Origin of the sequence: Arsenophonus sp. PmNCSU2021_1 (assembly GCF_036919435.1) — a bacterium.
GTDB lineage: Bacteria > Pseudomonadota > Gammaproteobacteria > Enterobacterales > Enterobacteriaceae > Arsenophonus > Arsenophonus nilaparvatae.
Window position 1 is genome coordinate 744,942 of sequence record NZ_JAZHPL010000006.1, and the last position, 57,671, is coordinate 802,612.

The following is a 57,671-nucleotide window of genomic DNA, read 5'->3' on the forward strand; positions in this document are numbered from 1 at the left end:
TGAAATTTTCTTCCCATTGCTGCCTGCGCTAATTTGTGGCGGTTTGTTGTTAGGCTTGAGGAATGTTTTAGGTGAAATGCCAATAGTAAACAATAAGCCATTAATGGCATTTTATCCTACACTAAAACCGATTTATGATTTTCTCTGGTTGCCATGTGAGGCTATTTTTCATTTTTTACCGGTAGCAATTTGCTGGTCAACAGTAAAAAAAATAGGCGGAACACCAATACTAGGTATTATTCTGGGAATTACATTAGTCTCGCCACAATTAATGAATGCCTATAATTTAGGTAGTCAGTTACCTGCTGTTTGGGATTTTGGTCTATTTACTATCCAAAAAGTAGGCTATCAGGCTCAAGTTATTCCCGCTATTTTTGCTGGCTTATTTTTAGGTTGGTTTGAAATATTTATACGTCGTTATGTTCCTGGTTATTTGAAATTTGTGATTGTGCCGATTGTTACTTTGAGCATCTCTGTTTTTGTTGCGCATGCAATACTCGGTCCAATAGGGCGAATTATAGGTAACCAAATTGCAGAAGTAGTCAGATTTGTTATGTTCGGTGGTTTTGCCTCAATTGGCTCCGCTATTTTTGGCTTTACCTATCCTCTATTAGTAATCAGTGGCGTTCATCATACTACGTTGGCTATAGATCTGCAGATAATGCAAGCGCAGGGTGGAACGCCAATTTGGCCGATAATTGCGCTTTCCAATATTGCACAAGCTTCTGCTGTGGTGGGTATTATTATTATTAGCCGTAAAGAAAATGAACGAGAAGTGACTATTCCGGCTGCAATTTCCGCTTATCTGGGCGTTACTGAGCCTGCGCTTTATAGTGTTAATCTTTATTATCGTTTTCCCTTGCTTTGCGCCATGGTAGTTTCTGCTTTTGCCGGTTTTATCTGTGGTGCTTTTGGCGTACTTTCAAACGGTATCGGTGTGGGGGGATTGCCTGGTATTCTTTCTATCCAACCGATTTATTGGTTAGTTTATTCATTTGCGACAATCATTGCTATTGTTGTTCCAATCATATTGACGATAGTAATTTACCGTTACCAACAGCGAAAAGGTGCGCTTATTTCTGATTAAAAGGATTATTTGACTAATACATTTTTAATAGTGAATTTGAATATGAATTATTTGCATGTTGTTTTTAAACCACAAGAATTAGTGGTTTACCAAGCCAAAATGAATAAGAAAATTTATCCGATAACCTATCAGAAAATTAATATATTAGAGTTATTAGAATTAATTAAACAAATTAAATTAGATTTTCCCAATATTCAAGGGGGAATATTAAAAGGAGATGCGTTAGCATTTTATTCGCCATTTTGTATCAAAATTGCTAATGATGTTGTTGATATGGAGAAATGTTTCTCTGAAATATTCAATGTCCCCTTTATTCGAACAGAAGTTTTAGTTGATGAATGTGAAGAGACATTAAAACATGCCTTAGCAGAGAAACAACAAACAATAACTTGGAGCATTGATTATTTCGGCTATAATCCAGGCAAAGCGGAATATACCACTGACTCCTTATTGACCGTAGCAAATGGATATTTAGGGTTACGCGGGACATTACCTGAAATGGTAATCAGTGATGATACCTATCCGGCAACTTATCTTGCAGGGCTTTATAATCAAGCTATTTCTGTAATAAATGGCCACCAAGTTCATAATGAAGATTTCGTTAATGCACCCAATGCACAATATATCTCGTTACGTATTGGCCAAGGTAAATTTGTTAATTTTACGGATTTTAAAGTTATTTCTCTTTATCGTCGATTAGATTTAATGACAGGAATTTTATCTAGTGAATTACAAATTGAAGATCAAGAAGGGCGTCGCTTAAAAATAGATTGTCGAAAATTTACTAATATGGCAAGAATGACGCACTATAGTATTGAATATCAATTTTGTCCTTTAAATTTTTCTGATCAAATCACCATTTGTAGCAAAACAGATGGTGGAACGTTTAATTATGGTGTTGAACGCTATCGTTCACTCAATTCCTCTCATTATCAAATAAAAGATTTAAGTGTTGATAAGCATAAAACTTATTTATTAGCGCAAACCTTTCAAAGTCAAATCGGGATTGGAGTTTCGACAGAAATTAGCGGTGATTTTTTTGCGCCAAATAATGTCGAAAATAGGATAAATGAAAATAGTATTGTTCAACAGGTGGTTTTTTCTGCTCAACAAGGTAACTGTTATCGGTTAGAGAAAAATGTGGCGATCGCTATTTCTACTGTTTTTAAGCAAGATTGGCAGCAGGTAAATTCATGGCAGTTGCCTGATTTTGCTACCAGTTAGCAGAGAGTCAGCTTGCCTGGCAAACGCTTTGGCGGGAAAGCGATATTGTCATTGCTGGTGATATGATGACGCAAAAACTACTGCGTTTACATACCTACCATCTATTAGCTTCTTGCTCCCCATTAACGAATGGTAAACATAAATTAACCTGAGTTCGGGATAAGCATTATCAATTATACTTGAAGATACGTACCTGCAACAGGTATCTTTGGTTTAGATGGCATTAAACAATATGCAACCAGTCCGCCTAATAAATTCACTACAAAGTTAGCCGGAGAGCGATGTCGCGTATGCTCTATTTGACAAAGATTTTTTAACTCATCAAATACCGTTTCAATGACAGAACGATGACGCAAGATGGCTTTGTCGAAACAAGTCTGTTTAATAGGCTTCATTTTCTTTTTGATATTCGTTATAAGGCTAATTCCCATCGTTTTGAGTTGCTGTTTCAGTGAAGCCGATAAATACCCTTTATCTGCGTACAAACAACCAGAAAGATCCTTTGTCAGCTCAGGCAATGGTTTCCGATCATCGGTGTTTCCTGGTGTGAGTCGAAAACTGAGTATTTCCCCCAAATGATTGATAATTACATGAAGCTTGAAACCAAAGAACCAACCTGTTGAATTTTTTCCCCGTTCAGCTATCCCATTGAAGACTTTATGTCTGCGGATCCGTAAGTTATCACACACCGCTATCGGAGTAGAATCGGCAACCGATAGCCCCGTGCATTTTCCCTTAATTGACTCAAACAGTGCCGTTAACGCTAAGGCACTACGCGGAAGTAACTCTACACAGCGTGAATAGGATGGCAAGTTAGGAAATTCCTTCCGGAGATATAAGCGGACATAATAGAGATAAAATACCTTGAATTGCCTGAATCGGAGTTGATGAAACAACACAACCAGTGTCATCATTTCCGCCAACGAAAGCTGAGTAGACCGTCTACGACGCTTAGTACCGTTAGTCAGCAAATATTCATGCATTTTTGGCTCGAAGTCTTTGCAAAAATCATCCATCAGGCAATAAAGTTCAGTAAGATTTTCCATAATTGTTTAACAATGCTCTATTCTTTAACCAGACTGTTAGAGTATTTTAACAAAACAGGCTCATTCAACTATTTGAATATCAAGACTTTCTCTTTATTTCTTATCCCGAACTCAGGTTAAATTAGATGTTTCTGTTACTGCTAGAGGTTTGCATGGAGAAGCTTATCGAGGGCATATTTTTTGGGATGAAATATTTATTCTGCCATTTTATATTATGCATTTTCCGACAACCGCTCGCCAATTATTAATGTACCGTTATCGGCGGTTGCCGGCTGCAAAACATGCCGCTCAGCAAGCTGGTTTTCAAGGTGCTATGTTTCCTTGGCAATCAGGTCATGATGGTAGTGAGCAGACGCAAACCTTACATATAAATCCGCTGACAGGACAATGTGATCCTGATCATAGTCACTTACAGTGTCATATTTCTTTAAGCCACGAGTTTCGCACAGGCCTATAAAATTCTAGAAATGGCTTAAAAGTAATGATTAATCTGCAAGTTACTGAAATGCATAAATTCACTTAATTTACAATAAGTTATATTTAATTTATAAGGTTTTATCTATTTACATATTATGCTGAATTAAACTTAAAAATAGAGCGTTTTTTTATTGGTGCGAAACTCGTGTAAGCATTGCTTATAATGTTTGGCTATATTGGTTAAATACTGGCGATAAGCCATTTATGATCGATTTTGGGTTGGAATTATTAATTGAGATTGCCAAGTTTTGGCTGAGTAAAACAGTCTGGGATGCGACTACTAATCGATATCATATTGGTGGCGTTATGGGGCCAGATGAATTTCATGAATATAGTTTAGGTAATAAAGAAGCCGGTTTGCAGGGTAATGCTTACACTAATTTAATGGTGGCATGGTTATTTAATCAAATTGATCTGATAGTTTTATCTTTGTCAAAACAGGATTTAAATAATATCTTAAATCAAGTTAATATCGATAATGATTTCTGGCAGCAACTAACAACCATTAAAGAAAACTTAGTGTTGTCAATTAATGAGCAAAACATTATCGGGCAATTTGATGGTTATTTTGCCCTTGAAGAAATTGATTGTCACCGATCATGCAAAACTGATCCACTTGGTATTATTCGCACATTTTTGTACGGATAATTTATGTTAACCAAGGAGATATTTGTGGATATTCATGTTCGCTTTGCACAAGGACAAAGCCTTCGAAAAATTGCCCGTGAATTGGGCATATCCCGTAACACCGTAAAACATCATTTACAACAACAGACAATGCCAACTTATGCTAAAAGAAGTCAACAACCGACTAAATTAACACCCTTTAAACCTTATTTGCTTCAGCGAATTGAATTGGCTAAACCTGATTGGATCCCTGCAACAGTCTTATTTGATGAAGTAGTTGAAAGCGGCTATCAAGGCGGTATTGCTCAATTACGCCGATTTGTTTGTCAATTTAAACCAAGCATTGTTCCCGAAGCTGTCGTCCGTTTTGAAACACAGCCAGGTCAACAAATGCAAATCGACTTCACCAGCATCCGGCGAGGTAAAAAATCACTAAAAGCGTTTGGTGCAACGCTAGGCTATTCGCGTGCGAGTTATGTAAAGTTCTTTGATAATGAACGAGCAGAATCCTGGCAACAAGGTTTACGAGAAGCTTTCGACTATATTTGGTGGTGTACCACACGAAATATTGTGTGATAACGCAAAATCCCTCATCATCGAAAGGGATGCTTATGCAGAAGGTGAACATAAATTACATGTCGAAATGCTTCAAATGTCGAAAGATTACGGGTTTAAATTGTGTGCTTGCAAGCCCTACAGGGCAAAAACTAAAGGGAAAGTAGAGCGCTTTAACCACTATTTAAAAAACAGCTTTATCGTACCATTAAATACCGACCTTCGTGCTCATAATCTTGAACTGGATATTGAGATAGCTAATGCAAGAGTGGGGCCCTGGTTACAACGCGTTGCCCATCAGCGGATTCATGGAACAACGTTAGAGAAGCCAGCAGATAGACTAGCTAAGGAAGTTAAGTATCTTCTACCCTTACCAGCAAGGGTTTGCCAATCTATCCCGCAGACTGATACGCTTAATATCCGTATCGTACCGCCCCTTGAATCTGTCAGTTTGCAACACTCAATCAGCGTATACGAAGCATTGCTGGGAGGTGAACATGTTATTGCATGAACAAATTGAACACCTGTGTGAGTCATTGAAATTAAATTCTATTCCGACTCATTGGTCATCACTTGCCGAACAATGCATTGCCCAAGACAAAAGCTACGGAGAGTTTTTACTGTCCCTATTAAAATGTGAGCAACAACAACGAGATGAACGAACCCGTAATCTTTTGAGTCGGATGGCAGGATTCCCAGCACATAAAGAACTTAATACGTTCGATTTTAAGTTTGCAACGGGGATCCCCAAACAACACATACAGGAATTAAGCGCATTAACGTTTATTGAACGTAATGAAAATGTCGTGTTGCTTGGCCCAAGCGGTGTAGGCAAAACGCATTTAGCTATTGGGTTAGGATTAAAAGCAGTACAGGCCAAGAAGAAAACCCGCTTTACCACGGCAGCTGAACTGATGTTGCAACTCTCAACTGCCAAACGACAAAATAAGCTCAAACAATATCTATCACGTTCGGTGATGGCCCCGAAATTGTTGATTATCGATGAGATTGGATACCTGCCGTTTGGGCGAGAAGAAGCAAACCTGTTTTTCAATGTGATTGCCAAGCGTTATGAGCATGGCAGTGTCATATTGACGAGTAACTTATCATTTGGGCAATGGCCAAATGCTTTTGCTGATGACGCAACATTAACTGCCGCTATGCTTGATCGCTTACTTCATCATTCGCATGTACTGCAATTAAGCGGTGAAAGCTATCGATTGAAAGATAAGCGGCGCTCAGGAGCAATGACTGAGTAAAAGTGGATCAATTTTGATTGATCGGATTTAGCTAAAAAGTGGATCAGTTTTCGGTGATCGTTGACAATTGATTGGCAAAAATATCGCAATAAATACGGTAATATTTATAGGTTAGATAGAATCCTACGCGCTGAAGGGAAATTAGCCGATAATTATAAGATTGCCAAACAGCCAGATTTATTAATGATATTTAATAACTTTAACCAAGATGTTGTTAGTTCATTATTAGAGAAAATGAATTATCCTGCGTCTGATAATTATGTAGAAAAAAATTTCAATTATTATTTTTCTCGCACTTCCCACGGCTCGACACTATCCCGTGTTGTTCATGCGTCTTTGGCTGAGAATATTAAATCGTCAGCTTTATCTTGGCAATTGTATCAAGACGCTTTATTTTCTGATTATCAAGATATTCAGGGTGGAACGACCTTAGAAGGTATTCATACTGGCGTAATGGCGGCCACCCTCAATATGACAATTATGACATACGGTGGGGTAGATATTCGTCAACCGTTATTGAAAATCAATCCTTCATTACCTACTCATTGGCAGCATCTCCAATTTAAGCTGTGCCATTTAGGCATTAATTACCAATTTTTTATCACTCGAGAACAATTATCAATTGGATGTGATCAGGATACTGAGATACAGGTGGGTGAGCAGCAGTATCGGATTTCTGCCGGTAAAATTGCTAATGTTGTTTATAAAAATGAGGTAGTTGCATGAAGAAGGGCATGATCTTCGATCTTGATGGTGTTATTGTCGATACCGCTTTTTATCATTTTAAAGCTTGGCAATATTTGGCTAAACAAATCGATATTGATTTTGATGCGACCTTTAATGAAACTTTGAAGGGAATAAGCAGAATTGAGTCATTGGAGAAAATTTTGCATTATGGTAATAAAGCCGATGTTTTTAGTGTGGCAGAAAAAAATGCCCTGATGGACAGTAAAAATGATTACTATGTAAAATCACTCAGTAAACTGACAGAAAAAAATATCTTGCCTGGGGTATAGCCTTTTATTAAGCAAGCCAAAAAAAAGAAAATACCTTGTGCGATAGCCTCCGCTTCTAAAAATGCCACAATGATCCTAGAGCAACTGAATATTAAAGATTATTTTAATGTAATTGTTGATCCTCACTCTTTATCTAAAGGTAAGCCGGATCCAGAGATTTTTTTAACAGCGGCCAATTTAATCGATGTATTACCTAATGAAGCGATTGGTTTTGAAGATTCACAAGCAGGAATTACAGCATTAAATAGCGCGAATATTTTTTCTGTTGGCATATCGTCAAAAGACAATTTAGTGGGTGCAGATTTACGAGTAGACTCTTTTGAAAAAATTAATTTTGAGCAACTGTTATGTCTATAACTGAATGCTTTAATTATTTAATATAAATAGTAAACATTTAGTAAAATAACCTCTTTTGCATCTTTAGGTCAGGCAACAAACTAGTCATTGAGGTTGGTGATATATAGTTTTACTTATAAATGTTGACAGCGCTTTTTCACTGTCAGCATTTATAACAGCCATTACCTTAATGTATTTAAGAATATGTAACGGGCATGTTTTGCAACTGCTGAATACTAAAATCAACAACAGGAAGTTCTGGAGAAAATAGATGTCTGGTAGTTTTATATGGAAATATTTTCCCTTTACTTACAATATGTTCTCTAATTTTTTCAGGGCAAAAAGGCTTACCGTTATACCAGTGGTAAACACTTACACATTCATAGGTATAATCAAGCATGACACAAGGAAGACATGCTAGACCTAACCGATATGCAGCACAATATCGATGATTACCATCCATAATAATCCCAGTTTGTTTTTCTATTGGGACAGCCGTTATCCATCTCTGACAGTGAATAATCTCCTCTACTAATATTTCTACATGTTCAATGTTGACCTCTTCAGATGGACGGATCAATGCAAGTGGTCGCAATACTACGTTATATATCATGTTTACCTCATCTGATATCAGCAAGTACGTTAAGTAGGGTATCAATCTCTTCTTCACTGTTGTATGCATGCACAGATGCACGTACGACAGCGTCAAGTCCACGATTTTTCATATCAATAAATGTTGAATTAAATCGTGAACAGGAAACATTCATACGACGTGGATGAGTGGATAGATACTTTTGTACATTTTCTGGAATAATATTCTTGACGGTAAACGTAACAATCCCAGATAAATATTTCCCACGATCATGTATCTGAATGTGAGGTAAATCCTTCAGACCGGTTCTAAGTTGTTTGCCAAGATGAAGAATTCGTTGAGTTATATTTTCCTGGCCTAATGATGTAGTATATGCGGCAGCAGCTCCCAGACCAAGACGATCCGCAATATTAGCTTCCCAGCATTCAAAACGACGTGCGCTATGATTAATGCGATAATGATTAGCACTTTCCAGCTTCGCGGCATGATGATCAAGCAATATTGGTTCTATAGTTGAGCTTAATATGTTATCTATCCACAGAAAACCAGTACCACGTGGAGCACGTAAGTATTTGCGACCAGAAGCGGTTAGTACATGACAGCCAATTTTTTTGATATCCAATGGTAAATGCCCAATTCCCTGGCAGGCATCCAGAAAAAACCATACGCCTGCTTCACGCGCGAGTGCGCCAATTTCCTCGACGGGTTGTATTGGCCCACCATGTGTACCAAGCAATGGTAGGCTTATTAATCGAACATTGGGATTATCCAATGCTTTCTTTAGGTGTTCCAAACAAACAGAACCAGTTTCATCTTCATTCAGTACTTTAACCTTTATACCATCTCGTTTTTGTCTTTGCAGATAAGGTATATAATTTCCTGCATACTCAGTTGTTGAGGTAAGAAGAATGTCACCAAATTTCAATGGTAAAGAATAAAAAGCCATATCCCAGGCACGAGTCGCATTCTCCATCAGCGCGATATCAGCAGGTTTTGCATTTATAAGCGTTGCTAGTTCCTGATAGACATTGTCAATTGACTGTCGCTGGGTCACAGCAGCTTCATAGCCACCGATGGTGATTTCTCTGGAGTAATGTTCCTTTATCGCACGTATAACGGGTTCAGGCATTAAACTTGCCCCGGCATTATTAAAATGGATGACATGCTCCGTTCCTGGAGTATCAGCGCGAAGCTGTGTCAGACAAAGTGTCACTATTATGCCCCTCTGCTTTCAGACTAACCATATATCCTGCTAAGTACGGAATGGGAAGGAATTTATGATGAAGACGACGAAATGTATCATCGGGATCAAGTTCACTGAATAGTTCAGGATGGATCCATTTTGCTAATTGCTGGATGGCAATGACATCGTAAGGACTGTTGTAGAACTGATGCCAAATAGCGAAAAATGCATTATTATGCTGAGCTGAACTGTTTTTATAGGCAGGGCGGGTAGTAAACCATGCTAGTCTAGTTTGGGCTTCTTTAATATCCGCACCAGGGCCGAGAGGTATCCATCGCCCACCAGGTACTGATGCCTGAAAATTACCACTGGTCAAAATTACTATATCGGGATTGGTTGATACTATCTGCTCTGGATTGATGGTAAAAAAGGAACCTGGAGATAACGATGCAGCTATGTTTTCTCCCCCAGCAAGTTTGACAAATCGCCCAAAACTTCCTTTACCAAACGTCATACAACACTCATCTGAATATCCCCCTAGACGCTCAAGAAACACTTTAGGTAGGGGAGACGTTAACTTATTTACCTGGGAGGTTACACGTTTTAGCTCCATATCACGGAATTGAAGGTAGGCGGTGGCAAGCTCCATTTTGCCAAACAGTTTGCCAAACAGTTTTACCGTCGGGGGAATATGTGCTATTGGTTCATAACGAAAGTCAACATAGACGATAGGGATCCCGGCGCTGGAAAGCGCCGCCTCATATCCTGAATCTACGATCGCTTTTCTTGCATCCATGTTCATGATGATAACGTCAGGTTTGAGGCTAATGGCCAGCTCTACATCGAAAGTTCCCTGTTCGCTACCACCAAAAGTAGGGATTTTTTCCAAAAGGGGAAAACGTTTTCGATACTGTTGCCATGTCGCTGGATCTGACTGAATTAAATCCTTTCTCCAGGCAACCACTCGCTTAGCTGGATTTTCCTTATCTAACATTGCAACAAGGTAAAGTTGTCGACCTTCGCCTAGGATCACGCGCTGAACCGGAAGTTTGACTGACACAGTTCTACCGAGGAGATCGGTCACCGGAGTAGCTATTTGTTCCGCTTGTACACTGGAAGAAATTAGCAGTATGGTAAAAAATAAAAACCTTACTATCATAGCTCATACCCTATAGATTTATTTGATTCTTTGGAGGATTGGCTAACTTTCAACGTGATAAAAAATGTGATGAGATACATTACAGCGACACAAATAAACAAAGCAGGCAATCCTGGCCAAAGAAGAGTTACTCCACCAAGAGCAATACCCGCAATAGAAGCAAACTGGCTTATACTTTGTGTCAGGCCAAGTACATAACTTTGTTCTCCCTTAGCCGCGGCACGAGAGATTAATGCGGTTAGTATGGGTGTTGTTGCGCCAAGCAATACTCCCCACAAAAAATAGAGGGCAATAAACAACCCAGTTTGACGCACAGCTGCAAGCAGCAAGGTTATAAGGAAACAACCGATTATTATGCTCAACATACGCTTTAGGGTGGCGTGCATATTATGAGGTTCGAACCACCGTGCCCAAAATGTAGCAGAAACGATTACACCAGTAGCCTGTAGACCATATGCCAATCCTATCAACCAGTTCGGAGCATTGAAAAGGCTGGTAACATAAAGTGAAAACGGGGTTTGCGTTATCATTCTGCTCATTAATAGCAGACTAAGAATAAGCAATAATCCAACCATTGCTCTATTATTGACGGTACGTAAAGTGTTTTTTCCTTCTGGGAGACGGGAGGCGGTCGATGTGCTTTTAGTCGGGCCATCATCAGGTAATACTAGGAGCACCAAAAGAGAACATAGAGCACAAATAATGGATGCACTCAGATTGATCCAGAAAAAGCTCAATAGATCGAGAATAGCTCCGCCAGTGATAGCACCCAAAAGTGCTCCTGTATTGGTAGAAACCTGCAACCATGCGAATAAACGTATATGTTGTGATGCCGGTACCATGGCAATACCATAAGCCTGTGCTGGAGCGATATACCCGGCACAAGCGCCCTGAACAAAACGCAGAATAAGTACAATCCATACATCATTTGCGAAGGCGAGTCCTAACTGCGTTAGAGCAAGGCCAGCCAGTGCGCGGATCATCATTGTTTTATTGCCGATCCTGTCACCAACGCGCCCCCAGAACGCGCTTGTCAATATAATGCCTAGCATAGGGGCAATATAAACACCGGTGCCGGCAAAACTCAGCAGTTCCTGCGATGTCATACTTGCTAAATGTAACGGCCAGAAAGGTCCGCTCATCTCCATTGCGCCCATTGAGAGCAATTGTACGATAAACAAGAACTGAACAATAAACACTACGCTACCTGTCACGCGCATTCTGTTACCACCCTAATTTCCGGCCAACTGGTGGGGATAGGGACGGTGGCACTGTTTTCCCCTATATACTCACAACACCAAAGATAGATTTCATTGATATAAGGCACTGGCACATTAAGGCGTTTTCCAATAGCAACCAAAAGGCTAAGACCACAGGCAATATCTTCCTGAAAGACTCTATGGTGTTGATCAAAAACATAACCTTCTTCATTTTTAGCTTTAATCAGAGGGAGCGGAATTCCTTCGTATGCCTGATTCGTTCTTAAAACACTTAACAATGTACGAGAATCAGCAATAAGATCACCGTAGGCCTCGACGATTTCCTGCTGCAAAGGTTGTACTGAGCTGAGATCGATGTGAAGTGCAGCCTCAGCTGCTTTACGTAGCAACTGATTTTCTTCATCACAACGGGCAAGGAAGTAGGCACCTAACTCTGGGCAATCATTCCACCAACAAGGGATATGGCTAAAGGAATGTTTGTGCCACTGCCCCCATGGACCGATTAAACCGTAAATTACGGAGCCATGCATAATTGGATTACCTGGAGTTAGGGTAATTTCGAGGTAATCAGCAAGTAGCATCACAGGTGATTCATAAAGTTGGTTTAGATAACCAATTAATATTTCAGCCATTTCTGGCTTTTCTCTACGGTGTAATGCAACATAAAGATGTGATTTAGCGCCACCAAGTTTGACACTGTTCCCACGGATAAGCTCAAAAGCAATATGGGAAACATCTTTCATCCCCCATAATACGATGTTAGGAAGAGTTCCTAAACGATACTCTGCCAGCCAGTCAAAACCACCAAAACCAGGAATTGCACCGACAAACACCGGTTTATTACGTGGCAGTGCTGGCTGAATAAGTTTTAGTACATTATCTCTTACATGAATTGGTGTAGTAATTATAATAACATCTGCATCACGGCAAGCTTCATAAGGACATGCTGTTACACAAGAGGGACTCGCTTTTAATAGGGTTCCATCATTCAATAACGCATGAATTTGCCCACCATTTTTTCTATAGGTGGCAGGAAATTCGGGTTGGCTGCTGAAAAGCGTAACGTCGACTTTAGGATTTTGACTGAATAAAACCGCTGCAAGGTGACCGGTATTACCAGCACCACAGATAGTTACTTTCAGTTTATACTCAGCGATCATGATTTACACTCCAGAATTGCGGAAGAAGCAAACCAGTTATCAAGTTGATCCCAGATTTCTGGAGCAGTCAAATCTCGTTCTTTAAGCCATTCTTCATTGAAAATAGTGTGCAGATATTTTTCACCTCCATCAGCGATGACCAGCGCCACATTGCCCTTGATTATCCCTTTACCGATTAGTTCTAGCGCCTTATAAATTGCTCCCCCAGTAGAACCGCCAACCAATAAACCAAAACGTCGAGCAAGATAACGGGCTGTTTCAAAAGCGCAAGCATCAGAAACCTGTTCGCCGTAATCAATGCAGCTATAATCTAGCACTAGACCAACCGTATCCCCTTTTGGTGTTCCTGTTCCTGACTGGTAATATGGCTTGCCTGGTTTGCCAAATACTATGGAACCTTCCGGTTCAACAGCGATAGTGAGAGTATCAGGATTATGAATCTTGAGCCCGTGTGCAATACCCGTTATCGAACCACCAGTGCCGACGCAGCCTACCCATGCGTCAACCCGACCAATTTGGTGGACAATTTCACGAACCAGATCAGCATACCCACCTGCGTTGGCGGCATTATCAGATTGATTCATAAAGACCGCACCTGATATTTCACTGGCAATCTCGGCGGCCATACGTTGGCGTTCAATAACAGCGACTTCATTTTCACCATAGTCACCTTTAACATAGCGGATCTCAGCCCCCAACGCTCGCATGATGGATATTTTGTCCTGAGCAGCATGGTGATCGACAACGGCGATAAATTTAAGACCAAATTCAATAGAGGCTAACGCTAATCCAATACCGGTGTTTCCAGAAGATGACTCAACAATCGTTCCACCCGGTTGGATGCGCCCAGATTTAAGTGCCGCAACAATCATATTTCTGGCCATACGGTCTTTCATACTACCACCAGGGTTATTTTTCTCGACTTTGATGTATAACCGGGAGTCTGCTTGTGTCAATGGCAACTGTATGACAGGAGTATTGCCAATTAAATCAGTTACTTTGCTGAAAATCATTTAAAAATTCCTTAATTGTCAACGGTGAACATCAATTTATTACTGGGATTCATCAATGCGGTAAGTCTTGTTGGGAGTGGATGACGATGGAATTGATTTTCCAGTAAATCCATCTGATAACCGGCAGTGTTAACAAAGACCAAGAGATCCCCAGGTTGAGGTAAGTGAAGAAACGAAATCAGTCGATTAGTAATGACATCTTCATCCAGGCAACTATGCCCAGCAATCCATGCTTTCCCTGGTGAGTGATTTTGTGCGTGATTACTGGATCGAAGATGGATTGGGTCGATTAGAAATTCAGAATTAAACCAGGTCTCGCAAGCACTGAAACTACTACCTTCAACAAATATAACAGAACTGTCATCGGTGTGAGGGCGGACTCGACATACTCGAAATACGCTTATGGCGCTCTGATTTACCAGGCTTCTACCTGGCTCAATACAAAGTGTTAAACCTTCCTTACAAAAAATATCAGATATACGATCACCTACAGCGTTTTGACTCTCTAGAAATACTGTTAACCATTGTTCAGCATTGAGTTCACCACCATATGGGTAAAAGCACGCAGGAATCTTGCCCGTACGATAATCTGCAAATTTTTGTGAGGATAACCAAGTTTTGTAACACTGACTTTCTACATACTGTACTGGTAACCCTCCTCCGATATCGATAATTCGAGGATCTAATCCAAGGTTACGGGCGTATGTAATTAATGGTAAGGTGTCAAGCAAAGCTCTAACCCTTGTTTCAGGAGCATAACCGCTGAGATGAAAATGAAAACCAGCAAGTTCTAGGTGCTTATTGTCTGCCAGAGAATGAAGAGCGATGATAATTTCATCGCTTAACATACCAAAACGGCTGTAGCAATTTGCATCTGGACGCAGTCGTAGCAATAGACTAATTTTTTCGAAATTTCCTCTCCAGATCTGAGCAAGTTCAATAATATCCCGTAGTTCCTGATAAGAATCTACCGCAATCCGTGCCCCCTTAAGAATTAGTTCCTGCAAAAAATCACGCGTTTTGGCCGGCCCAGTTGCGCACAGATCAACTCCATGGCATCCAGCACGTATGCCATCATGTAATTCCTGGAGGCTGGAAACATCTGCACCAGCTCCAGCAGATACTGCAGCTTGTAGTAGTGCCTGTGATTTGTTAACTTTTACCCCATAATAAAATTTACTTTTAATACCGAAACTCGTTGTAACCGCAGCCATAGCTTTAAGATTATTAGCCACAGTATGCGGCCAGACGATATTGAGTGGCGAGCTATACATATCCGTTAAACAGGTAAGAATTTCTGGCGACTGTAGTAACCAGTCAGTAATTACTGGATCGAGGTAGGGAGGTAAATCTCTGGCAAAGTTTACCTGCCAGGAAGTTTTTTGGGGATTAGCAATGTTGAGTAGTGAAGACATTTTTATTACCTCAAAAATCAACGGTTACTGAAGCAAGGAAAGTGCGAGGAGCGCCTTGTGCAATCGTGCTGTAGGAAGCAACGCCTGCCCAGTAATGACGGTCAAACACATTCTGCACATCAAAACGGAAGGTGGCCGGAATACTATAAACTTGAGTTTTATAGGCAACCCCCATATCTACAGTTATCCATGAACCAATGGACTGAGTGTTTGCCTGATTGACATACTGTTTTCCGCTGTAATTGATTTGACTGTTCAGCGAAAGTCCATTTAATACTGGTAAGGCATATTTCACGCCTAGGTTTGCCTGTACTGGAGATACGCCAACAGGTTTATTACCTCGAACACCAGAGGTTGGTGATTTAGTCAGTTCAGCATCAATCAGTGAGAGACTTCCTGTCATGCGTAGACCCTCCAATGGTTCCCCTGAAAGATTCAGTTCGATCCCTCGGTTGCGTTGTTCATTGTTAGTGCTGAAGGTATTATTACTATCAATTGCTCCACTTGGTTTTGTTATTTGGAAGAGTGCAAGGTTAATCAGAAGTTCACCTAGATTATATTTGACCCCGACTTCGTACTGGTTTGAGCGATAAGGTCGCATAACCTGGCCTGCATTCTTAGCAGTTCCAGGAGCTATATCGCCTTTACTAAGTCCTTCAATATAGTTTGCGTATAGTGACAAAGATTGCCATGGTCGATAGACCAGTCCAAGCATTGTGGTAAAGGCCGATTCGTCATACGTCGATGAGCGTTCTCGGTTAGCGGAAAAATTATCGGAACGAACTCTTTGGAAACGAATACCAGGGATAATATCAACACTGCCATCGAGAAGTGTAAGCGTATCGGCTAATGCCAGACCACTCAGTTGGTTTGAAGATATTTTGGGTACATGAGTTGGGGTAGGTGGCATAGTGACATCTTCTGCTGTTGGAGAGTAAATATTGGAATTAACCTTTTGTCCCCATGTACTAGCAACAGCTAGGCGATCATGATAGTAACTGGCCTGAAACGTCATCTCATGTTCTACTGGTCCGGTTGTAAAATAGCTCTTAGCACCGGTTTCTAAAGTGTAACGATTTACATTAAACCGAAAATTAGTAATAGTTGATACGACATCTCCTCGTTCATTGATAATGTTTGGTGTTTGTTCCGATATGCGTGAGACAAAAGAACGACCACCTCCTGCGTTAGCAAAAAAGGTTACATTATCATTAATGTCGTACTCAGTGTGGAGTAATACACCTTGGTCACGGATCTTCCACCACATTCCCTTTTGAGCAATGTTTGTCTTTCCATCTGGAGCTGCTGGGACATCAATATTGGGGGGAAACGGTAAAAGGTCGGTTAGGTGATTTTGCGTGCTGATATTGATCCAGTAAGTCAAGAGATACCCGGAATCCACCTTTTGCATAATCAAGTGCAAGTGCGCCAAGAGCTGCATTTTTACTGGCATTATTTAGTGATAAATTACCACTATTACCTCCACCATTAAAACGAATTCCCCACATTTCACCATCTGGATTTGACCATAATCGGCCAACATCGATGTAAGTGCCAAATTGGCTATCTGATTCCCAGGTTGTTGTAATCTGAGTAACATCCCTATTGGTTGCACGTTTAGTTACTGCATTGATTACACCGCCAACACCGCCATTAGGTGACATACCGTACAGCCCAGCACCTGGTCCCTTAAGCACCTCAATGCATTCAAGATATTGGGTTAAGAGTTGATAGTTAGGAGCAACACCATAAACACCATTCAGTGCGACTTCACCAATGTTACCTTCACCAAGAGGAAATCCCCTTATCATAAAGGAATCCAGAATACCGCCAGAAAGAGCGGTAACACGGACTGACGAATCGTGTTGAATAACATCTCCAAGCGTTTTGGCTTGACGATCATTAATATATTTAGAAGTGTAACCTTTGATACTGAACGGGGTATTTTGTACGTTTTTACTTCCTAACAGGCCAATATTGGCTCGTTGTATAATATCGCCATCGTCAGTTACATTTGATGTTTTTCCGATAACAACAATTGGTTCCTCCTCGCTGGCAGCGCTCAGCGTAATGTGGCTAGTAAAAACAAACGTAGTAAGATGGCATAGCAAAATAGTTTTATTACGATTTACTGTCATCGCTTTATTCTCAGAAATCACTCTTATCAGGCGAGCAGAGGGTTATTAAGACCATGTTGTATACGGTAATCGGTATATTGTTGTAAATGCATTCTCATTAATGAACGCGTGAACCATGGATGATGCATGAAATGCTGTCGTTCCTGATCCCAGAATTGTTCATCAAGACGTGGGCGTAGTTCGTTGAAAACACGTTCTAGTTCTTCACCGAGAATGTTCCACATCCGATTATCTGTAATGTGATAAAGATCGGTCAAAAACCAAGCAAGTTCGTGTAAGTGACTAACAAAGCAAGCATCCACGACGAATGTTCTCACGGGCTCAATGTCGTCTTCAAATACAGTGGATAAAATACCTGGCCATGAATAAGGTTTAAGTTCATAACCTTGTTTACGAAGAGCGGGAGCCCAAGTGCGGCCATCACCAAAGTCACGAATAAGCATTGCCTGCGCCATACCCTTTTCATCAAACAAAATCTGAGTATTTTGTTGATGAGCCTCGAGAGCTACGCCATAAATCAGATACATTGCCAGGACAGGTTTAAGCACAATGTACGCATAATTACGGAACCAGTTACTCGGATCCTGACCCGATAATTCAATAAATTCACTGACTACGGGTAGTGGTCGGTGAGGTAATTCGGTAAATAACGCCGCGACTGTTACTGCCAGCGTATTAGATTCTATTTGCCAAGGTGACGTGTTGCGGAATACGACTGAAAGGAATTCACCTTCCGCATCATTTTTCCGTTCCGGATGAAGGAAATGCCATGCAGCCTCTTCACGGAAGCAATCAAGCATACCATCAAAGCCATTTTCCGCTTTTAAGATCGCATCAATGATTGTACTGATGCGTGGACCCATATGAATCGATTTAGCTTGCAAACTGCGCATTTCACTTGTCATCCAGATTGCGACTGGTAATTTGATAAAAGGCAATTTAGATGAGGTTGGTAGCATAGTCCTGAATGACATGGAAGGTGCTGTTTCAAGCATAGGGCCATCGGTCAGGAGTATTCCATCTTTAATTTCTTTCGCAAAATGTTTACGGATCCAGTGTTTGAGATGCCATGGATGGAGAGGAAGGGGAAACCACATGCCAGGTTCGAGTCCTTCATTTTTCAACCACTCACACCATATCGGCCAAGTATCAGGAAAAACCTCTGAAAGCCATTGATGAATATCTTTAACATGAGGCATTTTTTCGCAATATGTCATGTCTGCTCGTAAAGCCCCTATACGAAGGGTAACTCGAGTACCAAATTCGGCAGATAAATCTTCAATATCCTGCTCATTCAATCCTGGACGAGATTTCCAGGTTGGATAGTAGGGATGTCCTTCCAGTGCCCCCCATTGATCGAGGAGAGTCGCTCCATCACGTATATCATGGTGTGCCATTACCCATTTGGTAAAAAATCTTTCATCATCCTTTGCCATTTTTTTGGCAATAGTTGCCCGCCAATTCTTCCTGTGTTTTCTAGCCATTCTGTCATTGTGGATGCTATTTGCGACATCATCATTGAATTGGTTTATCCCTTCCATGGTTGGCCTGAAATCAAGATCATTTAGAATAATATCAATCAAATGTTCATGTGTTTGAATCTGTACTTTATGGCCATTGGAACTTTCAAGGAATATATCCCCTCTATTAATAATTGTATTGGCTGGATAAATTGTTGTTTTTTCAAAATGAAGTTTGCTAATGCCATCAGAAAGAGGGTATGAAACCTGATTATTAGAAATAATAACTTGTGTCACATCCAATAACTTTTCTGCAAAAAGGCATCGGACTATTCTGGTCAGTGCGTTGCGCATTGAATAATCAAATAAATTGGTATGATTATTCTTATTCGTGCTTAATTTCCCTGGCTGTTCCATCATTTTCTCTTTCTAGGTTAGAGTGTTGAAACTATAAAAATCATACTAATCACGTTACGAGTCTTGAAAAATTCAAGTCACTAAGTTAGCATCAAAATTAATTCATGTAAATGATAATAAATATCATTATCATTCGTATTGTCTATTATCGTGACCAGTTTGCAAAATGGATAAAATTAATTTATTATCAACAAATTAGGTGGTTTTTATGAAGGAAGATGTCACATATCTTTTTGTCCCTGCAAATAAAAAGGAGTTATTTTCTAAAGCTCTTGAATGCGGAGCCGACGCAATAATTATTGACCTAGAAGACTCTGTTCACCCTGCAGAAAAAACTCATGGGCGTGAGAATATTGTGAGTTGGTTTACTGCTGTGAATGGGGATTCGATTACAACGAAAATTTATATCAGGATTAACCATCCAGAATGTGTTGACTTTATTCACGATGTAAAAATGCTAAATTCATTAGTGGGGGCTTCGATAACAGGTATTATGGTGCCCAAAATGGAATCTGGCGATACGATAGATAGAATAAAAAATCATTTAACAGATAAACTGACAGAACTCCCATTTATTGGCATCATCGAAACAGCCCGAGGAGTACACTGCTCTTACGCTATTGCTACAAGTGGTATTACAAGAATAGCATTTGGCTCTCTGGATTATTCCCTGGATATAAATTGTCAGCAAACGTCGGATGCATTTCTTTACGCACGGAGCCAAATTGTTGTAGCCTCACGTGTTGCTAACCTTTCAGCTCCAATTGATTGTGTTACCCCTGATTTTTTTTCATCCGATACTTTGTCTGTTGATGCACAACACGCTCAATCATTAGGTTTTGGTGCGAAATTATGTATTCATCCAAAACAAGTTTCTATTGTAGCTAAAGTGTTCTCGCCAAGTGAGGAGCAAAAACAATGGGCCAATAAGGTTATTGAGCAATCGAAAGATAATTACGCTTTTCAGGTAGAAGGAGTTATGGTCGATTTACCATTGATAAAGCAGGCTTCACGTCTACTGGGAAAAAGTGACAGAAAATTTAAATAAAAATAATTACTGAAAAGATAGAATAGACAAGGATCACTCACATATCGTCAATATTGTACGTCAAGTATGCGAGCTGTTTGACATTATTGTTTTTTACTAAGCCATCAATAAATAGCACGGCGTAACAATGCGCTAACTTTAGATTCCAGTCTGACTGTTTCAACCATTAACCCGTCAATGGGGGAAATTTTGAGCTAGGAATTAAGGGTATTGCGATGGATAATGGTGTCGATTATTCATTAGCACTATTTGAGATCCGGCAGAATAACTTTACCCAATTAGATAACAATGCTCCGCCACGTCCGGATGGCGCTAGGGTTTATTATGCTATTGATGGTATTAAAACCCGAGGTTTTGAAGTTGAAGTCAGCGGTCAGATCACCGATGATTGGAAAATTTATGCCGGTTATACCCAGTTCCGAGGTGTAGATTCGGATGGTAAATGTATCAATAGAGAAACGCCAAATAGATTATTTAAACTGTTTTCAACTTATACTTTGCCAGGAGTGATGAACAATCTAACGATTAGTGGTGGCGTTAACTGGCAAGATCAGACTTGGCAGCTGCTCGATGGGCCGCGTAAGAAACCGGTTAAAGCTGAACAGGCAAGCTTTGCTGTTGTTAACTTGAAGGGGCGTTATCAATTTAACACCAGCGCTTTCGCTAACAGTTAATTTGAATAATCTGTTTGATAAAACTTATTACACGCAATTAGATGATTACAAACAATATTACTATGGTGCCCCTCGTAATATTGAAGCAACACTCAATTATCAGTTTTAATTAAATAATAGATTTAAAGGTTATTAATAATGGTACTGCTGCGACAACGATTAATATTTTATAAAATGGGGTTCACAGTACCATTGGTATTAATGATAATTTTATTAACAGCTTGTGATAGACCGCCAGTAGTAAGCAATTTAGCGTCAGAGACTATCGGTTATCCTAAAACTATCATTACCGCACTTGGCAAAGCGGAAATTGACCAATCACCGCGACGGATTGTAGCATTGGGAAGCGGTAGTGAGGATATCTTATTAGCCCTTGGGATCGTGCCTATTGCGATTGAGTCACATTATTGGGGTGGCGATATACAAGGGTATTTACCCTGGTTTAAGGAAGAAATTGAACGGCGTGGCGCCAGGTTACCGGTTATCATTGAAATGTATCCAGAATTGGATATAGAAAAAATTATTAAATTAAAACCTGATTTAATTCTGGCAACCCAATCAGGTATCACCCAAGCGGATTTTAATGCGTTCACGAGTTTCGCACGGGCATATAAAATTCTAGAAATGGCTTCAGAACAATAATTAATCTGTAACTTGCTAAGACGTATAAATTTACTTAAATTACAATAAGTTATTTTTAATTTATGAGATTTTTTCTATTTATATATTATACTGAATTAAACTTAAAAATAGAGCGTTTTTTTATTGGTGCGAAACTCGTGGCGTTATCTTATTTTGCTCCGTTGGTGGCATATCCAGATAAACCCTGGCAGACAACACCGCAACAGCAAATTAAATTAATTGCTAATGCATTAGATAAACAACCGCAGGGAAAAAAATTGAGCGCTGAACTTGATGCGATGCTAGTCGCAGCTGGTCATCGTATCCCTAATATACAAAACTATCAATTTGCTTATATTAAGGCTGGGACGACAGCGAATAGTTTATCCATTTATATAAAAAATGATCCACGGGTAGATACATTGGTTCATATTGGTTTGTCATTATTGCCATTGGCAAAAACCGTCACGGCTCCTTTTGGTAGTTTTGCTGTCAACATTGGTTTGGAAAATGCTGATTTACTGAATGATGCTGATATTTTGTTGACCTGGTATAACAGTGAAAAAGAGCGACAACAAACCGAATCTCAGCCGCTATTTCAATCGATACGGGCAGTTCGTCAGGGTGTTTATATTCCATTAACGGATCAAGCGCTAGTCATGTCTATGTCGTATGGCTCGCTACTCAGTTTACGTTGGGGATTACCAAAATTTATGTCATTACTGCAGCAGGAGTTAGCCAAGCATGATAAATCCTAAGCGGCTTATTTCCCGGGTGTTGGGATTAATATTAATGTTGCTATTAACCTGCCTTTGTATTCTGGCTAGTTTAAGTTTTGGTTCAAAACCCGTACCGTTATCAGCAGTTTGGCAACATTATTGGTTTAATAGTCAAGTTAATTATTATGATTTAATCATTGAGGCACGAGAGTCCCGTACCTTTATTGGATTAATGGCGGGGGCAGCGTTAGCAGGCGCAGTGACGCAAGGATTGCTGGGTAATCCGCTTGGCGATCCTGGTTTATTAGGCATCAATGCCGGTGCAGCAGCGGCGGTGGTTTTTTGCTCTTTAGTGCCAGTACTAACTAATGTCTCTCATTTTTGGGCAGCTTTTGTTGGCGCTAGTTTATCCACTTTACTGTTTTATTTTATGAGTGGTAGTCGCCTTAATACTAACCCGGTAAGGCTAATTTTAACCGGCGTCGCTATCAATGCTTGTTTATTGGCGGTAGTGCAAGCCATTGTTCTAATCAACCCACAAGCGATGGATAGTTATCGTTTTTGGATCATGGGCGCTTTAAATGCAGTATCGTTAACAGAGGCTGGTTGGTTAATTCCTTATTTATTAGTGGCTATTATCTTAACATTTTCACTGAGTGCCGCATTAAATATTATGGTCTTTGGTGACGGCATTGTGCATTCTCTGGGGGGTAATGTCGCGCGTACCCGTCTATTGTCGCTATTAAGTGTTAGCATGCTGGCGGCTGTTGCAACCGCAATGGCTGGGCCGATTGCTTTTATAGGTTTAGTGGCGCCACATTTAATGCGAGCCTGGATAGGTAGTGATTTTCGTTGGTTATTGCCTTATAGCATGTTAGCCGGCTCATGTTTGTTATTAATATCTGATGTGATAGCACGACTAGTCATTGCGCCAGAAGAAGTAATGGTTGGTACTATTACCGCGGTAGTTGGTGCGCCTTTGCTTTATTGGGTAGCCAAAAAACCAACTGATAGCAGGATGGCAGAATAAAGTATGATGCAGATCGAATTGTCAGCTAATCAAACGGGCACTAAAACATTTGGCATAGGAAATATACGATTTATTGCTCCTTCATGGCAGACGTCCAGTAGAATATTATTCTTATTTCTTTTGTTAGTTTTATTTTTATATCTAATTTTAGCGTTTGGACGGGAAGGGATAGATAACCCTTGGTTAGAGATGAACACCCGTTATCAGCAATTTATTCTATTACAGATCCGTTTACCTAGAGCATTAGTTGCCATCGGTGCGGGTATGACGCTGGCGCTTTCAGGCGCACTTTTTCAGATCACTACGCGTAATGCATTAGGTAGTCCAGATATTATTGGTATTAATGCCGGAGCAGCGGTTGGCATTATGGTGGCGTTACTATTCTGGCCTGGTGTTTTACCTATTCCTGTTGGAGCGTTAATAGGGGCTGTTGTTGCGGTATTATTGGTTTATGTTGCTAATGGCGCCGTAAATGGCGAAATACAGACGGCTAAAATTGTGCTCTCAGGTATTGCTGTAGCTGCTTTATGTATGGCGTTAGTTGATTTTGCTATTTCGAATACGCGTATTGAGCAGGCGCAACAAATTCGGTCACTGTTAAGTGGCAGTTTGGCTAATCGGGGTTGGCAGGATGTTGTGCTGATCAGTAGTATATTGGTTTTTATGCCAATTCTGTTTTGGTTGGGTAAGCAGTTGAACTATATCAGTTTAGGTAATGATATCGCTATTACACTTGGTGTTCCTGTTCGGTTGGTGCAAATTATCAGCATATTATTAGCGATTATTTTTGCCACCCTATCAGTATTGGTTGTTGGGCCGGTTGCTTTTGTTGCGCTAGCGGCACCGCAAATTGCCCGGCGACTCATTTTGCATAAAGGTGTAGCACTATTTTGTTCTATGCTAGTTGGCGCTTTATTAATGTTGAGTGCTGATTTTATTACTCTAATATTGCCCACGCCTGGGCGTTTAACGGTAGGTTTAGTCACGGCAGTCATTGGTGGGATTTATTTAATGTACTTATTGTATATGGAATTTAGGAGAATAGGCTAATGGTTTCATCTACTCATTCTCCCTTTGTTGCTTCACGGCTGACAGCCCATGATGTCTCTGTTGGATATGGCAAAAAAAGCATTATTAAAGATGTAAATATAGCTATTTATGATAACGAATTTAGTGTCATTATCGGACCTAACGGCTGTGGTAAATCAACCTTATTAAAAACCTTTAGTCGTATTATGCAGCCGCAGTCTGGTGAAATTCGTTTAGATGGTAATGATGTTTTCCATGCTAAACCTAAATGGGTTGCTCGGCAGCTCTCATTATTAGCACAAGGCGCTGTTATCACTGAACCATTGACTATCTATGAACTTGTTTCACGCGGACGTTATCCTTATCAATCTTTTTTATTACAGTGGTCAGCAGAAGATGAACGGGCGGTACATGATGCACTAAAGGCGGTAGATCTTTGGCCTATGGCGCAAAAATTAGTCAGTGAATTATCAGGCGGTCAGCGTCAGCGAGTCTGGTTTGCGATGACACTTGCTCAACAAACGCCCATCATTTTATTAGATGAACCAACAACCTATTTAGATATAGCCCATCAAATTGAAATGCTTGATCTTTGTCAATGTTTGCATCAGCAAGGGAAAACGTTAGTGTTGGTGCTGCATGACATTAACCTGGCTTTACGTTATGCCTCGCGTCTAATTATGATGAAAGAGGGGCAAATCTATGCTTAAGGAAAACCTGAAAAAATTATTACTGAACAGAATATTAAAAATGTATTTGGTTTGCCATGCCGTATTATTTCAGATCCTGAATCGGGTAAACCATTAATTATTCCAAAATATAAAATAAATAATCGACAGAATATTTTTTATATTTTAGGATTGAAAATAAAAAAATCAGAGAATATGGCATGAAAAATAAAAAACCTTACTTAGTATTAAAGTGAGGTTTTTTTGTTAAAATATATGCTGCTTAGAGAAGCGTGTTAGCATCAGTATATTTTACCCCAAATATTTAACATTGGGTGACTAACGGTTTATTGGCGGATCAATGTAGGAATAAAAATGAATAAAATGGCTTTATCATTGTGTATGTTAAGTTTTTTTTGTTCTGCGAAAGTGATTACCCATCAACAATTGGCTGATCTATGGCAATCACCAAAGGAAGAAGCTAAACAACTAGTTAGTCACATGAGTTTTGAAGAAAAACTGGGGCAAATGTTAATGTTGGGGTTTCGTCATTGGGGGATTGACGCAAAAAAAAATGCTATGGCGATGACCAAACTCAATCTAGTAATCGCCAATATTATTCACCATTATCATTTAGGTTCGGTGATCTTATTTAGAGATAATTTAATCGATTCGCCACAAACCGTAAACCTGATTAATGCGCTGCAACAGGCTCGCAGCAACTTACCATTATTTATTAGCGTTGACCAGGAAGATGGCTATGTCACGCGATTACGAGATGGTACTGAGATGTCAGGTAATATGGCATTAGGTGCAACGCGTTCTAAACAGCTGAGTGAATTGGTTGGCATGATCCATGGTTATGAACTTACCCATTTAGGCTTTAATTTTAATTTTGCGCCAGTGGTTGATATCAATAATAACCAAGCTAATCCTATCATTGGTGTACGTTCTTATTCAGACAGGCCACAGCTGGTGGTTGAAATGGCCAACAGTTATATTCAAGGAATTCATCGATATAGTGTTTTAAAAGCAATTAAACATTTTCCCGGTCATGGAAACGTGACTGCTGATAGCCATTTATCCTTGCCAACAATTAATATTAATCAGCAACAATGGCGCAAATTTGAGTTACTCCCATTCATGCATACCATGCGAAATGCAGATGCAATCATCACAGCCCATATCGTGATGCCTGCATTAGATAATCATAAACTGACTACCATAGATAATCGACTAACCGGTGTGCCAGCAACGCTTTCTAAGCCAATCTTGACTGGGTTATTACGTAATAACCTTAATTTTCGCGGTTTAGTTATCACCGATGCGATGGATATGGGGGCTATTGCCAATAACTTTGATAGTCGTTGGGCAGTTAAACAGGCAATATTGGCCGGCAATGACATTATTTTAATGCCATTAAAAATTCGCGATATTGAGGATATTACTAAACTAGAACAGCTCTATCACTATCTAAAAACTGAAGCGGAAAACGATGCTGAATTAAAACGTCGGATTGACGAATCAGCTTATCGGGTTGTACTTAGCAAGTTAAAAAATAGAATTTCAGCAGAAGATAAGTCTGCCCAGCAAGCGCAACAAATTGTTGCAGCAAAAATAGATAAAGATATTGAGAATATGGTGGCTGACAATGCGATCACACTAATAAAAAACAGTAACCTACTGCCGTTTCAATTAAAAAATGATAATAAAATTGTTATTTTTTCAGATGAAAAAGCCCGCAATCAATTAATTAAAAAGCATTTACAGACGATAGCGAATGAGTTAAATATTGCTATTACTACCCAAGATGATGTAGTTACAATGATGGCGGATGATAGATCGGAAAATCAATTAACTGCAGAAATTCAACATACAGATCTTATTATTCTAGCCACCTATAATCTAAAAAAAGCGCCCATTAATGCCCAGCGGATACTCAACGTTGCCAATCGTAATGCTATCCCAGTGGTGGTCATATCGACCAGCAATCCTTATGATATTGCTTATTTGCAAGGCGTGAAAGCCAATATTGCCATTTATGGCATTACCGGTTTTGATGCGACTGATAATAATAGAAATAATTTAGAAGCTAACATAGGTAGCGGACTAAGAACCCTATTTCTCACCCCCGATAAGAGCTTAATGAATTCACCGACCGGTAAATTGCCGGTTGATATCAAAACACCCGATTTAGACCGCATCCTCTATCCTTATGGATATGGTTTGGGTTATAAATGAAATTATTAGTTAAGATATTTTATAGAATTGTTTAATATTAAGCCAACTTATTGTTTTTTATATTTTTTATAAAATCTGACTATTATCTCAAAAATAAAAATTTTTTGAGTAAAGTTTATCTGTATAATAGTTAAGTATTTTTTTATTTTTATCAAAATTATATATTTTTTGTAACAACATTTATCGTACGAATATTGTTGTTTGAATGTAAAAGATTTATAATCCGCGCAAATTTTATCATTCTTAGTTATGTAGAGCTAGCTATTAAGCCTGGGGCGGTAGCGTGTCTTTTTGATACCGCTATTAATACTCTATTTTAATAATTACGTTAGTTGTAGTTGTAGTTGTAGTTGTTTTGTATGTATAATGTTATTTATTTTAGATGACTTTTCATAAATAATTATTTGTATTATTTATGAAAAGTAAATTTTTTAATAAGTAATTATTTTTATACAGAATCTTAGTAATCTTGAATTATTATTTATTCGATAAGAGTTTGCTGATTATAGTTCAGTTATTGACTATTTTTGAAGTGCCAATAAAAAAATGATAAACGACATGAAAGCCAACTATGTTATTCAATAAAAAATACTTAATTGCTAATTATGCAAAATAATTTTCTATTGAATGAGTGTCAATGTGTTTGCGATCTTGTGGCTATGGATATTGCAATTTTGCTAATGGGCATATTTATTAATGCTTAGTGATATTCAATTGGAATCATCTGCTGATGTTTAAGCACATTAGTATGATTAATTACATTGATGTATCGTTGCTAAAAAACATTTATTAAATAACTGTTAAAACTATGAACAAATGTTTGTAGTTTATATTTATATATAAATATTATTTAAGATTTTACTTACAAATAAAAGTTTTAGGATTAGACATGTCAACAGTTAGTAATTTAGAAAAAAAAATTGATAATTTATCCGCCATTATTGCCATTGTAGGCCTTGGCTATGTTGGTTTACCTTTAATGCTTAGATACAATGAAATTGGTTATAAAGCAATCGGGTTCGATATTGATAATACTAAAGTAACTCAACTAAATAACGGTGAAAGTTATATCGAACATATTTCTTCAGAAAGAATTCATTCTGCTATACAACATAACTTTAAAGCTACAACGGATTTTTCTTATATTACTGAATGTGACGTTATTATTCTTTGTGTCCCTACCCCATTAAATAAATATCGAGAACCTGACATTAGCTTTATTGTTAATACAATGGAGAAAATTCAACCTTTCTTACGTAAAGGACAGTTATTATCTTTGGAAAGTACAACTTATCCAGGTACAACTGAAGAAGAATTATTACCAAGAATTGAAGAAAAAGGTTTTAAAGTTGGAAAAGATATATTTCTTGTCTATTCTCCTGAACGTGAAGATCCGGGTAATCCTAATTTTGAAACCAGAACGATCCCTAAAGTAATTGGTGGATGTACTGAAGCATGTCTGAAAATTGGTCAATCAATTTACGGTCAAGCAATAGATAAGGTAGTACCAGTGAGCTCAATGAAAGCTGCTGAGATGACTAAGTTATTGGAAAATATTCATCGTGCCGTTAATATTGGTTTGGTTAATGAAATGAAAATCGTGGCAGATAAAATGGATATTGATATTTTTGAAGTTATCCAAGCTGCAGCAACAAAACCATTTGGATTTACACCCTATTATCCAGGGCCTGGATTAGGTGGACATTGCATTCCTATCGATCCATTCTATTTAACCTGGAAAGCACGAGAATATGGTGTTAATACTCGATTCATAGAATTATCAGGTGAAATTAACCGAGCTATGCCTGAATATGTGTTGAATAAATTGATTGATGGCCTAAATAAACAAGGTAAGGCATTAAAAGGTAGTAGAATATTATTATTAGGTATTGCTTATAAGAAAAATGTTGATGACATGAGAGAGTCCCCAGCAGTGGAATTAATGGAGATTATTCAACAAAAAGGTGCTATCGTTTCTTATAGCGATCCTCATGTGCCAAAATTTCCTCATATGCGCGAGCATCATTTCGATTTAACCAGTGAAGACCTTACAGCGGAAAGTATCGATTCATTTGATGCTCTTGTCTTAACAACTGATCATGATAAATTTGACTATCCACTTATTAAAATTCATGCAAAGTTACTCATTGATACTCGTGGGATTTATCGAGAACCCGCAAAAAATATAGTTAAAGCGTAATATCACTATATTAATTTTAAGTTAATGGATTAAATATTATGAAAAAATTTGTTTTAATTGGCGCAGCAGGCTATATCGCGCCTCGTCATATGAAAGCAATTACAGAAACTAATAATGAATTAACTGTTGCTTATGACATCAATGACTCGGTTGGAATTATTGATAGTATATCTCCACAAAGCGAGTTTTTTACTGAATTTGAGCGTTTTTATGATTATGCCCATCGTTTACAGCGTAACTCAGCTACAAAATTAGACTATGTAGCGATATGTTCGCCAAACTATTTACACCTTTCCCATATAACAGCCGGTTTGCGTCTTGGTTGTGATGTTATTTGTGAGAAACCCTTAGTTCCAACACTTGAGCAGTTGGATGAACTGGCTTTAGTTGAAAAAGAGACGGGTAAAAAAGTTTATAATATTCTGCAATTGCGACATCATCAGGCAATTTTAGCACTAAAAGAAAAAGTGGCTCACAATAACAGAGCCGATAAATATGATGTTGTTCTAACTTATATTACTTCCCGCGGCAAATGGTATATGGAAAGTTGGAAAGGTGATCCCCGCAAATCATTTGGGGTTGCAACCAATATTGGAGTACATTTCTTTGATATGCTCCATTTTATATTTGGTAAGTTAGAAAAAAATGAATTGCATTACACCGATGAGCAAAAAGCAGCGGGTTATCTCGAATATGAAAAAGCGCGAGTTCGTTGGTTCTTATCTATAGATGCTAAAGATTTACCTGAAGCAGTTAAAGGCAAACAAACAACTTATCGCTCAATTACGATTGATGATGAGGAAATTGAGTTTTCTAAAGGGTTTACTGATTTGCATACCACTAGTTATCAAGAGATATTAGCAGGACGTGGCTATGGTTTGAATGATGCGCGCCACTGTATTGAAACAGTAGATACGATAAGATCTGCATCACCTACTGTGGCTAAAGCGAAAGAAGGTCATCCTTTTCTGCCTAAATTAATTAAATAATCATTATGGTAAATATCATGAGCTATTATCAGCATCCCAGCGCTATTATTGACGAAGGAGCGCAAATCGGTAATGGAACTCGAGTATGGCATTTTGTGCATGTCTGTGGTGGAGCGGTTATCGGAGAAAATGTTTCATTAGGGCAAAACGTTTTTGTTGGTAATAGAGTTATCATTGGAAATTATTGTAAAATTCAAAATAATGTATCTGTTTATGATAATGTCATCCTTGAAGAAGGCGTATTTTGTGGGCCTAGCATGGTGTTTACCAATGTCTATAATCCTCGCTCGCTGATTGAGCGTAAAGATCAATATCAGAATACACTCATTAAAAAAGGCGCTACCTTAGGGGCTAATTGCACTATTGTTTGTGGGATAACCATTGGAAAATTTGCATTTATTGGTGGAGGAGCAGTAGTGAATAAAGATGTGTCTGACTATGCGTTAATGGTTGGTGTACCAGCTAAGCAGATTGGTTGGATGAGTGAATTTGGCGAGCAATTGGAACTGCCATTGAATGGAGATGCGGAAACAATTTGTCCCCATACTGGCAATAAATATCGCTTAAGAGACAATAAAGTTGAGCGTGTGAAAGCATAAACCAGATAGTAAAAATTAAAAGCGATAATAGAAAAATGATGCAATTTATTGACTTGAACACCCAACAAGCGCGTATTAAAAATAAAATCAATCTGGCTATTCAACGCGTATTATCTCATGGTAAATATATTCTTGGACCAGAAGTCATCGAATTAGAAGAAAAACTTGCAGACTATGTTGGCTCCAAATATTGCATCAGTGTGGCCAATGGTACTGATGCGTTACAGATTGCTCAAATGACTTTTGGTATTGGTCCTGGTGATGAAGTAATTACTCCAGGATTTACATATATAGCAACCGCTGAAACAGTGGCACTGTTAGGCGCTAGACCAGTATATGTTGATGTATGCCCTAAAACTTATAATTTAGATCCGCAAAAACTTGAAGCCGCTATCACGGCAAGAACAAAAGCGATTATTCCGGTATCACTTTATGGTCAATGTGCAGATTTTGATGCGATTAACACGATTGCCAGCAAATATAATATTCCTGTTATCGAAGATGCCGCACAAAGTTTTGGCGCGACCTATAAAGGCAACTATTCATGTAATTTAACGACAATTGCTTGTACCAGCTTTTTCCCAAGTAAACCGCTTGGTTGCTATGGTGATGGTGGCGCAATTTTTACTAATGATGAACAATTAGCATTAGTAATAAGACAGATTGCGCGACATGGTCAGGATCGCCGTTATCATCATATCCGGGTTGGTGTTAATAGTCGTTTGGATACTTTGCAAGCGGCGATATTATTAACAAAGTTAGAAATTTTTGCCGAAGAAATACAACTGCGCCAGCAAGTCGCTAAACGCTATGATTTTATGTTAAATCAAGCAGGTATAACAACGACTCCGTATATTGAAACATATAATACCAGTGCTTATGCACAATATACTATTCAAGTGGAAAACCGCGAGTTAATACAAACTCAATTAAAAACAGCAGGCATACCTACAGCAGTTCATTATCCCATCCCTTTAAATAAACAACCTGCTGTTGCAGATAATTCAGTAGAATTATCTGTTGGTGATGCGATAGCAGAAAAAGTAATCAGCTTACCGATGCATCCATATTTGACAGAAAGTACACAGGATAAAATAATTCAGGTGTTAAAAGGGCTCTTTTTGTGATCAGAAAAATAGTGCCACAAACTGAATTTGCCCGCAATGTAGTAACTTTAATGACAGGTACAACTATTGCACAGGCAATACCAATAGCAATAAGCCCTTTGCTAACAAGAATTTATACCCCAAAAGACTTTGGTGTATTGGCACTTTTTATTTCAATAATAGCTATTTTAGGGAGTATTGCTAATGCCAGATATGAACTGGCAATCATGTTACCTGAAAAAGATGAAGATGCGATAAATATATTTGCCTTAGGTTTTATTATAAATTGTGTGCTATCGTTATTTTTTATGTTGCTGGCAATTGGGTTCAATGATTATTTCACTGAATTGCTAGATAATGAAGAGATAGGTTTCTGGTTATATTTTGTGCCGTTATCTGTATTTTTCATAGGACTATTTAATTTATTAAATTATTTTAATAATCGAAGAAAAAACTATAAAGACTTAAAAAATGCGGTTATTATCAAATCTATATTCTTAGCTGTAATACAATTGAGTATTGGATTAGTAAAAACAGGCGCTAGTGGATTAATTTCGGGTCAGATAATTTCAAATTTTTTTGCCAATACTAAGTTATTGGTAAACATTTTGAAGGATAAAAAGCTAGTAGCAAAAATATCAAAAAATAAAATAATTTTTTTTGCCAAGCGTTATATAACATTTCCAAAATATTCAGTTTTAGCGATTCTATTTAATAACTTATCTCAGCATTTAATTAGTATTTTAATTTCGTCTTTATTTAATATAATTACTTTAGGTTTTTATTCTCTTGTGCAACGTGTACTTGGAATTCCTTCAACATTAATGGGTAGTTCGATAGGGCAGGTTTTTTTTCAACAAGCGAGTCAAGAAAAACAAAAAACAGGTTTAGCAATAAAATCATTTAATAGTGCAGTTAAGAAATTGCTAATTATAGGAATGCCACTATTTGTTTTTATTTATCTGACAGTAGAGCCATTATTTATTTTTGTATTTGGTGAAGAGTGGAGAGTGGCTGGCTATTATGCAAAATTGATTTGTCCTTTATTTTTTATAAGATTTGTTGTATCGACGGTAAGTCCAATTGATACTGTAATGGAAAAACAGAATATATATTTGTTATTTAATATTGTATTGTTAATAACAAGTTTGGCTATTATTTATATTTCCCACAATGAGTTATTTGAAGTATTTTTAGTAAGATATTCTATGATTATAACTATTATTTACATTTTATATGGTTTTTTACTGAGATATATGGCTAAGGGAAAATTGAAAGTTTTATGAAATATTATTTTAAAATTTGAGTCTACACATGGATAAATATAAAGAATTAAGAATAGCAGTAACTAATTCTCAATATAAACATTCATTGGGTATTATTCGGGCTTTAGGAAAACTTGGTATTCAACCTTATGTTATTAGTGATAAAAAATGGTCATTATGTGGTTTATCTAGATATTGTAGACAGGAAATTATTGTAGATAAAAATTATACCCAGAAAGAAATTATATCGAAACTTAATGAATTTAACATTGAATTACTAATTTTAGTTGGCACAGATTCATTTAAAAAAATAGTACCTTGGAAACGTGAATTAAAAAAAAATAATATTGAAATTGTCACAGTTGATAGTGCAACTTTAAACTTAGCGTTCAGTAAAGTAGCAACTTATGCTTTAGCGAGTCATGTTGGAGTGCCAATTCCTAAAACTGTTTATCCAAAAAATTTTGATCAGTTAGATTCTTTAAAAAAAGAGATTAGTTATCCTTGTGTAATAAAAGGATTATACGAAGTTGGCGGTAATATCGTTGATTATGTATTTAATGAAGAACAATTAAATATAAAGTATAAACATCTATGTAAAAAAAATAATATTTCTGAAGCTGATGGATTGCCGATGCTTCAGGAATATATAGCGGGATCTGGTTGTGCTTTTTTTGCTGTATACAATAGAGGTAAATGTTGTTTGACTTTTCAGCATAAAAGAATTAGAGAATATCCTGTAAGTGGTGGTGCAAGTGTCTGTGCTGAAAGTTACAAAAATGATCTTGTAGAAAAATATGGTAAGTTATTATTAGATACATTAAAATGGCATGGTGTAGCAATGGTAGAGTTTAAACTAAATGCTGCAAATATTCCTATTTTAATGGAAATAAATCCTAAATTTTGGGGATCAACAGATTTATCTCTAGAGGCGAATGTAAATTTTCCTAAAGCCCTCATCGATATTTATTTAGGAAATGAAATAGAATATAGTAATAATTATAAATATCCATTTAGATATCACTGGCCGTTAAATGGTGATTTTTTACATGCCATTGATAATACTAAAGCTATTCCTTCAATATTAAAAGATACATTAAATTTAAAAGTCAGAAGTAATATTTGGTTTACAGATATTCTTCCTTCATTGGATTTAGTTTTTAGTTTTATAAAGCAAGTTGTAAAAAAAAATTAATGAGGAGAAAAAATGTATAGAGGACTAATACACTTTCATTCTTATTATTCATATGACTCCATTTTGTCAATGAAACAAATTATAAATTTTGCTTTAAAAAATGACTTGAATTTTTTAGTATTAACAGATCATGATACTATAAATGGTTCTTTAGAACTTAAAGAGTATGTAAAAAAAAATAAAATAGAATTAGAAATTATTATTGCAGCAGAGTATAAGACAGAATACGGCGATGTTATTGCGCTTGATATTGATTTTGAAATTACAGATATGAATTTTGATAATTTTGTTTCAGAGGTAAAAAAACAGAATGGATTGATACTTTTCCCACACCCTTATGTCGGTCATATAAACATTGACAAAATTGCAAAATATTCTGATTTAATAGAGATTTTTAATTCAAGAATAGATGATATTAAGAATCATAAAGCAGCTGAGCTAGCAAAAAAATATAATAAATTTGTATATTTTGCTTCAGATGCTCATACTGAAATGAGTTTAAAAAATTCTATTATTGAATTTGAAAAATGCGCTAGTTTTAAAGAATCCCTTCTTAAATCAAAAGTTAATCAAATAACTAATTATAAAACTTACAATTTTGAAATAATTTATTCCCAACTTATTAAATCAGTAAAACATAGAAATTTTAGACTTTTTTATAGTGTAATGAAGAGAATTATTAAACAACTTATTACAGTTAGATTATTTAAAGTGATTTGATTATTTTTAATATGAATAATTACATATTATATGGGTAGTTAAATTTTGGAAAATAAAATATTATGATGTGTTTTACTTCAAGAGCACTCGATTGGCTTTGTCTTATTTTACAGGAGCGGTTTGGGCATAAATTTATATTGTCTTATCAAAATAAAGCGTTAAAACTCAGTTTAGCAGGACAAACACAGAATTATATTTTATTCCCGAGATTAATAGCGTCTTTCTTTCAATCCCGTTCTGATATTCCTTGTTGTTTATGGGATGCTAAGAGAGAAGGCTGGCATAATGTACTAGGCCTGCCGATTCCCGCACCTGGTGTCAGTGGTTTACAGAATCCATTAATTAGAGATCATTCAGGTAATATTGAAATCTATTATGATATCCTAGGGTTAGTTTACTGGATGCTTAATCGTGTTGAGGAAATTGGTCGAACACATTTAGATAGTCATGGCCGCTTCCCAGCAATAAACTGTCATGCTTATAAAAATAATTATCTTGAAAGACCTATTATTGATGAATGGCTATATATTTTAAGTCAGGTAATTAAACGAATCTGGCCACAATTAGAACTAAAAAAACAACAATTTAGTATTAAAGTTTCTCATGATGTTGATCGTCCTAGCCGTTATGGTTTTGCTAGTTTAAAAAAACTTCCACGATTGATTGCTGGCGATATGATAAAAAGAAACGATTTTATGAGTATAATAAAATCGCCAATTATTTATTTAAGTGGTAAAAATAAACTCCATCCGATGGATATTTTTAATACTTTTGATTGGATAATGGATGTTTCAGAAAAGCACAATTTAAAAAGTGCTTTCTACTTTATTTGTGGTCATACTGATCCAGTATATGATGCGGACTATAAACCTGAAGACACAGCTATCCGAAAACTTCTACGACAAATACATGCAAGAGGCCATGAAATTGGATTACATCCTAGTTATAATACATACCTCCAGCCACAACTGATTGCTCAAGAGTTTAATCGACTTAGAAATTTATGTGATGAAGAAGGCATTCAGCAAGCAGAATGGGGTGGGCGAATGCATTATTTGCGTTGGCAGCAGCCTATAACCTTACAAGCCTGGAATGATGCCAAATTAAGCTATGATTCAACTTTAGGCTATGCTGATAGGGCAGGTTTCCGTTGTGGTACATGTTATGAATATCCGGCATTTAATCCAATAACAAAACGTATTTTAGATATTCGAATAAGACCGTTGATAGTTATGGAATGCAGTGTTATTTCGATAGCAAATATGGGATTGAAAATTGGCACGGAGTCAACCGATAAGATATTACAGCTAAAGGAAAATTGTAGATCCGTAGGGGGTTGCTTCACTTTACTTTGGCATAATTCAGAGTTTGAATCTGTGTCTAAAAAAGCCATGTATCAAAGAATCCTAAAAGATTAATTGGAATAGTGTTAATTTTATTTTAAAAGACATTCAAATTTCCTCGGTATTAAATAATATGCATTTAAAAATTAGTAAAAAAAGTATACCATTAATTTTTGGTTTATTTATCTTTAAAATTAGCTTAGATATAAGTTATATTTTATTTGTTAGTCGTTATTTTGAATATCGTGGTTTTGATTTAAATATATCAATCTTAAAATATTTACTGTCATGGATGTTATTACTAATAGTATTACCTTTTACTCCTTATTATTCAAATAAATCGAGTAATTATTTTCTTATAACAATTGTTTTATCATTGATAATACCTCTAACAAGTATCTATGGTTTATCAAGTAGAAATATCGAACCTTTACTAATAACAATTTTTTGCTTTTTTATTATATGTTTTATTTTAAAAATTAAATTAGTGAATAGAATAAAACCCTATTATATTAAGAATGGTAATAAAATTGCTGTCATAATTTCATTGTTTTTTATTCTATTAGTCACTTGGTGGTATTTTTTTTCTGGTGCTTATAAATATTTTAACTTGGACTTTACTAAAGTTTACCAATTTCGAGAATTAAGTAATAAATTAGCAAGCGTTGGTATTATGGCCTATATAAATGGCTGGGTTTATAAAGTATTTATTGTATATTTAATGGCTTATGCATTGCTAAAAAAGAATTTTGCTTTTTTTATGATTTTCTTTTTTATAGAAATTTTTTTCTATAGTATATCTGGACAAAAAAGTGTTTTTTTTACACCAATATTAATTTTTTCAATATGGTTTTATTTAAAGAATTTTAAAACATTATTAATTTTACCTATTGGATTTACTATAGTTGTTATTATATCTTATTTTTCTTTTCTTCTTTTTGATGACATGTTAACGCCCTCTATGTTTATCAGAAGGGTATTTTTTGTTCCTGCGAAACTTAGCTATGATTATTTTGATTTTTTTGCGGAGAATCATTTTATATATTGGAGCAACTCTTTTTTATCATATTTTATCGAATATCCATATAGCCTGCCACTAGCAGAGCTTATAGGGAATTATGAAGGAACTGGTTCTCATGCAAATAATGGGTTTATTGCTAGTGGATATGCGCATTTTCGATTAGTTGGCGTTATCATTTATGCTGTTATTTTAGGATTTATTTTAAAAATATTAGATTATATTGCCACCAGAGGGGTTCCAGTTTGGTTTGTACTATGTGTTGTCGTTGTTCCGCTTAGAGATGCTTTAATTTCATCCGATTTGTTGACAGCATTACTAACTCATGGATTAATTATTGCGTTAATCCTACTTTTTCTATCAATTGATAATAATAAAATTTATTATAAAAAATAACGTTAGTCGCATACTTCTATATAATTACATGAATACATTTAGTTATATTAAAATAAATTTTTTTATTTGAGGCCTTAATGTTAACAAAAAACGTTATTATTCGACAATTATATAGTTTAGGGATTGGTAAAAATGATGTTGTACTCATCAGAGCAGATTTAGGCAAAGTTGGTCGTATTGAGGGAGGAGCTTTTGGTTTTGTTGATGCACTATTAGATGTGGTTGGTGAAGGTGGAACTATCATTTCGTTGGCCTTCACTAGCTGGGGTTCATTCATAAAAAAACCAAAAATTGAAGATGCATTTGATATATCAAAAAAAAGCTACGCTGGAGCTTTACCGAATGCAATGTTAAGACACCCAAATGCATTAAGAAGTAAGCATCCAATGTGTTCCTATGTCGCTATAGGTAAATATGCAAGTTATTTTACTGCAGATCATAATGAGAATTCACCTGCATATGAACCCATTAGAAAATTAATCGATTTAGATGGGAAATGCGTACTCATAGGCTGTGTGAAAAATAGTCCTGGGTTTACTACAGCTCACCTAGCAGAAGCAGATTTGGGTTTACTCAAACTAAATATTTTCCCTAGCTTAAACAGGGTTTATTATAAGTCTATTGATGGACAGTATAAAATTTTTAAGAGAAAAGATTTTGGGCTCTGTTCCGATTCTTACTATAAGTTTTATTCTCACTATGTTAAAGAAGGAATTCTTCACGCAGGTAGAATTGGGAAAGCTTATTCAATAATAGTACCGGCGAAGGAGTCTTATAGGATTGAAAAGAAAATATTAGAATTGAATAGTAAATTTAGTATTTGTGATTCCAGAGATTGTATTAATTGTAATATTAGGCGATGGGATCAGTTACATAAAATCCCTCTTTTTATAATAAGAAAAATTATCAAAAAATTATTTATTAAATTTAATTTCTAATAAAATAATATTTATAACATACTATTATTCCTAATAGTATTAGGAAAGTTAGATATATGTATAAGTTAACTACAAATACACTTATTTGGTTACAAACCCTATTAAATGAACGGTATGGTCATTTATTTCATCTTTATTACCTTAATTCTTCAACATTAGTGTTATGTTTACCGAATTCAGAACAATCAATAATCTTTGATAACTTGCAAAGTATTTTCTATTGTTCACAATCTGACTTTGCATGCCAGCAATGGCGGCCTTCAGCGGAAAATTTTACCGCGCCAATTGATGATCTTATTCCTGCTCCATCCGCTACTAAGTTAATGAATCCGCTAATTGAATTTAACGAAAAAGGGGCGACTATACATTATGATATTCTCGGTCTGACCTATTGGATGTTAAATAGACTCGAAGAAATAGAAAGTCATGATTTAGATAATCATCAGCGCTTTCCTGCTACCAAATCACATGCATTTCGTCATGGTTACCTTGAACGGCCAGTTATAGACGAATGGTTGATCATTTTTGCTCAGGTGATTCAGCGGGTGTGGCCACAGTTAGTATTAAAGCAACATACATTTAGTATCAAGGTTTCCAATGATGTGGATAGGCCTAGTTATGCTTTTACGTCATGGTTATCAATTGGACGTATAATGGTGAATGAGCTAATTAAAGACTACAAAATTAGAACATTGGTCACTACCCCTTATTTAAAGTTAACTACTCGGAAGCAATTACATTCTATTGATCCTTATAATACATTTGATTGGCTTATGGATGTGTCAGAAGCAAATAATTTACAAAGTGCTTTTTATTTTATTTGTGGCCGTACTGATGCAAGGAGAGATGCTAATTATGAGCCAGAATACACAGTTATTCGTCAATTGATGCGTCGTATCCATAACCGCGGTCATGAAATAGGCTTACATCCTAGTTATGGTACCTATCAACATCCAGTTTTGATCAAATCTGAGGCGGAGCGACTGAAAAAAATTTGCACAGAAGAAAACATAGCACAGTCTTTCTGGGGAGGGCGGATGCACTATTTACGCTGGAGGCATCCAACAACGCTTCAGGCATGGAATGATGCGGGTATGGATTATGATTCTACGCTTGGTTATGCTGATAGCCCTGGTTTTCGCTGTGGTACATGTTTTGAATATCCAGCATTTAACCCGATAACTCAACAGCAATTAGCTATTCGTATTCGCCCATTAATCGTGATGGAGGGTACTATGTATTGAATCAGCTTATTTAGGATTGGGTGTGGGAGACAAAGCATTAAATCGAATTTTGAAATTAAAGGACATTTGTTATAGAGTTCATTGCTGTTTTTCGCTGCTATGGCATAATTCTTCACTTGTTTCTAATGAATTAAAAGAGATGTATCAATGCTGTTTGAAGAATTGATTTCAATAAAGATAATTTTATTAAATTTACGCTTTTATTTATAACTACAACTTATATTATTATGTCATTATTTATTTAAAATAATATAGAAGTTAACTTAGATGTTTAATCGTTCAAATTTAAGAAAAAGCACCAAATGAAATCTACCATGATTTATAAATATAAAATCGTCCATATTACATCTGCACATTCTCGTTATGACCAGCGTATCTTTTTAAAAGAATGTGTTTCATTAGTTAAATATGGCTATCAAATTGCTCAAATTGTCGCAGATGGCAAAAAAGATGAAATTAAAGATCAAGTAAGTATTTATGACGTTGGTGCTTCCAAAGGACGTTTAGATCGTATTTGTAATGTGCCAATGCGTATATTTAAGAAAGCAATTGAGGTAAATGCTGATATTTATCATCTGCATGATCCAGAGCTGATTCCTATTGGCTTAAAATTAAGAAAATTGGGTAAAAAAGTTATTTTTGACTCCCATGAAGATGTCCCAAAGCAATTATTAGCAAAGCCCTATCTTAATAAATTCGCCAGGCAATTGTTGGCTAAAATTTTTGCTGTTTATGAACGCTGGGCTTGTCGTAAATTTGATGGCGTCATCGCTGCCACTCCCTATATTCGGAATAAGTTTATCAATATGGGCGTTAATTCAATAGATATTAACAATTATCCCATCATTGATGAATTTTCCAAAAATGATACTAATTGGGCGAATAAAAAAAATCAGGTGTGTTATATAGGCGGTTTGACTAAAATCAGAGGTATTAATGAAATTGTTGAAGCCATGGAATATGTTAAACAACCAACACAATTGGTATTAGCGGGTGAATTCTCCGAGCAGATTTTCAAAAAAACAACAACAGAAAAGCCAGTATGGGATCGCGTTATGGAAAAAGGCTGGTTAGATAGAAAAGGTGTTTCTTCTGTACTTAGTGACTCAGTCGCTGGTTTAGTTACCCTACATCCGATAATTAATTATCTTGATGCTTTACCAATTAAAATGTTTGAATATATGGGGGCAGGGATCCCGGTTATTGCATCAAATTTTCCTTTATGGAAAACTATTATAGAAAATAATAGCTGTGGAATTTGCGTTGATCCATTAGATCCTAAAGAAATTGCTGAAAGTATTAATTTTATCATTTCGAACCCTGAAAAAGCGGAGTTGATGGGTAGGCATGGTCAACAGGCAGTTAAAGAAAAATATAACTGGGATATTGAAGAAAAGAAATTATTCAATTTCTATCTTTCAGTAATTAACAGATAAAATAATTTAGTAGGATGTGTGCAAAGCTAGGTGTTGAAAATATTATTATTGCGGCCAATATTGCTAAAAAACGTCATAACATCGCAATGAATCTTAAAGCCTGGTTAAAATCTCCTCACTTAGGAATGATAAGTATTTTAACCGCAGGAGATAAGCATTTTTTAGGTATGGGGAAACTGTCAAAAAACAGACTGGTATTAATTTAAATTTGTGGGGAGTTAATCCGCTTGAAGTTACCCATTTTAAAGCCGGTTTTTTTAGATATTCGGCCTGATTTTGAAGAAAAGCGAGTATACACGCATGGTTGGCAAAAACAATTAGCATATCAAAAATTAAGATTCAAAACCATGCTTGATAGCCCGGGGTATTTTAATCATTCGCTTTGGGATACGCTTAGCGGTGAATACTATCGCAGTTTTATTGAAAAGACAGATTATTTTCATATTTTTGATTATTGGCGTTGGGATGAACAAATTTTTGATAACACATTAATCAATGATTATGACTGGAAAACAGCGATTGATACTAATACAACCTGGCGTATCGGAGTTGGAACAGCTGCTTTCTATAATTATATATACTATTTAGTCACCGGTTTTATCGAACATGATACCTTTAAAAGTAATCAAATCAGAGAAGGGCAAATGACAGGTGAAAAAGCGTGAACATTGGTAGCAGATGAAAATCAACCAAGATATGAAAATATTCGTTGATATCTTGATGTCTTAGGTATGGATTTTACTGATGTTGTAAAAATAATAAATGCGATCCCCAAAAAGTATAATTTTTAAATAGAATATTATTATGGGCTACATCATGTACAAATATAAAATTGTTTATATAATATCTGAATATTTATTTTATAAATGATAAAATTTATTATTTAAAAAAGTCAGAGTTTATTTCTATTTTTTGATATTAAGAAATTTAGTAAAAATGATATCATTTATGTTTTAGGAAAAACATAGAAAAAATTAGAATAACAATTATCTCTTAAAGTTTTATTATGTTAATTTAAAAATAAATACATTACATCAAATATTGCGATTAAATGGTTATGTAAAGATTATTTAATTGCAATTATAGTGAAATTTATAAATTAATAATGATAAATAAGAAATTATTATTATCAGGATGTTTATAGTGAATATACTATATATCAATCATTATGCTGGCAGTCCAAAGTATGGTATGGAATATCGACCTTATTATCTATCAAGTGAATGGATAAAATTGGGTCACAATGTTAAGATTATTGCTAGTTCTTTTTCTCATCTAAGAAAGATTCAACCTGAAAGTAAATATTTACAACCTTTTCTAGAAAAAATTGATGATATTCCATACTTATGGATAAAAGGTATAAAATATAAAACAAATGGTTTGGGCAGACTTTTTAATATTTTGTCTTTTTTATCCGGTGTATTTTTTAGAGCAAAAAAAATAAGTCATGAATTTAAACCTAATGTTGTAATTGCATCTAGTACCTATCCATTAGATATTTATGTCGCTTACTATTTGGCAAAATGTAATAATGCAAAATTAGTTTTTGAAGTACACGATTTATGGCCACTTTCTCCAATAGAACTGAGTAATATATCTCCTAATAATCCTTTTATGAGATGGTGTCAAGCGGCTGAAGATTTTGCTTATAAAAATTCAGATATTGTGGTTTCAATACTGCCAAATGTACACGATCATATGCAAACACATGGTCTAGATCTAAATAAACTTCATATCGTGTCCAATGGTGTTGTTGCCGATGATTGGAAAACAGATAATATTTTACCTATACCTGATAGCTTACAAAATATTATTGATTCTTTAAAAAAAGAAAATAAATGTATCACAGGTTATGCAGGTTCTCTCGGTATGCCTAATGCGATGGAATATTTACTTCAAGCTGCGAGCTTAATTAAAAATTCCAACTTTCATTTTTTAATTGTTGGAGATGGACTTGAAAAAAATAATCTTATCAAGCTTTCAATAAAATTAAATCTAGATAACGTGACGTTTCACAATCAAATCGCAAAGAAAGCGATTCCTGCATTATTATCATATTTTGATATTGCTTATATAGGTTGGCGTAAAAAATCTATCTACCGTTTTGGTATTGCGCCAAATAAGTTGTTTGATTACATGATGGCCGAATGTCTGATATTACATTCGGTTTCTGCTGGTAATGATCTTGTTCAGGATGCATTCTGTGGTGTCTCAGTGGAGCCAGAAAATCCAGCAGCAATTGTTCAAGGTATACTTAAATTAAGTCATTTAGATAAAAGTATTGTAGTAAAAATGAAAACATCTGGGCGTGATTTTGTTATTAAAAATCACACATATACTGTTCTAGCCAATAAATTTTTAAAGGTTATTTCTAATGAATAATGGATTTTTACCCTTTTCTTTTCCTGAAATTGGGCAAGAGGAAATTGATGAAGTTGTAGATTCGTTAAAAAGAGGTTGGATCACCACAGGGCCAAAAGCGAAACAATTTGAACAAGATTTTGCTAGTTATCTAGGAAATAAAGTTCAGGCTATTGCAGTCAATTCTGCAACTGCAGGATTACATTTAGCACTTGAAGCGGTAGGTATTGGTCCTGGTGATGAAGTTATTGTGCCAACTTATACTTTCACATCAACAGCAGAAGTGGTTCGTTATTTAGGCGCGGCTCCAGTTTTTGTGGACTGTTGTAAAAATTCGTTAAATATGGATCCAGTTGCGCTTGAAGCAGCTATTACCAATAAAACCAAAGCCGTTATTCCGGTTCATTTTGCTGGTTTAGCCTGTGATATGGATAAAATTATAGCTATTGCAAGAGAAAATAATTTAAAAATAATCGAGGATGCAGCCCATGCATTGCCTACTATTTATAATGGAAAATTGATTGGAACATTAGATACGGATGTCACTGTATTTAGCTTCTATGCAAATAAAACAATGACAACAGCAGAAGGTGGAATGTTAGTATCTAAAGATCCGAATATAATCGCTAGAGCTAAGATAATGCGTTTACATGGTATTAGCCGTGATGCATTTGATCGCTATCAATCTCAAACGCCAGCATGGTTTTATGAGGTTGTTGAACCTGGTTTTAAGTATAATATGCCCGATATCGCTGCTGCAATTGGTATTCATCAACTGAAACGTTTAGATTCTTTCCAGAGAACCAGAGAAAAAATGGCAAATATCTATAATGATGTTTTTAAAGAATTACCGCTTATTTTGCCGGAAAAAGCCGCTGAAAATAGTCAACATGCATGGCATTTGTACCCTATTAGGCTTGATGATTCCGTCAGTATTAGTAGAGATGATTTTATAATTGAAATGTATAAGAAGAATATTGGTTGCTCGGTACACTTTATTCCGTTACATAAACATCCTGTCTGGCGCGATAGATATAACTTAAAACCCAGTAGTTTTCCTGTGGCAGAACAAGCTTATCAAAATATAATATCAATTCCTCTATATGCCGCAATGACACATAATGATCAATTAAGGGTGATCGATGCAATAAAAGAGATTTTACTCTAGATGAAAACTCATTACTTTTTTATTAAGAGATTATTGGATGTTTTGGTATCATTATTAGGATTAGTTATTTTATCGCCTTTACTTATTGGTATAGCTATCTGGATAAAAATTGATTCTTTAGGTCCAATTTTTTTCCGGCAACTACGGGTAGGTTTGCATGGTAAGACTTTTTATATACACAAATTCAGAAGTATGGCAATAAATTCTGAACAGCAAAGCCAACTTACGATTGGAAGTGATAGTAGAATTACTCGTTCAGGAAAATTTATTCGTAAGTATAAAATTGATGAACTTGCTCAGCTTATTGATGTATTGCAGGGAACTATGAGTTTAGTTGGCCCAAGACCAGAGGTTCCAAAGTTCATGAATATATATCCACAAAAAATTAGAAAACAAATATTGTCAGTCAAACCAGGTATTACTGATCTTGCCTCTATTGAAATGATCGATGAGAGCTGTATTTTGGCAAAATATTCAGATCCGCAACAAGCATATATTGATGTTATTATGCCAATAAAGTCAGAGTATTATATTAAATATATACAAAAAAGATCTATCCTATTTGATATAAAGGTCATTTTTATGACGATTTTTAAAATACTCAAAAAGATAAAGTAATAAAATGAAAACTCTCGCATTAAGTAAAACCAGATTATTAAAATTTATAGTATTATTATTCGTTGATGTGGCTATTATGTTTTGTTCTTATTGGGGAGCATTATGGCTTAGGTTAGATAGAGATACACCTCTTTTTAGTTATTCTCACTGGTTCGTTATCTCTTTGACGATTGTTGTTTCGATTTTTTTCTTTATTCGAATTGGGTTTTATCGAGCCATCATTAGATATGTGAATATAAGTATTTTAAAATGGACGTTTATTGGTTCTATTATTTCATCAATATTGTTGATTGCTTTATCTCTTTATCAGCAAGCGTTTTTACCCAGGACTGTTCCTATAATTTATTTTTTTCTTTTAGTCATATTTTTATGCGGCTCGCGTATTTTTTATAGAAACTTAATTAACATTATGACTAATAAAGGGATCCCGGTATTAATATATGGAGCGGGAGAATCGGGAAGACAACTGGTAACGATACTAAGAGAGCATAAAGAACTTAACCCAATTTGTTTTATTGATGATAATCCACTAAAAAATAACCATACTATACAAGGCCTAAGAGTTTATTCTATAAATAAGGTAGAAAATTTAATAAAAAGGAAACAAATTAAAAAAATTCTCCTTGCAATGCCTCAGATAAGCAACAATAGAAAAAAGGAAATTTTACAATATCTAGAAAAATTTCATTGTGAGTTGCTGACAATACCAAATTTTAATGAGCTTGTTAATGGTACCTCAAAGATTAGCGCTCTTAAAAGGGTATCTATTACAGATATTCTTGGAAGAGAACAAATTTCTCCTATGACGGAGTTATTATCTAAAAATATCACTGGTAAAAATATATTAGTTACTGGAGCTGGAGGTTCGATTGGTTCTGAGCTTTGTCGACAGATTATTAAACAAAATCCCAATCAATTAGTATTATATGAAATTTCAGAATTCTCTCTTTATTCTATACATTGTGAACTGATACCATTATTAAAAAACAGTAACATTAATATAATTCCAATATTAGGAGATATCAAAAATAAAGATAAACTGAAATTTTTATTTAGGAAATTTAATATTCAGACAATTTATCATGCTGCTGCATATAAGCATGTTCCATTGGTTGAGTATAATATAATTGAAGGTATTCAAAATAATATATTTGGTACGTTATTTTTAGCTGAAGTTGCAAATGATTGCCAAGTAGAGAAATTTGTTTTAATTTCTACGGATAAAGCGGTTAGGCCGGCAAATGTAATGGGAGCAACTAAAAGATTTGCGGAATTGATATTGCAAGCCCTCGCAAATACTCAATCGAAAACACACTATTCGATGGTAAGATTTGGGAACGTGTTAGGTTCATCTGGTTCTGTCGTTCCATTATTTGAAAAACAGATAGCTCAGGGAGGCCCTATTACGTTAACACATAAATATATCACTCGATACTTTATGACTATCCCTGAAGCCGCTCAATTAGTGATACAAGCAGGTGCGATGGGTAAAAGTGGTGATGTTTTTGTTTTGGATATGGGAGACCCTGTAAAAATTTATGATTTAGCAATAAAAATGATTAATCTGTCAGGGCTTTCATTGAAAGATGAAAATAATCCAGTAGGTGATATTGAAATTCAAATAACTGGTTTGCGCCCTGGTGAAAAACTTTATGAAGAACTCTTGATTAGTGATAATATTTTAGGTACTGCCCATCCTTTGATTATGACCGCAGAGGAAAAATTTTTGGATTGGGAACAGTTAATTGAAATAATTAATAATATGGATTATCACTGTCATCAGAAAAATTTGACTTCCTTAAGAGAGCTGCTGCTTAAAGCACCACTTGATTTCAATCCTAAAGATAAAATTTGCGATTTATTTTTATAAAAATTTTAACGTTTACTTTTTTTAATAATTTAAGCTTTGTAATAATATATGTAAAATTAATAGACTAAGGTATTATATTTAGTCTATTGTTTCTTGCTTAATATTCTTTGTGTAATGAAAGAATAATCAATAAGCATGAAGGTTGTAATAAAAGCTGATTTTGCAAATTTAAACGTTAAAAAATAAAAATGTAACCTCATAAATTCATTAAAGACATTCTCATACTCAACAGGCGATAATTGGTTATTTGTCGTTTGATCTTATTCAGTTGTAGTAACCAAGGTAATCCAATAAGTTTTGTTTCATTTCTTCTCGATTAGCACAATCAATCATACTTTAAGTTGCCAAAAAATCGTTCTACTATCAGGGCATTATCTGGCCAGCGCCTTAAGCCTTCGTGGCTCGCTTTCGGATCATCGCTTTTCCGTAAAGATTGATATTTGCCTTAATGGATATAGGCTTCCTCAATCACTGCGTAAAACCTCCCTCCTTTCGTTATTTAACCACCAAACCTAACTGCCTGTGGTCTATTCAAGCTTAATTTTTTTCATATCAAGATGTTGCATATAAGCTCAATGTATTGCTTTAGCAAAATGTCCGAATTTATTACAGCACAATAATTTCGTGTTTAAAGGTGCTAACGACGCGGCTGGCGAAAAAATATTTAACGATGGTTTGACGCATTGGGCCGTGAAGATAGCAATAAAGATGGCATGATTGATATCCTATCTGAAATCAGTTACTCAGTTACGGGCTTGCGATGCAAAAGTTGATACACAATAGCTTAAGACACTGACAGAACTAGGGATCACTAAAATTAGCTTCCGGCCCTTGCATTAAGCTGAAATCGGTGACGGCAATCAGGTAGTTGCTAGAGTGGATGGTTAAGGATATATCATGAATATAAATATTGGATATTGCTAGCAGTGGCAGCTAGTTTTTTAGCTAGTTGCGATGATAAAAAGCAGACGTTGTGCCCGGAGGCGGAATCGACCACCAACACGAGGATTTTCAATCCTCTGCTCTACCGACTGAGCTATCCGGGCAACACCGCGCATTAAACCCTATTCCACACAACTCGTCAATGTATTTCCGGTAAAAAATGCGAAATCATGCTTATTTGCTGTTTTTTTGAACCACGAGATAATGACTATCTTTTTTGTAAATTATTTTTTTAATTTAATGCATCATTCTTTCTACATTTAGCAATAGTTAACCTGAGTTCGGGATAAGCATTATCAATTATACTTGAAGATACGTACCTGCAACAGGTATCTTTGGTTTAGATGGCATTAAACAATATGCAACCAGTCCGCCTAATAAATTCACTACAAAGTTAGCCGGAGAGCGATGTCGCGTATGCTCTATTTGACAAAGATTTTTTAACTCATCAAATACCGTTTCAATGACAGAACGATGACGCAAGATGGCTTTGTCGAAACAAGTCTGTTTAATAGGCTTCATTTTCTTCTTGATATTCGTTATAAGGCTAATTCCCATCGTTTTGAGTTGCTGTTTCAGTGAAGCCGATAAATACCCTTTATCTGCGTACAAACAACCAGAAAGATCCTTTGTCAGCTCAGGCAATGGTTTCCGATCATCGGTGTTTCCTGGTGTGAGTCGAAAACTGAGTATTTCCCCCAAATGATTGATAATTACATGAAGCTTGAAACCAAAGAACCAACCTGTTGAATTTTTTCCCCGTTCAGCTATCCCATTGAAGACTTTATGTCTGCGGATCCGTAAGTTATCACACACCGCTATCGGAGTAGAATCGGCAACCGATAGCCCCGTGCATTTTCCCTTAATTGACTCAAACAGTGCCGTTAACGCTAAGGCACTACGCGGAAGTAACTCTACACAGCGTGAATAGGATGGCAAGTTAGGAAATTCCTTCCGGAGATATAAGCGGACATAATAGAGATAAAATACCTTGAATTGCCTGAATCGGAGTTGATGAAACAACACAACCAGTGTCATCATTTCCGCCAACGAAAGCTGAGTAGACCGTCTACGACGCTTAGTACCGTTAGTCAGCAAATATTCATGCATTTTTGGCTCGAAGTCTTTGCAAAAATCATCCATCAGGCAATAAAGTTCAGTAAGATTTTCCATAATTGTTTAACAATGCTCTACTCTTTAACCAGACTGTTAGAGTATTTTAACAAAACAGGCTCATTCAACTATTTGAATATCAAGACTTTCTCTTTATTTCTTATCCCGAACTCAGGTTAGTTAAGATATCTTCTGCTAGTAGTTTGGCGATCAAAACATCTTCAATATTTCTCTTAACCACTAATTTGCTTAGACAATCTTCTAAAATTAACTCCATTTGCTTAGCAACTTGCTCGCTGTCGTCTATATCTAGTTGCCTTAGCAGCTCAAGACTAAAATTAAATGACAATTTTTTTTGCTGTTCACTCAGTTGATGAATTGGATGCTCTGGATCTGGAAAAATACTGCATGCAGCAATAAATAGGCAGCCTGGAAAGCGATTATCTCTGACTTTTTGAGCTAACTGGTTATAACGGGCTAATAGTTTTTCTTCCGGAGAAAGTTGGTCATTGAGTTGTATCTGCCGCTGCCAGGTCTCAATTTGTTGACTATGGTGACGTAAACAATCATAAAGCAAGGCTTCATTATTTGGCCAAAATTGACGCGATTTATTGAATTCTACTTTAAGTTTATTAAGTAATATTTCAATATTACAGCCAAGGCCATGTTGTTCTAACAGTTGTAGTACAGAGTTCAGTACTTACTCACGTTGCATGTTTATTTCCCTTGCCGTTGCGTAATTTGTTCTAAATGCTGATAGAACATTTTGCTATTCATAAAACCATAAACCCTTGAATTAGGTAATTCGATGCCTTTATCATCATAGAAAATAATGGTGGGTAATGCATAGACATCGAGATATTGTAAAAGAGATTTTTGTTCAGCATTATTTTCTGTCACATTGGCTTGCAGTAATAACATATTATCCAGTTTACTTTTGACCTTGGGATCACTAAAGGTATATTTTTCAAACTCCCTACAGGCGACACACCAATCAGCATAAAAATCAAGCATAACTATTTTGCTAGTATTATTGTTTATTGCTTGTTTGATTTCTTGCCAATTTTTTACCTGTTTAAATTTTAAATCCATATGGTCTTGTGGTTTTGATATGGCTGGTATTTGCCAAACTCCATTTTGTAGCGGCTGGGCTGCTATGATAGCTAATAGTAAAAATAAGATCTGTCCAATCCGCGCCCAGCCGTTATGTTTCTTAAGTAATAGAATGAACACCCATATACAAAATGCAGTTATCAATAAACTGCTTAACCTAAGACTCCAGATCTCGCCAAAAATCCGCTCGAGTAAGAAAATGGGTAACGCTAAGATCACAAAGCCAAACGCTTCTTTAACATATTGCATCCAAGGGCCGCTACGAGGAAGTAGTCGATGGCCAAATAATATTATGCCAATAAGTGGCAGCCCCATACCTAATGCATATAGGTAAAGTGTTAGACTTCCGATTAACAGATTTCCGCTTTGGGCAATATAAAGCAAAATAGCACTGAGGGGCGCTGTGGTACAGGGAGAACAGATAAGTCCGGCTAGTGCGCCCATAATAAATACACCAAAATAAGATCCTGCTTTTTGGTGGTCGCTCCAATTAATCAGTTTTGTTTGCAGTGAAGATGGTAGCTGTAGGTTATAAAAACCAAACATCGAAAATGCCAGCAGAATAAACAGAACGGAAATTATGATCAAAACATAGGGGTGCTGAAGTGCGGCTTGAAATGATAAACCGGCCGCTGCAACAATTAGCCCCAATAGGGTATAAGTGAGAGCCATTCCTTGAACATAACTAAAAGCTAACCAAAAAATTTTTATTAAACTTTTGGGTCTTTGCTTACCTAATATAATACCTGAAATTAAAGGGTACATCGGTAAGACGCAAGGAGTAAATGCAACACCAATACCGAATAGCAGTGCCCATAAAGGTGAAAAAGGTTGCTCTGTTTTTCCGCTAGTCGCTTTTTTCGCTGACGAGTTAGCGTTTGGTTGAACAAATTTACTGGTGGCTAGCGATTTTTTGGTGGCAATGACGGAGCTAAGTGGAATAATTTTTGTTTCTGGTGGATAACAGTAGCTGGCAGCTGCACACCCTTGATATCTCACTTCAATATTGGCTTGGTCTGTGGCACTGATAATAGGAATATTAATAACTAAATTATTAAAATAAACAACTGTTTTACCAAAAAATTCATCTTCATGATATTTTCCTTTTGGTAATTGATATTTACCGAGCTTGGCATGATTGGGAAGGAATTTTATCTGTTTTTGATAGAGATAATAGCTGGGCTGTATTTGCCAGTTCACTATCAATTTGTTGTCTTTTTGTTCAAAATCAAACACGAAGGCTTGATCAGCAGAGAGCAATTGATTCATTCCTCCTTTTTCAAAAATAGCATATGCTGCGGTTGATAAAATGAATGTCCCACACAGTATTAGTAATAAGCTTAAAACATAAACACGTCTCTGCATAATAGATTTAAAAATAGCTGTTAAGTTTAAAATAAGATAATTATTGAACTATAACCTACTGTTTATCGATTGGAAAAGTTTTAGTGGCTAATTTGTTTAAAGAATATTGATTGTTACGATAAAAATTCAAGGACTTTAGGTCCTTGAATCAGATTTTTCTAACATTAAAGGATGATGCTACCAAACAAAAAACCGAAAAGGACAGATGGGCAAACACCAATAGTGCCAGGAATAAAAAATGGATGATTAAACATAAAGCGACCAATGCGAGTCGTACGGGTGTCATCCATTTGAACAGCGGCAACTAATGTTGGATAGGTTGGTAAAACGAAGAGACCCGAAACCGCAGAAAAAGAGGCAATGGCGGTTAATGGACTGACGTTTAAAGCAAGCGCCATTGGCATTAGCGCCTTAGCCGTTGCAGCCTGAGAGTAGAGTAGTGCAGAACAGATGAAAAATATCACCGCTAGCATCCATGAATGATTATGAATAAGTTGACCGGCAGTGGCTTTTATCCACTGAATATTAGCCTGGACAAAAGTATCGCCTAACCATGCTACGCCTAAAATACAGATACAGGCACTCATACCTGCTTTAAAGGTACTAGAATTTAAGATAGCATCTGTTTTAACATGGCAACTTAGTGTAATTAAGGTCGCTACACTTAACATAATAATCAAAATTGCATTGGTCGTATTCATTAGTGGTGTTTCAATTAGACCAAGACTGGGGCTATTAATCATGGCATAAATAACCACATATATGACACCTAGCAGAAAAAATAACACTGACTTTTTCGCGCCAGCTTTAATTTTTTTAGACTGACAACCTCTTAATTCAATTAATCCGGCGGATAAACGTTGTTGATAAATGCGATCATTAGCCAGTTTAGAATCAAAGCACCAAGAAATAATGAATGACATAAGTAAAACACGAGTTTCGCAATCTCCAAAAAAGAAGTATAAATTTAAAAACAAGAAAAAATCAGGGTGTTCATATTTTGTCGGGTTATCCATGTATTAAAGATATCTATAAAACATTCTTACAAGTAAGCAGTTTAAGATACTCTGGTTTAGCGTTATCAGAAGTAAGCCCATCGCCTTTATCTCATGACACTGTTAGCCGATGGCTAAAAAGTAGATGTTTTAGACCTAAAGACCTATGGCGATTAGTTGAACCTTCTATAGACAAAAAAAGCCCTTGCGTACTAATTGCCGATGATACATTGATTGCCAAAACACGTAGTAAAAAAATAGAGATGGTCCATTATCAATATTCAGGTAATGAACATGAGGTTATTGCTGGCATAGGTTTAGTTAATTTGCTTTGGCATGATCTGACGAAGGTTGAATCAATTCCTATCAATTATCGTATTTATGATAAAGATTCTGATGGAAAAATAAAAAACACGCACTTTTCCGAAATGCTCACTCTTGCTAAAAAAAGAGGGATCATGACAGAAGCCGTAGTGATGGATGCTTGGTATTCTAGCCTGGATAACCTGAAATCAATTCGCTCTCATGGTTGGATCTGGGTAACCAGGCTGAGGAAAAATAGGATTGTTAACCATAACAAACAACTGAACAAGTTAGACATCTCAGAAGAAGGAACGTCAATACACTTGCGAGGATATGGTTGGGTAACCGTTTTCAAATTTACAGCCAAAAACGGCCGTATTGATTACATAGTAACAAACAAAGAGAATCCCACCCGTCAATACCTCAAATCTATCATGGATGCCCGTTGGTCTGTTGAAGTTTATCATCGAGAAGTTAAACAAAACTGTGGTATTGAACGCTGTCAGGCTCGCACGAGGCGAGCGCAAAGAAATCATATTTTTCTCGCTATTTCTGCGTGGTTTGAACAACATAAACGTCGTATATCTGAAAAAATAACCCTTTATCAACAAAATTGGGACGTAATCAAAAGTGCTATTACTGAGCAAATCCCTGTTTTATTAGCGTACCCAAATTAGTTTTGTGCGAAACTCGTGTAAAATAGCTAAAAAAGTTGCCGGTAAGAGAATCGCTAGTAAGCTAATATAGCTAATGGGTTTAATAACCATAGCCGGATTTTCCATAACCGAAGCAATATAGACCACAGTAGCTGAAATCGGTGATGCAGTGATGCCGATTTGTGCCGCAACAATAGCTGTTGATAAGGGCCGGCAGGGTTTAATACCATTTTCTTTAGCAACTTCTGCAATAACCGGTAAAGTTGCCAATGAAATATTACCTGTACCTGCAAATAAAGTCAGAAAATAGGTAACGATTGGTGCTAAGATGGTAATGTATTTAGGATTTTTACGAAGTAATTTTTCTGTTTGATCAATCAAATAATCTAATCCACCGGCAATTTGCATGGCCGAGATAGCGGCGATAACAGCCATAATAATGGAAATAACATCATAGGGTATTGTTCCTGGTTTAACACCTAAAATTGCCAGCATCAAGACGCCAAGACCGCCAGCAAAGCCTATACCGATACTTCCTAGTCGAGCTCTCAGAAAGATGGCCAGCAGAACAATAATAAATTCTACGGCTAACATAATGTTTACTCCTTAAAGTAATTGATAATATTTTGTTTGTTTTTTGTATATGCATAAAGTAAAAGGCACGCTTCTTTGCAGAGAGCGTGCCTTAAAAATTAAGACGAATTAATTTTTATTGTTAACATGCTAATTTAGTCATCAAAGCGTTTCGCTTTATACTGAGGATTTTTTAGATTTTCAACAGAGAAAATATCGTCTAATTGTTCTTCTGTTAGTAAACCTCGCTCTAATACTACTTTTCTAACATTTTTACCTGTTTCAGCGCATATTTTACCGACGATATCGCCATTATGATGACCGATAAATGGATTAAGATAAGTGACAATGCCAATCGAATTAAAAACATATTTTTCGCATATTTCTTTATTGACGGTAATACCGTTAATGCATTTTTCCAGTAAATTACGGCAAGAATTATTCATTAATGAAATAGATTCAAAAATTGCCTGGCCGATTGCCGGCTCCATCACATTTAATTGCAATTGTCCTGCTTCCGCTGCGATAGTAACACAAGTATCGTTGCCAATAACTTTGAAGCATGCTTGATTAACCACTTCAGGGATAACAGGATTGACTTTAGCAGGCATAATAGATGAACCCGCTTGTAGTTCGGGTAGATTGATTTCTTTTAAACCAGCACGAGGGCCGGAAGAGAGTAGGCGAAGATCATTACAGATTTTTGATAGTTTAACTGCTAAGCGTTTTAATCCTGCATGTACTGTAATATAAGCACCACAGTCGGAAGTTGCTTCAATTAAATCTTCTGCCGGAATGCAGGGCAATCCTGTTACTTCAGCTAATTTTTTTACCACCAATTCTTGATAACCGGCAGCGGTATTGACTCGGGTTCCGATTGCGGTTGCACCAAGATTGACTTCAAGTAATAATTCACTAGCGCGGTGTAAATTTTTTATTTCTTCTTTTAATAATGTAGCAAATGCATGAAATTCTTGCCCTACTGTCATAGGAACCGCATCTTGTAATTGGGTGCGACCCATTTTAAGAATATCTTTAAATTGGTTGGTTTTTTGTTCAAAACCTTCTTGAAGTAGGGTAATTGATTTAATTAGATTAGTAATAGAGTTATAAACCGCAATTCGAAAGCCGGTTGGATAGGCATCATTAGTTGATTGACTCTTATTTAAATGGTCATTGGGATCTAAATATTGGTATTCACCTTTTTTATGTCCCATTAATTCAAGACCAATGTTAGCCAGGACTTCGTTAGTATTCATATTTAATGATGTACCGGCTCCCCCTTGAAAGACATCTACTGGAAACTGATCCATGCACTTGCCTTTATCTAAAATTTGGTCACAGGCATTAATAATCGCATCTGCTTGTTTTTGTGGAATGGTTTTTAGTTCTTTATTTGCCATTGCCGCTGCTTTTTTTACCATTACCATTCCACGAATAAATTCGGGTACATGATTAATAGTTCGGTCGCTAATATAGAAATTCTCGATCGCACGCAATGTATGAATACCATAATAGGCTTCAGCAGGTACATCTCGTTTACCTAATAGGTCTTCTTCAGAACGGATACTTTTAGACATACAAACCTTCTTAAAATTAAATAGCGATTTACTAACTGAATATGTAATGTAATAGTAAAAATGGATTATATTAACGTCAGATTTGAAATTAATAACTAAGATTTTAATTATAACCGTGATATATATTCCGAAATAGTGGTATTGTCATAAATATGGAATACTATATATGCATCTTAGTGGATTAAATATGATATGTGTGATCACATTCACATAACCCATTAAAAACATTAAAATTTTTTATCATTGAAAAATGTATGATAGATCTGCATCATATAGGTATTATCGGCTTATAAAGCAAATATTGTGATATTCATTTTTTTGAGAAAATTTATCTTGCTAAGTCAAGAGGCTAGCGTTTTATTAGCAAATATTAGGAGAATTGTATGCGTTGGTTTCCATTCATACTTTTATGCCTGTTAATTTATATCGAAGCAGTTATTTTTGTTAGAGTTGCTGAGAGCATAGGTGTATTAACCACTTTAATATTGGTCGTTTTAACTTCATGCCTTGGAATTTCTTTAGTAAAAAGTCAGGGAATTAAGAACTTATTGTTAATACGTCAAAAATTAGCTGACGGTGAAAATCCGGCCGAGGAGATGATTAAGAATGTGGCCTTAGTGATTGCAGGTATTCTGTTAATCATACCCGGTTTTTTTACGGATTTTTTAGGTTTGTTACTACTATTTTCTCCGATCCAAAAACTGATAGTCGTGAAGCTTATGCCGCATATTCATTTTTATTCTGCCGGGGCAGCTAACGATAATTTTAACCGTTCTTCAAAAGGGCATACCTATGAAGGCGAATTTGATAGAAAATCTGATTCTCCATCAAACAGCATTAAACATGAAGACAAATTTTCTAAAAAAGAATATCATGATGATAAATAATACTAACGATTTTGTTTTTAAGTAGAAAGAAAAAATGAAAAATTTTTTGTATACCCCCTTGAACTGATTTTAATTGACCCCATTTCGTCAAACAGGGTACTGGTTTAATAAGACATACTAGTATCATCCTTATTTACCTTATATGGATTTTATTTATAGGAGATCTATTAATGAAGATACGTCCATTGCATGATCGGGTTATCATCAAGCGCGAAGAAGTTGAAGCTAAATCTGCTGGAGGCATTGTTTTGACGGGCTCTGCGG

Annotated in this window: 48 protein-coding genes, 1 tRNA gene and 6 pseudogenes (2 of these 55 cut by a window edge); 37 read left to right on the forward strand and 18 right to left on the reverse strand. The window is 36.2% G+C overall.

What is annotated here, in order from left to right; translation table 11 throughout:
* A protein-coding gene (treB, locus tag V3224_RS16810; RefSeq protein WP_334471882.1) for a PTS trehalose transporter subunit IIBC crosses the window boundary here: on the forward strand, positions 1–1,087 show its 3' portion. The gene continues 347 nt to the left of window position 1, outside the view; only the last 1,087 of its 1,434 coding nucleotides appear in the window; its start codon lies off the left edge, out of view; it ends in the stop codon at positions 1,085–1,087.
* Between the two features lie 9 nt (positions 1,088–1,096).
* Positions 1,097–2,311, forward strand: coding sequence for a hypothetical protein (locus V3224_RS16815; protein ID WP_334471884.1), 1,215 nt, complete (start codon positions 1,097–1,099; stop codon positions 2,309–2,311).
* A gap of 173 nt (positions 2,312–2,484) precedes the next feature.
* Here V3224_RS16815 and V3224_RS16820 read toward each other — a convergent pair whose 3' ends face one another.
* Positions 2,485–3,357, reverse strand: coding sequence for an IS982 family transposase (locus V3224_RS16820; RefSeq protein ID WP_334467716.1), 873 nt, complete (start codon positions 3,355–3,357; stop codon positions 2,485–2,487).
* Positions 3,358–3,433: 76 nt separating this feature from the next.
* Here V3224_RS16820 and V3224_RS16825 point away from each other — a divergent pair.
* The 6 genes and pseudogenes from V3224_RS16825 to pgmB form a co-directional block, all read left to right on the forward strand.
* A pseudogene (locus V3224_RS16825) lies at positions 3,434–3,811 on the forward strand (glycoside hydrolase family 65 protein); the annotation flags it as partial.
* 176 nt (positions 3,812–3,987) lie between these two features.
* Positions 3,988–4,482: a hypothetical protein gene (locus V3224_RS16830; protein WP_334472060.1), complete on the forward strand. Its 495-nt coding sequence runs from the start codon at positions 3,988–3,990 to the stop codon at positions 4,480–4,482.
* A gap of 3 nt (positions 4,483–4,485) precedes the next feature.
* A pseudogene (gene istA / locus V3224_RS16835) lies at positions 4,486–5,527 on the forward strand (IS21 family transposase).
* Positions 5,514–6,275 (forward strand): IS21-like element helper ATPase IstB, encoded by a 762-nt coding sequence (gene istB, locus V3224_RS16840; RefSeq protein WP_334467780.1) that lies wholly within the window; start codon positions 5,514–5,516, stop codon positions 6,273–6,275. Before istA ends, istB begins: the two are co-directional and overlap by 14 nt.
* A gap of 60 nt (positions 6,276–6,335) precedes the next feature.
* Positions 6,336–7,001 carry a glycosyl hydrolase family 65 protein gene (locus V3224_RS16845; protein ID WP_334471886.1) on the forward strand — a complete coding sequence of 222 codons (666 nt, stop codon included), beginning with the start codon at positions 6,336–6,338 and terminating at the stop codon, positions 6,999–7,001.
* A gap of 8 nt (positions 7,002–7,009) precedes the next feature.
* Positions 7,010–7,648, forward strand: a pseudogene (gene pgmB, locus V3224_RS16850) (beta-phosphoglucomutase).
* A gap of 175 nt (positions 7,649–7,823) precedes the next feature.
* On the opposite strand, the gene V3224_RS16855 reads toward pgmB, so the two are convergent.
* Genes V3224_RS16855 through V3224_RS16900 form a run of 10 tightly spaced genes read right to left on the reverse strand, consistent with a single transcriptional unit; the run spans position 7,824 to position 19,387 of the window.
* Complete coding sequence (locus V3224_RS16855; protein WP_334471888.1) at positions 7,824–8,240, reverse strand: transcriptional regulator; 417 nt, start codon at positions 8,238–8,240, stop codon at positions 7,824–7,826.
* Between the two features lie 7 nt (positions 8,241–8,247).
* Positions 8,248–9,432, reverse strand: coding sequence for an aminotransferase class V-fold PLP-dependent enzyme (locus V3224_RS16860; protein WP_334471890.1), 1,185 nt, complete (start codon positions 9,430–9,432; stop codon positions 8,248–8,250).
* Positions 9,401–10,561, reverse strand: a complete 1,161-nt coding sequence (locus V3224_RS16865; RefSeq protein ID WP_334471892.1) for an ABC transporter substrate-binding protein — start codon at positions 10,559–10,561, stop codon at positions 9,401–9,403. The genes V3224_RS16860 and V3224_RS16865 overlap by 32 nt, the downstream gene beginning before the upstream one ends.
* Entirely contained in the window at positions 10,558–11,781 is a 1,224-nt protein-coding gene (locus V3224_RS16870; RefSeq protein ID WP_334471894.1) for an MFS transporter, read from the reverse strand. The genes V3224_RS16865 and V3224_RS16870 overlap by 4 nt, the downstream gene beginning before the upstream one ends.
* Complete coding sequence (locus V3224_RS16875; RefSeq protein ID WP_334471896.1) at positions 11,772–12,941, reverse strand: NAD/NADP octopine/nopaline dehydrogenase family protein; 1,170 nt, start codon at positions 12,939–12,941, stop codon at positions 11,772–11,774. The genes V3224_RS16870 and V3224_RS16875 overlap by 10 nt, the downstream gene beginning before the upstream one ends.
* Positions 12,938–13,954, reverse strand: coding sequence for a PLP-dependent cysteine synthase family protein (locus tag V3224_RS16880; protein ID WP_334471898.1), 1,017 nt, complete (start codon positions 13,952–13,954; stop codon positions 12,938–12,940). The genes V3224_RS16875 and V3224_RS16880 overlap by 4 nt, the downstream gene beginning before the upstream one ends.
* Positions 13,955–13,965: 11 nt before the next feature.
* On the reverse strand, positions 13,966–15,369 hold the full coding sequence (locus tag V3224_RS16885) for a Y4yA family PLP-dependent enzyme (protein WP_334471900.1): 1,404 nt from the start codon (positions 15,367–15,369) through the stop codon (positions 13,966–13,968).
* 10 nt (positions 15,370–15,379) lie between these two features.
* Positions 15,380–16,780 carry a TonB-dependent receptor gene (locus V3224_RS16890; protein WP_334471902.1) on the reverse strand — a complete coding sequence of 467 codons (1,401 nt, stop codon included), beginning with the start codon at positions 16,778–16,780 and terminating at the stop codon, positions 15,380–15,382.
* Entirely contained in the window at positions 16,683–17,507 is an 825-nt protein-coding gene (locus tag V3224_RS16895) for a TonB-dependent receptor plug domain-containing protein (RefSeq protein WP_334471904.1), read from the reverse strand. Before V3224_RS16895 ends, V3224_RS16890 begins: the two co-directional genes overlap by 98 nt.
* Before the next feature lie 26 nt (positions 17,508–17,533).
* Positions 17,534–19,387 carry an IucA/IucC family protein gene (locus V3224_RS16900; protein ID WP_442890585.1) on the reverse strand — a complete coding sequence of 618 codons (1,854 nt, stop codon included), beginning with the start codon at positions 19,385–19,387 and terminating at the stop codon, positions 17,534–17,536.
* Positions 19,388–19,592: 205 nt separating this feature from the next.
* On the opposite strand from V3224_RS16900, the gene V3224_RS16905 reads away from it, so the two are divergent.
* The 26 genes and pseudogenes from V3224_RS16905 (at position 19,593) to V3224_RS17030 (ending at position 47,880) form a co-directional block, all read left to right on the forward strand.
* Positions 19,593–20,432, forward strand: a complete 840-nt coding sequence (locus V3224_RS16905; protein ID WP_334471906.1) for an HpcH/HpaI aldolase/citrate lyase family protein — start codon at positions 19,593–19,595, stop codon at positions 20,430–20,432.
* Positions 20,433–20,647: 215 nt separating this feature from the next.
* Positions 20,648–21,106, forward strand: a complete 459-nt coding sequence (locus V3224_RS16910) for a TonB-dependent receptor domain-containing protein (protein ID WP_334471908.1) — start codon at positions 20,648–20,650, stop codon at positions 21,104–21,106.
* A gap of 192 nt (positions 21,107–21,298) precedes the next feature.
* Complete coding sequence (locus V3224_RS16915; protein ID WP_334471910.1) at positions 21,299–21,748, forward strand: hypothetical protein; 450 nt, start codon at positions 21,299–21,301, stop codon at positions 21,746–21,748.
* Positions 21,749–21,885: 137 nt separating this feature from the next.
* Positions 21,886–22,485 carry an ABC transporter substrate-binding protein gene (locus V3224_RS16920; protein ID WP_334471912.1) on the forward strand — a complete coding sequence of 200 codons (600 nt, stop codon included), beginning with the start codon at positions 21,886–21,888 and terminating at the stop codon, positions 22,483–22,485.
* Positions 22,472–23,476: a FecCD family ABC transporter permease gene (locus V3224_RS16925; protein WP_334471914.1), complete on the forward strand. Its 1,005-nt coding sequence runs from the start codon at positions 22,472–22,474 to the stop codon at positions 23,474–23,476. The genes V3224_RS16920 and V3224_RS16925 overlap by 14 nt, the downstream gene beginning before the upstream one ends.
* A 3-nt stretch (positions 23,477–23,479) precedes the next feature.
* Positions 23,480–24,526, forward strand: coding sequence for a FecCD family ABC transporter permease (locus V3224_RS16930; protein WP_334471916.1), 1,047 nt, complete (start codon positions 23,480–23,482; stop codon positions 24,524–24,526).
* Positions 24,526–25,398 (forward strand): annotated as a pseudogene (locus V3224_RS16935) (ABC transporter ATP-binding protein). Before V3224_RS16930 ends, V3224_RS16935 begins: the two are co-directional and overlap by 1 nt.
* Before the next feature lie 150 nt (positions 25,399–25,548).
* Positions 25,549–27,414 carry a glycoside hydrolase family 3 protein gene (locus tag V3224_RS16940; RefSeq protein WP_334471918.1) on the forward strand — a complete coding sequence of 622 codons (1,866 nt, stop codon included), beginning with the start codon at positions 25,549–25,551 and terminating at the stop codon, positions 27,412–27,414.
* A gap of 889 nt (positions 27,415–28,303) precedes the next feature.
* Positions 28,304–29,614: a nucleotide sugar dehydrogenase gene (locus tag V3224_RS16945; protein ID WP_334471920.1), complete on the forward strand. Its 1,311-nt coding sequence runs from the start codon at positions 28,304–28,306 to the stop codon at positions 29,612–29,614.
* Positions 29,615–29,652: 38 nt separating this feature from the next.
* Positions 29,653–30,603, forward strand: coding sequence for a Gfo/Idh/MocA family oxidoreductase (locus V3224_RS16950; protein WP_334471922.1), 951 nt, complete (start codon positions 29,653–29,655; stop codon positions 30,601–30,603).
* Positions 30,604–30,620: 17 nt separating this feature from the next.
* Positions 30,621–31,202 (forward strand): acyltransferase, encoded by a 582-nt coding sequence (locus tag V3224_RS16955; protein ID WP_334471924.1) that lies wholly within the window; start codon positions 30,621–30,623, stop codon positions 31,200–31,202.
* 35 nt (positions 31,203–31,237) lie between these two features.
* Entirely contained in the window at positions 31,238–32,329 is a 1,092-nt protein-coding gene (locus V3224_RS16960) for a DegT/DnrJ/EryC1/StrS family aminotransferase (protein WP_334471926.1), read from the forward strand.
* Positions 32,326–33,594, forward strand: a complete 1,269-nt coding sequence (locus V3224_RS16965; RefSeq protein ID WP_334471928.1) for a lipopolysaccharide biosynthesis protein — start codon at positions 32,326–32,328, stop codon at positions 33,592–33,594. Before V3224_RS16960 ends, V3224_RS16965 begins: the two co-directional genes overlap by 4 nt.
* 28 nt (positions 33,595–33,622) lie before the next feature.
* Positions 33,623–34,768 carry a carboxylate--amine ligase gene (locus V3224_RS16970; RefSeq protein WP_334471930.1) on the forward strand — a complete coding sequence of 382 codons (1,146 nt, stop codon included), beginning with the start codon at positions 33,623–33,625 and terminating at the stop codon, positions 34,766–34,768.
* 12 nt (positions 34,769–34,780) lie between these two features.
* A complete protein-coding gene (locus V3224_RS16975) occupies positions 34,781–35,488 on the forward strand; it encodes a PHP domain-containing protein (protein ID WP_032116123.1) in 708 nt (235 codons plus the stop codon).
* 62 nt (positions 35,489–35,550) lie between these two features.
* Positions 35,551–36,906, forward strand: coding sequence for a polysaccharide deacetylase family protein (locus V3224_RS16980; RefSeq protein ID WP_334471934.1), 1,356 nt, complete (start codon positions 35,551–35,553; stop codon positions 36,904–36,906).
* Positions 36,907–36,964: 58 nt separating this feature from the next.
* Positions 36,965–38,245, forward strand: a complete 1,281-nt coding sequence (locus tag V3224_RS16985) for a hypothetical protein (RefSeq protein WP_334471936.1) — start codon at positions 36,965–36,967, stop codon at positions 38,243–38,245.
* A gap of 77 nt (positions 38,246–38,322) precedes the next feature.
* A complete protein-coding gene (locus V3224_RS16990; RefSeq protein WP_334471938.1) occupies positions 38,323–39,183 on the forward strand; it encodes an AAC(3) family N-acetyltransferase in 861 nt (286 codons plus the stop codon).
* Positions 39,184–39,239: 56 nt separating this feature from the next.
* Entirely contained in the window at positions 39,240–40,427 is a 1,188-nt protein-coding gene (locus V3224_RS16995) for a polysaccharide deacetylase family protein (RefSeq protein WP_334471940.1), read from the forward strand.
* 302 nt (positions 40,428–40,729) lie between these two features.
* A complete protein-coding gene (locus V3224_RS17000) occupies positions 40,730–41,863 on the forward strand; it encodes a glycosyltransferase family 4 protein (protein ID WP_334471941.1) in 1,134 nt (377 codons plus the stop codon).
* A 14-nt stretch (positions 41,864–41,877) separates the two neighbouring features.
* The gene (locus V3224_RS17005) at positions 41,878–42,069 is read left to right on the forward strand and encodes a hypothetical protein (RefSeq protein ID WP_334471942.1); all 192 of its coding nucleotides are present in this window, start codon (positions 41,878–41,880) and stop codon (positions 42,067–42,069) included.
* A 21-nt stretch (positions 42,070–42,090) separates the two neighbouring features.
* Positions 42,091–42,528, forward strand: a complete 438-nt coding sequence (locus V3224_RS17010; RefSeq protein ID WP_334471944.1) for a hypothetical protein — start codon at positions 42,091–42,093, stop codon at positions 42,526–42,528.
* 478 nt (positions 42,529–43,006) lie between these two features.
* On the forward strand, positions 43,007–44,245 hold the full coding sequence (locus V3224_RS17015) for a glycosyltransferase family 4 protein (RefSeq protein ID WP_334471946.1): 1,239 nt from the start codon (positions 43,007–43,009) through the stop codon (positions 44,243–44,245).
* Positions 44,238–45,392: a DegT/DnrJ/EryC1/StrS family aminotransferase gene (locus tag V3224_RS17020; RefSeq protein ID WP_334471947.1), complete on the forward strand. Its 1,155-nt coding sequence runs from the start codon at positions 44,238–44,240 to the stop codon at positions 45,390–45,392. Before V3224_RS17015 ends, V3224_RS17020 begins: the two co-directional genes overlap by 8 nt.
* Positions 45,393–46,010 (forward strand): sugar transferase, encoded by a 618-nt coding sequence (locus tag V3224_RS17025; protein WP_334471949.1) that lies wholly within the window; start codon positions 45,393–45,395, stop codon positions 46,008–46,010.
* Between the two features lie 4 nt (positions 46,011–46,014).
* On the forward strand, positions 46,015–47,880 hold the full coding sequence (locus V3224_RS17030; RefSeq protein ID WP_334471951.1) for a polysaccharide biosynthesis protein: 1,866 nt from the start codon (positions 46,015–46,017) through the stop codon (positions 47,878–47,880).
* Between the two features lie 974 nt (positions 47,881–48,854).
* Here the strand turns inward: V3224_RS17030 and V3224_RS17035 are convergent.
* The 5 genes and pseudogenes from V3224_RS17035 to V3224_RS17055 all read right to left on the reverse strand — a co-directional run.
* Positions 48,855–48,926 (reverse strand) — tRNA-Phe (locus tag V3224_RS17035).
* 196 nt (positions 48,927–49,122) lie between these two features.
* Positions 49,123–49,995 (reverse strand): IS982 family transposase, encoded by an 873-nt coding sequence (locus V3224_RS17040; protein ID WP_334467716.1) that lies wholly within the window; start codon positions 49,993–49,995, stop codon positions 49,123–49,125.
* Between the two features lie 100 nt (positions 49,996–50,095).
* Complete coding sequence (dicD, locus tag V3224_RS17045) at positions 50,096–50,632, reverse strand: division control transcriptional repressor DicD (protein ID WP_334472062.1); 537 nt, start codon at positions 50,630–50,632, stop codon at positions 50,096–50,098.
* 20 nt (positions 50,633–50,652) lie between these two features.
* Positions 50,653–52,413 carry a protein-disulfide reductase DsbD gene (locus tag V3224_RS17050; RefSeq protein ID WP_334471953.1) on the reverse strand — a complete coding sequence of 587 codons (1,761 nt, stop codon included), beginning with the start codon at positions 52,411–52,413 and terminating at the stop codon, positions 50,653–50,655.
* 164 nt (positions 52,414–52,577) lie between these two features.
* A pseudogene (locus V3224_RS17055) lies at positions 52,578–53,345 on the reverse strand (anaerobic C4-dicarboxylate transporter family protein); the annotation flags it as partial.
* Positions 53,346–53,413: 68 nt separating this feature from the next.
* Between V3224_RS17055 and V3224_RS17060 the strand changes: the two are divergent.
* Entirely contained in the window at positions 53,414–54,388 is a 975-nt protein-coding gene (locus V3224_RS17060) for an IS701 family transposase (RefSeq protein ID WP_334471955.1), read from the forward strand.
* Between the two features lie 18 nt (positions 54,389–54,406).
* On the opposite strand, the pseudogene V3224_RS17065 reads toward V3224_RS17060, so the two are convergent.
* A pseudogene (locus V3224_RS17065) lies at positions 54,407–54,961 on the reverse strand (anaerobic C4-dicarboxylate transporter family protein); the annotation flags it as partial.
* Positions 54,962–55,095: 134 nt separating this feature from the next.
* A complete protein-coding gene (gene aspA, locus V3224_RS17070) occupies positions 55,096–56,520 on the reverse strand; it encodes an aspartate ammonia-lyase (protein WP_334471957.1) in 1,425 nt (474 codons plus the stop codon).
* Between the two features lie 383 nt (positions 56,521–56,903).
* Here aspA and V3224_RS17075 point away from each other — a divergent pair, with 383 nt between their 5' ends.
* A complete protein-coding gene (locus tag V3224_RS17075) occupies positions 56,904–57,407 on the forward strand; it encodes an FxsA family protein (RefSeq protein WP_334471959.1) in 504 nt (167 codons plus the stop codon).
* 170 nt (positions 57,408–57,577) lie between these two features.
* Positions 57,578–57,671, forward strand: partial view of a co-chaperone GroES gene (locus tag V3224_RS17080; protein WP_032116137.1) — the 5' portion only. 200 nt of this gene lie beyond the right edge of the window; the window shows 94 of its 294 coding nt (coding positions 1–94); its start codon is at positions 57,578–57,580; its stop codon lies off the right edge, out of view.

Coding starts and splice junctions, on each gene's coding strand:
- V3224_RS16820 (WP_334467716.1), bottom strand. CDS start 3,357: ATGGAAAATCTTACTGAACTTTATTGCCTGATGGATGATTTTTGCAAA.
- istB (WP_334467780.1), top strand. CDS start 5,514: ATGTTATTGCATGAACAAATTGAACACCTGTGTGAGTCATTGAAATTA.
- V3224_RS16855 (WP_334471888.1), bottom strand. CDS start 8,240: ATGATATATAACGTAGTATTGCGACCACTTGCATTGATCCGTCCATCT.
- V3224_RS16865 (WP_334471892.1), bottom strand. CDS start 10,561: ATGATAGTAAGGTTTTTATTTTTTACCATACTGCTAATTTCTTCCAGT.
- V3224_RS16870 (WP_334471894.1), bottom strand. CDS start 11,781: ATGCGCGTGACAGGTAGCGTAGTGTTTATTGTTCAGTTCTTGTTTATC.
- V3224_RS16875 (WP_334471896.1), bottom strand. CDS start 12,941: ATGATCGCTGAGTATAAACTGAAAGTAACTATCTGTGGTGCTGGTAAT.
- V3224_RS16880 (WP_334471898.1), bottom strand. CDS start 13,954: ATGATTTTCAGCAAAGTAACTGATTTAATTGGCAATACTCCTGTCATA.
- V3224_RS16885 (WP_334471900.1), bottom strand. CDS start 15,369: ATGTCTTCACTACTCAACATTGCTAATCCCCAAAAAACTTCCTGGCAG.
- V3224_RS16890 (WP_334471902.1), bottom strand. CDS start 16,780: ATGCAAAAGGTGGATTCCGGGTATCTCTTGACTTACTGGATCAATATC.
- V3224_RS16895 (WP_334471904.1), bottom strand. CDS start 17,507: ATGACAGTAAATCGTAATAAAACTATTTTGCTATGCCATCTTACTACG.
- V3224_RS16900 (WP_442890585.1), bottom strand. CDS start 19,387: ATGATGGAACAGCCAGGGAAATTAAGCACGAATAAGAATAATCATACC.
- V3224_RS16905 (WP_334471906.1), top strand. CDS start 19,593: ATGAAGGAAGATGTCACATATCTTTTTGTCCCTGCAAATAAAAAGGAG.
- V3224_RS16910 (WP_334471908.1), top strand. CDS start 20,648: ATGGATAATGGTGTCGATTATTCATTAGCACTATTTGAGATCCGGCAG.
- V3224_RS16925 (WP_334471914.1), top strand. CDS start 22,472: ATGATAAATCCTAAGCGGCTTATTTCCCGGGTGTTGGGATTAATATTA.
- V3224_RS16930 (WP_334471916.1), top strand. CDS start 23,480: ATGATGCAGATCGAATTGTCAGCTAATCAAACGGGCACTAAAACATTT.
- V3224_RS16940 (WP_334471918.1), top strand. CDS start 25,549: ATGAATAAAATGGCTTTATCATTGTGTATGTTAAGTTTTTTTTGTTCT.
- V3224_RS16945 (WP_334471920.1), top strand. CDS start 28,304: ATGTCAACAGTTAGTAATTTAGAAAAAAAAATTGATAATTTATCCGCC.
- V3224_RS16950 (WP_334471922.1), top strand. CDS start 29,653: ATGAAAAAATTTGTTTTAATTGGCGCAGCAGGCTATATCGCGCCTCGT.
- V3224_RS16955 (WP_334471924.1), top strand. CDS start 30,621: ATGAGCTATTATCAGCATCCCAGCGCTATTATTGACGAAGGAGCGCAA.
- V3224_RS16960 (WP_334471926.1), top strand. CDS start 31,238: ATGATGCAATTTATTGACTTGAACACCCAACAAGCGCGTATTAAAAAT.
- V3224_RS16970 (WP_334471930.1), top strand. CDS start 33,623: ATGGATAAATATAAAGAATTAAGAATAGCAGTAACTAATTCTCAATAT.
- V3224_RS16975 (WP_032116123.1), top strand. CDS start 34,781: ATGTATAGAGGACTAATACACTTTCATTCTTATTATTCATATGACTCC.
- V3224_RS16980 (WP_334471934.1), top strand. CDS start 35,551: ATGATGTGTTTTACTTCAAGAGCACTCGATTGGCTTTGTCTTATTTTA.
- V3224_RS16985 (WP_334471936.1), top strand. CDS start 36,965: ATGCATTTAAAAATTAGTAAAAAAAGTATACCATTAATTTTTGGTTTA.
- V3224_RS16990 (WP_334471938.1), top strand. CDS start 38,323: ATGTTAACAAAAAACGTTATTATTCGACAATTATATAGTTTAGGGATT.
- V3224_RS16995 (WP_334471940.1), top strand. CDS start 39,240: ATGTATAAGTTAACTACAAATACACTTATTTGGTTACAAACCCTATTA.
- V3224_RS17000 (WP_334471941.1), top strand. CDS start 40,730: ATGAAATCTACCATGATTTATAAATATAAAATCGTCCATATTACATCT.
- V3224_RS17005 (WP_334471942.1), top strand. CDS start 41,878: ATGTGTGCAAAGCTAGGTGTTGAAAATATTATTATTGCGGCCAATATT.
- V3224_RS17020 (WP_334471947.1), top strand. CDS start 44,238: ATGAATAATGGATTTTTACCCTTTTCTTTTCCTGAAATTGGGCAAGAG.
- V3224_RS17025 (WP_334471949.1), top strand. CDS start 45,393: ATGAAAACTCATTACTTTTTTATTAAGAGATTATTGGATGTTTTGGTA.
- V3224_RS17030 (WP_334471951.1), top strand. CDS start 46,015: ATGAAAACTCTCGCATTAAGTAAAACCAGATTATTAAAATTTATAGTA.
- V3224_RS17040 (WP_334467716.1), bottom strand. CDS start 49,995: ATGGAAAATCTTACTGAACTTTATTGCCTGATGGATGATTTTTGCAAA.
- V3224_RS17050 (WP_334471953.1), bottom strand. CDS start 52,413: ATGCAGAGACGTGTTTATGTTTTAAGCTTATTACTAATACTGTGTGGG.
- aspA (WP_334471957.1), bottom strand. CDS start 56,520: ATGTCTAAAAGTATCCGTTCTGAAGAAGACCTATTAGGTAAACGAGAT.
- V3224_RS17075 (WP_334471959.1), top strand. CDS start 56,904: ATGCGTTGGTTTCCATTCATACTTTTATGCCTGTTAATTTATATCGAA.